Below are 57671 nucleotides of genomic sequence, written 5' to 3'. Positions count from 1 at the left end.
GCGGACATGGTGAATAGGCTTGCCCGCAGTTGACCGGCAAAAATACGCTGGGGTGATGGAATCGCGCCCCGGAGGGGCTGTGCAATGAAGATCGTGAACTGGCTGCGCCATCGCGGATCGCATCCGGACGGGGCTGGCAGGCAAGAGCTTGCCGCACTGGCGGAGCGCGTGACCAGGCTGTGTCCGTACGTGCGGCTGGTGCCCGGCTACCGCAAGCAGCTTGCGCCGGCGCTGGCCGTCGCACAGCGGTACCTGCGCAATGTTGTTGCTGGCTTGCCGGCGCCATCCGTGGTGAGCGCGGCGGCGTGGGACGGCGACCCCTACATCCATGCATTCTTTGGCACAGCACAGGATGTCATGCCGGCTTTCAGCCGGTCGTCAGATCTGCGCGACTATTTCAGTCGCTCGGTGTCGGCGCCCGAGGCCTATGCCGTGCTGGGGATGGAGAAACATGAACGGCGCACGCTGGGCGTCGCGCTGGAAGGGGATGTCATGCGCTCAGAGGTGCCCCAGACCACGATCAGCTTCAGCGACCATCGGGTCAGGATCTGCGCAGCGAGCGAAGCGGCGCTGCGTGACGAAATCGCATGGCGCATGCTGGACCAGCTCGCGCTGCAGGCGCTGGCCCATGTCGCTAGCGGCAAGTCCCGCCGCGACCTCATCGAGCGCGAGCAGGTGCTGCTGACAACACGCCTGCATCTGCTTGAGAAGCAGGGTGTTGGCATGCGCCACGTTCTCGGTGACGGCGACGACGCAGACGCCGGCGAGGCCGCGCGGCTGCGCGAGCAGGTGGCACAGAACGGAACGGCGCTCGCCGGTGCGGCGAGCGGCCGGGCAGGCATGCCGGAGCGCCAACTGCAGGCTTTGGTGGACGTGCTCTCGCATGCGGATGCCAGCTTCTCGGTGAAACGGGAGCAGGTTCGCCTGAGCCGCGTGAATGTCGTGCTGGCACCGGACAGTGCTGCGCTTGGCGAGGATCTGGAGCTGATGACCGCACGTATCCCGGGGGATCCGCCGCTGGTTCGCACCTTTGCACTGGTTTGCGTGGCCCGGGCAGGGATGTTGTCGCCCATGCAATTGCTCGATGACGCTGCGCGCATGCTGTAGGGCATGGCAAATGCTGGCATGCACATGCCGGTAGGCTGCTTTGCCATCCGGCGTGGGCCTGCCGCCAGTTCCTCTGACGCAAACGCGTGTTCGGTTGCCGCAACTTGTGGGACTGTGCATCACCAGTGTCGGTTGAAAGTATTTCTTATTGCGCGATTGGAAAAATTTCTTATCTGCTGCGGGCGGCTTCCGCTAGAGTTGGTCAGAGCAGGGATGCGACGCACATCGCGGGACGGCTGTCGGTCAGTCGCCTGACTCAGGCATCTAGGCGAGCCGGCCAGGCAAGAATCGGACGCCTATACATTCTCCGGGGCATTGCCGTAGCCTCTGGCAAATAGCGGCGCGGGAAAGGGCCAAGCCCCTCGGTGCATGGGGCTGTTTTCCTGCGCCTGGTCAATGAAGTGCCGCCGTAGTGATTCGGCTGCGGCTTTCCTGGTCAGCTTGTGCGGGATTCTGAGTCGGAGGAAGGCATGGATGCAGCAAAGCAACTGGCGCACGCGCGCGAAGTGGGCATCAAGACTGGCATGGTCCTGCAAAAGCGCCTGAGGAATGCGCAAGAGAGCTACAGTCATCGTGTACAGGAGACCATCGGCGGCGCGGCCACGGGGCCGGCGACCTCGTTGGCCGGCATGGACGCGATGAGCGGCTATGCCTATGCCGTCGACAGCATGCAGCGTGCCCTCCTGTTCTGGGACACGCTCAGGCAGCGGGGCAACAACTTTGTTGAAAACGCGATGCAGGGCCTCAAGCCGGTCCTGCATTTCGACTACGAGACGGAGTTGGATGGCCGCCAGTTCGCGCGACCTGTCAACTATGCGCTGCTGAAGATCAAGCCGCCCGATGGCGTGACGATCGATGACAGCCGCCGTCCCTATGTCATCATCGATCCGCGCGCCGGCCACGGTCCCGGCATCGGCGGCTTCAAGGACGACTCGCAGGTGGGCGTGGCGATGCGGGCCGGCCACCCCGTCTATTTCGTCATCTTCTTCCGCGATCCCGAGCCGGGACAGACCCTACTCGACGTGTGCGAGGCCGAGCAGCAGTTCATCAAAAAGGTGCGCGCGCTGCATCCGCACAGCGCCAAGCCTGCGATCATCGGCAATTGCCAGGGCGGCTGGGCCGCCATGATGCTCGGCGCATCGGACCCGGACGACAGCGGGCCGATCGTCATCAACGGGGCGCCTATGTCGTACTGGAGCGGCGCCTGGAGCGAGGGCGAAGGCGACAACCCGATGCGCTATTCCGGAGGGCTCCTGGGTGGGACGTGGCTGGCCTCGTTCACGGCGGACCTCGGCAACGGCAAGTTCGACGGCGCCTGGCTGGTCCAGAATTTCGAGAACCTGAATCCGGCCAACAGCCTCTGGGACAAGTATTACAACCTGTACAAGAAGGCCGATACCGAGCCGCCGCGCTTCCTGGAGTTCGAGCGTTGGTGGGGCGGCTACTACCTGATGAACCGCGAAGAGATCGAGTGGATCACGCAAAACCTGTTCGTCGGCAACAAGCTCTGGAGCGGTGACGTCAAGGGGGCCGGCGGCAAGGCGTTCGACCTGCGCGAAATCCGGTCGCCGATCGTGCTGTTTGCCTCGATGGGCGACAATATCACCCCGCCGCAGCAAGCCTTCAACTGGGTGGTCGATGTCTATGGCAGTACCGAGGAGATAAAGGCCCGTGGCCAGGTGATCGTCGGCCTGATGCACCGGAGCGTCGGCCATCTCGGCATCTTTGTCTCCGGCAAGGTCGCGCAGAAGGAACATGCACAGATCGTATCCGTGCTAAAGAGCATTGAACTGTTGCCGCCCGGGCTCTACGGCATGATGCTTCATGAGCACAAGAGCGACGGTGGCGTGGAATACGAGGTCGAGTTCGAAGAACACTCGCTCGAGGAGATCGCCAGCAGGCTCAACCGCTTCGAGCGGGTCGACGAGAAGCCGTTCGAGGCTGTGGCCACGCTGTCGGACTTCAACCAGCGTGCCTACGAACTGTTTGCGCAGCCGTTCGTCCAGGCGATGTCGAACGAGATGACGGCGCGGGTCTTGCGTGAATTCCATCCGCTGCGCTTGCAGAACTGGATGTTCTCGGACTTGAATCCGTGGATGGCGTGGCTGAAGCCCGCCGCCGACGCGGTCAGAACGAGCCGGCAGGCACTGGCTCCGGACCATCCGCTGCGGCAGCAGGAACAGACGGGCGCGGAAATGTTCAGCGCCGGACTGGACGCTTACCGTGCCGTGCGCGATGCGATGACTGAGTACACCTTTTTCAACGTGTACGCCAATCTGTTCCCGTTTCTGTCGAAGGGCGAGCCCTCCGTCCGCGTGAGCACACCGGTGACCACTACGCCGCGGGATCTGCCGGAAGTCAAGGCCGCGCTCGCCTCGGTGGGGCAGGGCGGATACGCCGAAGCTCTTGCCCGGCTGGCCTGCCTGCTGAACCGCAAGGGCGAGCCATTGCCGCTGTCCAGGCTGGAGCTGCGCAAGGAACTCGTCACGGACTACGCGGACTTGCTGCCGGAACTGGCGCCGCACGCCTGGCGCAAGATCCGCGGCCAGCAGGAACTCATCACGCGGTACGCACCCGAGCAGGCGCTCGAGACGCTGCCGGCCTTGCTCAGGCATCAGGCAGACCGCCAGCGGCTGCATGCACTGGCCGAAAAGCTGCGTACCGACGAGCGCCTGCTTGGCGCCAATCCGACCGCGGAGCAGGCGGCGATGCTGGAGCGGATCCGCGCGGTGCTGGGATCCGGGCCGGAACGTGTCCGCGGCGCTGCCGTGCCGCTCACCCGGGCATCCTAGCGCGATGTGCCGGGGCGCCCCTACGGCAGTGCAGTGGGACGGATGACCATGATGGAGGAGCAAGCCGTGAACGCCAAGCATGAGAAGTACCAGCGGCTGATTGATTACTGCAGGGCCATGCCACCCACCCCTACCGCGGTGGCCCATCCATGCGACCAGGCGTCGCTGGAGGGCGCGGTCGAGGCGGCACGGCTGGGCCTGATTGCGCCGATCCTCGTCGGTCCACGCAGCCGCATCGAGGATGTCGCGCGTACCAGCGGCATCGACATCAGCGAGTATCCGATCGTCGAGGCCGCGCATAGCCACGCGGCGGCGGCCGCCGCCGTGCATCTGGTGCGCGAAGGCAAGGCCGAAGCCCTGATGAAAGGCAGCCTGCACACCGACGAACTGATGGGGGCCGTCGTCAAGGGCGACAGCGGCTTGCGCACGGCCCGGCGCATCAGCCACTGCTTCGTGATGGATGTGCCGGGGCACGAGGATGCGCTGATCGTGACCGACGCCGCCGTTAATATCGCCCCCACGCTGGCCGAGAAGGCCGACATCCTCCAGAACGCGATCGATCTGGCCCACGCCTTGCAGGTGAAGGAGGTCCGGGTGGCGATCCTGTCGGCGATGGAGACCGTTAACCCGAAGCTGCCGTCCACCATCGACGCCGCCGCGTTGTGCAAGATGGTAGATCGCCACCAGATCACCGGCGCGGTGGTCGACGGCCCGCTCGCACTGGACAATGCCATCAACCTGGATGCGGCACGGATCAAGAAAATTGATTCGCCGGTTGCCGGGCGTGCCAATGTATTGCTGGTGCCGGACCTGGACGCCGGCAACATGCTCGCCAAGAGCCTGACCTTCCTGGCTGGCGCCGATGCTGCGGGCATCGTGCTGGGCGCGCGGGTGCCCATCATCCTCACTAGCCGCGCCGACTCCGTGACGACACGGCTGGCGTCGTGCGCGGTGGCAGCGCTAGTGGCAAAGGCGCGCCGGGAGTCCGGCCTGGTGGCGGGGTGATGCCATGGCCGAGCTGATCCTGGTCCTGAATGCAGGGTCGTCGAGCATCAAGTACTGCGCTTACGATACCCATGAAGATGCTCTGAGACTCGTGCTGCGCGGCAGCATCGAAGGACTCTACACCTCGCCCGCGTTCCGCGCGACCGACGCCGCGGGTGCCGAGGTCGAGGCCAGGCAGTGGGGTGCCGGGACCGAGCTTGGGCACGAGGGCGCCATTGCCTTCCTGGCGGACTTCCTGCGCGGCCACGGGGAAGGGCATACGTTGTTCGCGGTGGGGCACAGGGTGGTGCACGGCGGGGTGCGCTTTACTCAGCCGGCAAGGGTGACCGATGCGCTGCTGGCGGAGCTGGACACGCTCTGCCCGCTCGCTCCCTTGCACCAGCCGCACAATCTCAAGCCGATCCGCATCCTCGCCGAGCGGCGCCCCGATCTGCCGCAGGTGGCCTGCTTCGACACGGCCTTCCACCGGGCGCAGCCGGAGGTGGCACAGGCATTCGCGTTGCCCGCGGAGGTGACCGGGCGTGGCGTCAGGCGCTATGGGTTCCATGGACTGTCCTACGAGTACATTGCGAGCGTCCTGCCGGGCGTCGACGCAGCTGCGGCTGCGGGCCGCACCGTCGTGGCCCACCTCGGCAACGGCAGCAGCATGTGTGCCCTGGTAGAGAGGCGCAGTGTGGCCAGCACCATGGGCTTCACCGCGGTGGATGGGCTGCCGATGGGAACGCGCTGCGGCAGCCTCGATCCGGGCGTGATCCTGTACCTGATCAGCGAGCTCGGCATGGATGCCCCGGCTATTGAGGATCTCATCTACCGAAAGTCCGGCCTGCTCGGCGTTTCCGGTCTTTCGAGCGATATGCGCGCGCTGCTCGCCAGCGACGATGCGCGCGCCCGCTTTGCCGTCGAGTTGTACACGTACCGCGTCGCGCGGGAGCTTGGCTCGCTGGCCGCCGCTGCGCAAGGGCTGGATGCGATGGTGTTCACCGCCGGCATTGGCGAGCATGCGGCGCAGATCCGCGAACGCGTGTGCCGACAGGCGGCATGGCTGGGGGTGAGCGTCGATCCTGCAGCAAACGCCAGCGACGGCCCGCGGATCAGCGCGGCGTCGGGGAGGGTCCCCGTCTGGGTCATCCCGACCGACGAGGAGTTGATGATTGCCAGGCATACCAGGGAGACCCTCGCGGCGCGCACGCCATGACGGCCACCGCGGCAGAGCAGCGATAGACATGGTCATTGGCGGCGCCACGGCAGCAACGAACCTTAAGGGAAAGTGACATGACACCCGGGAAACAACAGTCGATTCTCGCCAATACCAGGGCGCTTGTCTGCGGGATTGCCAATGAGCATTCCATTGCCTACGGCTGCGCCAAGGCCTTCCACGAGCTGGGGGCGGAGGTTGCCATCACCTATGCCAACGAAAAAGCCCGGCAGTATGTCGAACCGGTGGCGCAGGAGCTTGCCGCTCCCATCTTTCTTCCCCTGGATGTCTCCAGCCAGGCGGAAATGGATGCGTTGTTCGCGCAGATCCGGGACCAGTGGGGAAAGCTCGATATCCTGGTGCATTCGGTAGCCTGGGCTCCGAAAGACGACTTGCAGGGCGGCCTGCTCAACTGTTCTGCGGAAGGCTTTGCCAAGGCCATGGATGTGTCCTGCCATTCCTTCGTGCGCATGGCCCGCCTCGCGGCGCCACTAATGCGCGATGGTGGCACGATGTTCACCATGAGCTACCACGGCGCCAACAAAGTGGTGCCGAACTATAACGTCATGGGTCCGGTGAAAGCCGCGCTGGAGGCGGTGTCGCGCTACCTGGCGTATGAGCTTGGCCCGCAGGGCATCCGCGTGCATGCAATATCGCCGGGCCCGCTCCAGACCCGGGCCGCGTCGGGACTGAAAGGGTTCGACCTGATGCTCGCAGACGCAGTGCAGCGTGCCCCGCTTGGCGAACTGGTCGACATCATGGACGTGGGGTATACCTGCGCCTTCCTGGCCACGCCTTACGCCCGGCGGCTGTCAGGCGAAACGCTGTACGTGGATGGCGGCGTCAACATCATGGCGTGAGTGCCGCCACCGGCTGCTATACCCCGGTTTGCGTCCTCGTGATGGTGCAGAGCAGGCGTAATTCCGAGAATAGCTGTAAGTCACAGCGCTGTTTTTTTAAAACAGCCGATACGGACAGTTAGCATGGCGGGTAGCGGGCTCCACGGAGGCGCGTCCGCCAACTACCGCTCGACGGCGTTACAGCTTGAGGGTGACAACGCGCAGCGTGGCGTCGTCGGGACACGGTACATCGGCAAATCCCAACCGCCTCGCCAGTCGCCGCATGGAAGTATTCGACGACAGCACATAGCCTTCGATGCATCGATATCCGCGGCACCGGGCCACGTCGATCAGCACGCGCAGCAGGCGGCTGGCGAGGCCGAGCCCATGCCAGTCGTCGCTGACCGTCACGGCGAATTCGCAGGCGTCGCTGCCCGGCGCGGCAGCATACCGCGCGCCGCCCACAATGGACGGTGCGTCGGGTCCCATGGCTAGCGCCACCAGTGCGAACTCGCGCTCCGGCGATGGATGCGTGGCCTGCTCCAGCATCGCTTCGGGGAGTTGTTTCATGGCCGCCATGAAGCGGGTGTAACGCGCATCGGCGGAAAGCCGGCTAAATGCGGCCAGAAGACCTGTCTTGTCCTGTTCACCGATCTCTCGCACCAGGACCTCCCGTCCATCGCGCAAGGTCACGTTGAACGGCTCAAATGCTGTCGCGGCAGAGTTGTCTTGCATGGCAGACGGCGATGTAAGCGAAAGAGGGCGAGCGGCAGAGAATCATGGCTCGGGACACTTCATATTAGTTAGTTCTGCGAAGCTTTGCGCCACCGCTCCCACATCAGTGACTTTTGAGTCTCGGTGTAGTAGATCCGCCGTCTTTGTTTCATTTGCAGCACCCCTCAGGCTCGCAAAGCCTTTAGTGTGTTGCATCGACCGGTTGAATTCGCAACCTGCTTCCCGCCATGCAAATGGCCGAGTTTTGTGCCACCTTAGTCTTTCGGCTAGCGATCACGCTGGACAGATGCCACGCGGTCGAAGTGCTGGAGGAAGCCTTCCCAACGTACGGCCGGTATCCTTTACTTCATTTGCACCCCTTTGCCTGGCCCCGCTACTGGGCTGGGATGGTGATCAACGGCTGCGACTCCTTACCGCCGGTATCAGCCAACGTGAAGAACAACATGATGGCCGCGAGGGCGCGTTTTGTTGTCAGGTCGCCTTGATCAACCCAGAACCAGTGGTTACGGTACCGTACAGCGGCATACGGCTCCGCCGGCCTTTCCTTGCCACTGTGAATCCTGAGGGCGCCTTGTTGCATCTCTGCCGTGGTCGACGCAACCGCAGGCAGCGCACTGTGGTCTCTGATGTGTTCCTCCGGAACTTCCAGATAGCTGGCAAAGGCGCCCATGATTTGCAGCATCGAGCGGCTATTCACAGCTAGTTCGTCGTCTGCGCCGCGGGCGGGGGAATACCTGAGGAGGAACTCTTCCCTTGTCAGTGACATCTTGAGCAAGCGGCGGATCTCGGTCATCTTTTCCCCGATCTCGGCAGGCACGCCTTCACGCCGGAAGAGCACTACGGCGGTTGAACCTTTGCTTTTTTCATCCTCAACGCGCATCCCGAACGCGCCGGCGGCCTGCACGTCGCGCAGCAATGCGATGGCTCGCAGAAACGCCGGATCCGCCTCGCGCATCGCCCCTGCAGCCGTCGAGCGATTGCGCACGCCATTGAGCGACTCCACGGTCATGCTCAGCAGGAAATCTGCGGCATAGCCGCTCTGGAGCATGAAGAAGATGTTCTTGGGATCGATCGGTGCCATCAGCCCTTGCACAAACCGTTGCCCGGTCGCTGGCGTGTAGGTAATGGTGGGCCGGTCCGTATATACGCCTTGCACCCCTGCGGCGAGAAAATTGCCTTGCACCGTGTTGGCAGCGGAGACGGTGCCGTTCATAGACACACCAGTCTGCAACGAGTAACCACTGACAACCGACGCCACGTCTACAAAGACCGGCAGATCCATGTAGCGAAGCTTGACGATGTTCAGCAGCGTTTGCTGCTTCCAGGAGTCCGCAATCGCCGCGCTGTAGTCGAAACGGTCCGCAACGATGGTTGTGGGGCCGATAGACGTGCAGCCAGCGAGCAGCGCGAAAACCCCGAGCCACAGGCGGGGCCTCCGATTAGCCAGCCTTGCAAGGCGTAACGTGCTGCCAAGCATACTTTCTTGGTTTGAGGGTTCCATGGTCTTTGGTTCTTTTTGGGGGACCTCTTATTTGATCGCCAGACCCGCGCATGCGAGGCCATCCCGAGATATATGCCGCAATAAGCACTCAATGCGAAACCAAACTTCCTGACGACCTGCCTCGTGAAGACTATACGAATGCGATCTGGGGCCAGTTGGTGCAAGTTGTTGGCCCGCACCGGATTCGCACGAGGCGTCGTTAGCACCAACCTTCTCTGGAGGCAACGTTCCGCTTCACCTATGTACTCGCCTGCCTACACTAATTCGTAAGAAAGAAAAACGCGCCGCCCCTCCGTTTGCAGCCCGGTTCCGGCTGCGTGAGTGCCCCGTCGCCCTGGTTCTCTCTGAAGGGAGGATGCCATGCCCGAAACACGACGCGCCGCTAACGAAGTCGCGGCGAGCGCTCCGGTGGTCGGATGGCGCGCGGTGCTTCCCCCGGTCCAGTGGCTTTCCACCTATCAGCCGCAATGGCTGGCGCATGATGCCATCATGCTGCGTCCGAGGACGTGAGAGGAGAAATGAGGATTAAGCTAGCGGTTGGAATCATATTGATAGCCGTTCTATTGTCGGAAGGAGCAGTAGCCGCCGCCTTTGGCAACAAGGATGGATTCGAGCCCGCCAACATCGACGAGATCGCGAACCTCCTGCGCGACGATCCCTACGACCTGGAGCTGCTGATCAGCTTCGGTACCTCGAAGGGTGGATCGGCAGGCCATATTGCCTTGGCGATCCGCGACGATGTGCCTGGCGACGATCTGGTCTACTCTGCAAACTTCTACGCCGACCGGACTCGAGAGCATGAGAGGGGCTACTACACTACAAATCTGATGATTGGCATCCCGAAGAAAGAGTATCTGTTCAAGACTGTCTCCTCGGTCGCGGAGACGGCCGAATTTGGGCTCGACTTCGGTGAGGTCTACAAGCGCTCGGTCATCGGCGTGCGCGTCAACGGAGTACCGGCCAGCGATAAGCAGGCCCTGGCCGCTTACTTCAGACGCATCAATGATGATTATCACAGACGGGCCAGGAATACTGAGTATCACGCCGGCCAAATCAAGTACGATTACTTGCGCCTCAACTGCGCCAAGACCATTGGCGCTGCATTCAAGTTCGGAGCCGGATACAAAGACCTGAAGGTCACCGGCGCCAAGGTGCTGTCCGGGCGGAGGGTGGTGGCGGCCGCCACGGCCAACATCCCGACCGAGATGGCCATGAAACTCATCGAGGAGTGGGGCAAACGCGGGTACGGCATGGACGTGGTGCTGTACAAGAAGTATGGCGGCTCCACCTACGTCGATCCGCGCGCCGACAAAAAGGTGGCTTTCAAAGACTTGCCCAATCGTTTCCCGTCGGTCTTGTCCCTGGACTTCCGCAGAGAAGAAGGTGCCTACCGGGACTTCGACAATCTCTTCGCCATGTACCTCCTCTATAACCTCGGCAAATACAGTGTGCGGGTGAACGAGCGAAGCATGCTGCTTGAGATTGAGAAAGAAAAGGACCCCATGACATACCCCGAGGCAGCCAAGCTTGCCACCCGGAACGCCAGGTCGGACAGCGAAAATTTCCGCCGCCACATCTTGTTCCGGCCTCGCGGGACGAAGATCGGGGAAACTCCGGAAAACACGCACCTCTACAATTTCACAGACGATGGCACCAAGAAGACAACACCCTAGCGGGGGAACTGTCGGCTATCCGCATTGACCGGTCATGCGCTTTGCATTGCTCGCCCGTCCTCAGCGTCAGATGGCTGGGCGGAAGCCGACGTTCGAACACCTGACCGGTCGCGGGATCGGTGACGCGAGTGCGTGCCGTACGCCGTATCGTCAAGTCCGATGGATCTAACCCAGCGATGTACGATTCGAGAGTACTGCCCAGACCGATGGGTCCTCCTGTTAGCGCAGGACACGAATATGAGCACCACGGAATCTATGCAGGCGCGCGATCTGCCATGCCGGATCCCTCATTTTCGGCTGCGCGGAAGGGTTCTTCGCAGAATTCAAGTCCCCGGTGGGCTTGCCACCGGGGGAAGGTTTGCGAATGCGACGTACCTTCAATTCCTACTTTTTATTGTCCTTGTGCAGCTTCCCTCCCGACTTCCGGTAGCGCTCGAGATACTCGTTGCGCACGCAGCGACCAATCTTCACATAGTCTTCTTCATTGAGGTTGGCCAGCGAGACCCGCCCCGACGGGTGACGTGTACCGAATCCCTTGCCAGGCAGCAGTACCACGCCCGCCTCCTCGGCCAGGCGGAACAGCAGCTCGTGAGGCTGAATCGACTCAAGCAGCCATTTGACAAAATCCGGCCCGACTTCCTTGCTTTGCTGCTCGACATCGAGCAGCGTGTAATAGTCGACCACGTTTGAATCTACAGGCTCAGGGGCAGTACCCATGCCGCGATACAAGGCGGCCTTGCGGCTTCGGATCAGCCGCTTCATGGCGTTCTTGTAACTGTCTGCCGAGTCCATCAGGGAAAACAGAGAGAACAGCACCATCTGAACCTGCTTCGGAGTCGAAAGGCCCGACGTGTGATTGAGCGCAACGGTGCGGCTGTCCGCCACGATACGATCGATGAACAGCAGCTTTTCCGGTTCGGTAGTGATCGATGCGTAGCGATGGTTCAGGTCGTCCCGTTCAGCGTTTGGCAACTTCGAAATCATTTCATCGAAAAGATTCGACTTATGGGTCGCGATCACGCCCAGTCGCCAGCCGGTCGCGCCAAAGTACTTGGAGAACGAATACACCAGGATGGTGTTCTTTGGGCACATCGCAAACAGCGACACAAAGTTGTCGGCAAAGGTGCCATATACGTCATCGGTCAGGACTATCAGATCCGGACGCTCTTTGACGATAGAAGCGAGATAGTTCAAGCTCTCGTCGCTCATTCGGACGGAGGGTGGATTGCTCGGGTTCACCAGGAAGAAGGCCTTGACCTTCGGATCGCGCAGCTTGTCCAGTTCCTTCCTGGGATATTGCCAGCCATCGGCGGGGTCGGCGTTGATCGTCAGTTCGGTCAGGTGATATTCCTTCAGCTCCGGAATCTCGATATATGGCGTGAAGATGGGCATGCCCAATGCGATCGTGTCACCGGACTTGAGCAGGTGGTTGACACGCATCGAATTGAACAGATACGTCATGGCGGCGGTACCGCCCTCGACCGCGTACAAGTCAAAATCGCCCAGGAACGGATGCGTGCCGATCATTTCCTTGCGAATGTATTGCTTGACGATTTTTTCGCTGACCCTGAGCATGCGATCCGGCACCGGATAGTTGCAGGCCAGAATGCCTTCACACATCTCGTAGAGGAAATCGCCGCCATCCAGGCCGAGCTGGTCTCGCACGAAAGAGACGGCGCCCGCCAGGAACTTGACCCCTGGGGTGTCGCGGTGATAACGGGTGAAGAGATCGAAGCGTTCCTCGATGCCAGCTCTGCGGGGAAACCCGCCGACGCCTTCCGCGAGGTAAGAAAATGACCGTTCGGATTCCGTCATGGCAAACAGCCCAAGCTACCAGAAGCCGTGACGTGGAACGGTTGCGAGGAAGTTCGGATTGCCGCGTCCGGCGTTAAGCATTAACCGGTTCGAGACGCTCCCGGCCAGTTTGATTAGCTCATCCTTGAGTTCAAAAGGCGAGAGACTCCCCAACTTTGACGGATCGGGCTTACTCATGGCGCATACCCCTCAAAAGAAAATGGTGCATGACGAAAATTCTGGAGTCCGTGCACCACGGACTCCATTCTGATCAATGACTGGCTACCTAGCGTCCCATCCGACGGTCGTAGCTGCGCGAGATACGTTCGAGCAAGCCGGGATCGCGCGAGTCACTGGCGTTGAACTGCACCCGTACGCTGCCGTCGGCCTGCGGCCGCACGCTGGCGGTCACAGTGCTGCCGTCGCGCTGGCCCGTGACCGTTCCGCTTGCCTGGTCCTGTACGTTGATCGCTACGCCCTGATCGCGCATGGCATCTGCTGCCGCGAAAAACGAACGGTCATAGCTCGCGGGCACGGTGCCGGCCGGATAGCCATAGTAGGTACAACCCGACAAAGCCAGGATGACGCCAAATATCAGGGTGGCGAGCAGTTGCTTCATGGCGAGACCTTTCTCCAGCCGGGGCCGGGATCAAACGTTTTCATCGCCGCCACTTTCGCGGCGCCGTCGGCGCCCAGGTCGCGCTCATAGACCTGGCCAGCGTGGCTCACCATGAAGCTCATCACCCCGGTGTCCCGGTAACGGACGGGCCAGGCGATGACGGCGAAACCACCGAAGAGCTTGCCGTTGACGACATAGTCAAAAGCACCTCCTGGCGCGTGTGGGCCTTGCGATGTGAGGAGCTTGTAGTGATATCCGTAGTAGCCATCCTTCCCGGCATTGCGTGTGCCGGCGCCCATGAAGCCGGGGCCGAGCGGGCTCTCTGGCTCGCCGGCGGGTGTTGGCCAGTACAGTCCGTCGTGCTTTCCAGGGGAACTCGACAGTTTGGCCGCATAGGCGAGTACGGCGCTGCCGTTGTGAGCGGTCAGGGCGTATTCATTCTGTGCGTCGTGGATTGCCAGCATGGTCTGGATGACGGCCAGTTCGTTCCGTCCGACACGTCGCACGCGCATTTCCTCTGCCCCGGCGCGCGTATCGAACTGCCAGCCTTTGGCCGACTTCACGAGAGGGATGGGCAAGGTCCAGCCGTTATTGCCTACGGCAATGTACGCGCGGTGGTCTGCCGGCTGGATCGCATGGGCCTTGCCCCAGGCCGCCAGGAACTGGTATCGGACTTCGGCACCCACGGGCGGTATGAGGTCATGAAAGTTGGCGCCCAGCAGGCCCTTCATCGCCGCCTCGTCGTCGTTGAGCACTGCGTCGCCGAACGCTGCCATCGCCGCTTCCGGCGAGGCAAACACCTTATTTGCGTGCGCAGCAGGTACCCCCACGAGCCCGAACAGAAACGCGCTGATCACGGAAAAAGCCTTGATGCGGAGCCGGCTCCGACGACATTGCTGAGGTGAGTTCATGCTCGTCCCTCCTTAGCGCCGGCCACCGCCGCCGCGCCCGCCACCGCCAAATCCGCCCCCGCCGCCACGGCCGGCGCCGCCGTAGCCGCCTGCGCCACCACCGCCGCTCGGTCGATTGAATCCCGAAGATTGCATGCTGGACTGTCCCCGGCTGACATCGCGTTGCCCGACGTTGGTGCTGCCGACACCCTGGAACGAGTTGTCGCGACCGCCGAAGCCCGCGCTATACCGGTCGGCAGCCCTGGCGCGATCGGACGTGCTAAGCCGGTTTGAAGCTCCGGCGCGATCGGAGGTGCCAAGTCGGTTCGAAGCTCCGGCGCGACCGGACGTACTAAGTCGGTTCGAAGCTCCGGCACGGCCACCAGTGGCAGCCCTGTCCCCCACTGCGGCCCGGTTGCCCGCTCCGGCCCGGCCGGCAACGCTGGTCCGCCCGCCCGTGCTCCGCTCGCGGCCACGGAAGTCGGCGCGCCTGTCCGCGCCCGACACGTTGCGGCCGAATTTCTCGCGAGACGCGTTATCGCGGTAGGCAACGCCCTGGCGATGGCTGGCATCATGCTGCCAGCGCCCCCCTTGGGCCTTGCTGCGATCGAAGTGGTGGTCGATGTGGGCGCCACGGTTGATGTCGATATTGATGTCGCCACCGCCCCAGTTACAGTTGCCGAAGATCGCGCCTGCGGCGGCGAAGCCAACGCCCCAGGCAAAGCCGCTGAAGAAGGCGCCGCCGGGATAGTAGGCAGGGTAGGGCGGCCAGTAGTAGGGTGGATAGGCCGGATAACCCCATCCGCCATAGACAATCGCGGGGTCATAGGCGGGGACATAGATGACCTGCGGGTTCGCTGGCTCGATGCGAACGATGGTGGGCGATACCGCTTCAGTCGTTGTCGCCTGTTCCACGATCACCCGTTGCTGCTCATTCGACTGAAGGTTGCCGGCTTGCTGGGCGCGCGAGCGCAGGCGCTGCACTGCCGCAAGCACGTCCTTCTCTTGCGCGAGAACGGCGTCGCCAAGCCTCTGAGTCCAGTCGAGCTTGTCATGCATCGGCTCAAGGATCTGGGGGAAGGCGACCAGCGACTTGACGCTGACGTCCCACGATTCGTTCGCGACAGCCTGGACCGCGTCATCGCCCTTGAGGTTGGGGTGGGCCTTGACCCAGCGCGCGGCGTACACGATCTCCAGGGGATACGTGGAGGCCATCAGCACCTGGGACAGCACCGAGTCGGGGTAGAGCGCGATTGGTGCCACCAATGCCTCGATCTCCTCTGGCTTATAGGAGGGTGCGGCTCGACCCTGGGCCTTTACGGTGCCTGATGCGAGCATCAGGCCGACGAGCAACCATTCACAGAAGGTCCATGCCAATTGCCTGCCACGTGAAATCATGGCTGTTTCCCTCGATTGACGCACGGCTCGCTCAGGAGAGAATCATGATGACGACCATGCCCCAGATTGTCAGGAACGTATTCCCGACGGCATAGGTGACGGTGTATCCAAGACCCGGCACCTGGCTTTGAGCAGCTTCACAGATCATCCCCAATGCAGCCGTGGTGGTTCGCGCACCGGCACATGCGCCCAGCAAGATAGCCGGATGGAAGCGGAAAACGAACTTGGCGATCAGCATTCCAATAATGAGTGGCACCGAGGTCGAGAAGATGCCCCAGAGGAAAAGGCTGATCCCAAGCTTCTGCAAGCCGGCGACAAAGCCGGGGCCTGCGGAGATTCCGACAACAGCGATAAAGACATTGAGTCCAACCGAGTTCATGAACCAGACGGTAGGCATCCGGGATGCGACCAAAAGTCGGGTGTATGGCCCGGTACCATCCGAAGACAATGCCGGCAATCAGCGCGCCACCTGCCGTGGAAATGGTTAAAGGGATACCCCCCGCCTTCAGAACGACTGCGCCGATCAGCGCACCAACGGTGATGGCAAGCGACATGAATGCCACGTCTGTTACTGACGTGGGCCGATCGATGTAACCAAGTTGCTTCGCGGTCGCGTTGATGTCCTGTGTACGCCCGACCACCGTGATCACGTCGCCTCGATAGAGCTTCGTCTTGGGCAGCACCGGGATCACGGTTTCTGTGGGCCCGCGCTTGATTTTCTTGAGGAACACACCGCGCGCGCCCGGCCACCGCGCCAATTCCTGCAAGGCATGGCCGTCAACCTCCTTGTTCGTGATGTAGATATCAACGCCCTCGGTCTGGACATTGAGCAGTTCCGCGTCTTCGACCTCCCGCCCGCTTGGGCCGAGGCGCGCGATCAACTGATGGCGCTTCCCGCCGATTGCCACAACGTCGCCCGGCTCGATCCGGGTGCTGAGGTCCGCCTCAATGATCTTGCCGCCGCGACGAATGCGTTCAACAAAGGCTCTGATGCCTTCCTGCGTGCTAGCCTCAAGCTCGCCGACCGACTTGCCGATATACGGGCTATTCGGCGCCAGCGAATAGGCGCGCAGTTCGAATTCATGCCACTCAGTGCCGGCTTCGCCCGGCTCTCCGGCACCCAGTTCCCTCTCGTAATCCTTGCAGGCGGCCACCAGGTCAATACCAAGAAGCTTCGGGCCGATTTGTGCGAGGATGATCGCCGACCCGACAGTCCCGAAGATATAGGTAACGGCGTACGCGATCGGCATGCCGTCAAGTAATTGCTTCGCCTCATCGGGTGGCAAGCCGAGGCGATTAATCGCATCGGTGGCCAGCCCCATCGACGCGGAGATCGTTTGCGATCCTGCAAAAAGCCCCGCGGCAGAACCCATGTCATAGCCGGCTATCATTGCCGCGCCGACTGCGGAGGCCAGGCACAGCACACACATGACCAGGGCAAAAATGGCTTGTGGCACACCATCCTTGGCGATGCCGCGTACGAACTGCGGACCTACGCCATAGCCCACCGCGAACAGGAACATCAGGAAGAAGACGGACTTCACATTGGGGGAAATCTTCACGCCCAGGATCCCAATGACAATCGACACGAGCAGCGTCGACGTCACAGCGCCCAAGCTGAAGCCCTTGAAGCTTTTTCCGCCAATCCAGTATCCGACCCCCAGCGCGAGGAAGATCGCGATTTCCGGATACGCCTTGAGGGTTGTCACGAACCAGGACATAGCTTTCCTCCCGTTGCCAATGGATAGGCCAACCCGGATGCCGGCCCCGCATCAGTCATCGCAATGACTCACGAGGAAATCCGCGCTGGCGCGCGCTACACAGATCAGCCCCTGCCTTGCTTAAGAGCATCCAGGGCGTCCGGCCGGAGCAGTTCAAGGCCACGCGCCGCGTTATAGCCATGGATCTCTCTCACATCCAGTTTGCGCATAAAGGCAATGGTTTCCGGCGTGATAACCTGCCCCGGGACCATGATTGGGAAGCCGGGAGGATAGGGGATCAGATCTTCGGTGCCGTCGCTTCGGTTGCAGCCATGTCTTATCTCCAAGTGCACGTTGGACATCTTTCAGGGCGTATTCGCGCGCGATGCTGATTTGGCACGCAACGCCGGCTGCAGCAGACGGAAATCTAGTTCGTCAGTGGCGAGGGAAACTCATTGCAATGGTGCCTGTTCAATATAGTGCGCAGTTTTGACTTCGCTAGGCTCTGTTTTGCATTTGCTGAAATGTGTTTACATTTTGCCTTTTGCGCCAGCGAGACAGGATGATCCGGACGTTGTTGAGCGACGAGATATGGCACAAAGTCGAACCCATCTTGCCTGGCAAGGAAGGCGACCGATAACAGGTGGTTCCGCGAAGCGGTGCTGTGGATCGGCCGCACAGGCGGCCCGTGGCGCGACCTGCCAGCGGAATTCGGTCGGTGGCACACCGTGTACATGCGTTTCTCGCGATGGCGGCGCAATGGCGTCTGGCAGCGAGTCGCACTGGCTGTCTCGGGCGAAACTGAAATCGAGCATGTCCTGGTCGATTCAACCATCGCGAGAGCGCACCAGCATTCGGCCGGCGCATTAAAAAAAGTGGCCCGCAAGGGCTCGGGCGATCGCGCGCCGGATTGAGTACCAAATTGCATTTGGCAGTGGACGCGGAAGGTCACGCTTGGCAATATCCATGCCGATGACGGTAAGCTTCATTTTGAATCCTCCCGATCAGGGTCACTGCAATCGACATCTCCACGTTGGCATAGGGATGCCATGGCAGCGAGGATCCTTACTGTTCCTCTTGCAGGTAAGCGCCCCGTCGCCGGGGGGAGGCGTCCATACCATCTGATCAATGAGGTTTTCAAATGGCGTTGCCAACGGCTTTGGCCTCGGCTTTTCACAATGAGGGAGAAACGGACGGATTCGCCTTTGCTCATTTCGTGCCAGCCCTGGCGAGCTTCGCGCGCTCAGGACGGATTGCTCCCTTGTGAGGTCGACATCCGCCACCGCGTGCCAGCAACGGCCGATTGACGCCCTGGCCGGCAACGGCGGCGCAGCGGGTTCTCAGTCGGCCCGCTGAGCGCATGGCTTCGGTGGTTCAACTGCGAGGTTCGCCGCACCGGGCCACCCCGTCGACGGGGAGTCTCGACGTGTGACATTTCGGCAGGAGCGACTACGATGAATACGCAACGTTCGCTCCCTCCTGCCCATGAAGACCTACCGACCGCCGACTTCCATGGTTGTCCTTGCGACGGCCATGGTTGTGTTCGCCCCTGGGATCGCTCTGGCACAGGGGTTGTCGGACGGCGACTTCAACCTCATTGGTACCAATTTACAGAAGCGTGCCAACGGCGTGCTGACGCTGATGGCCTATTCGGTAGTGCCCGATCTCACCTCAAGTTCCCTGTCGATCAGTAACGCTGCGACGGACAACCCGGGCGTCGTCATGTCGCAACTGGGCGGGGGATTCACGTGGAGCAAAGGGTTGCCACTCTACCTGGAAGGAGCTATCGCTTACAGCCGCTATGACCCCTCGTTCGTCGCCAGCAATGGCAGCGAGTCGCGGCGGGTGCCTGCGAAATGGAACACGGTGTCGGCCACAGGCGGCATAGGCTGGGACTTTCCGCTCACCGAGAACAAGGAACTGGTGTTCCGGCCAATCTTCAACTTCTCATTAGGCTACGTCGCCAGCGACCTGTCGGTCGCGCGTTTCGCCGTGGCGCGTCAGGCGCAGCGAGAGCTTGCTTTCCTCGACAACGGCTCGCTCAGCGCCTACGGCTTGGGCGGTGCCGTGATGCTCGATTGGGAGCACTACCGCCAGAGCCACGAGGTCGACATTGAGTTGCGCTATACGAACATATACCTGCACAGCTTCGGTGGCAGTTCCGACGCGGTGCAGGGCTCGGCCACCGCGCAGACGGCCAATCTTTACGCGCGCTGGCGTGCGCCGACCGGCCTGCAAGCCCTCGACCGACCAGTTCGCTACGTGCTGGAGCTCTCGCATTCCCATTACTTCGGCAACCAAGCCGGCGTGCTTGGCTTCAACTACCTGACCTCGCTCGGCGTCGGGCTGGAACTGGACACCAGCGCCCATGAAATTTTCGTGACACGAGCGCGAGCGGTGGTGCGGTATGTGTTCGGCAATAACGTGTCGGGGGTGTCGCTGGGGCTGGCGGCGAGCTTCTAGTTCGCTCTCCTGCGCTATAGACCCGAAACGGCCAGCAAGTCGTGTTCGCTTGCCATGCTGGCGTCGAGATATTCATCAGCTCGCTTTGCCGTTGAGTTATGAACCTACCGTATTGCCCGGGAGCTTGGCTCGCTGGCCGCCGCTGCCGAGAGGCTGTATAACGAGATGCACCTAATCTGCGCATAACTCTTTTACCCCGCGTTTGGGAGATTAGCGTCCTGTTCGAGGCTCCTTTGACTTTTGCGCGTTAGGTACCATACTAGCTCGTAGTCTGCGGATTCGATGTGGCGAGGCAGCCGCAAGCTCCGATCCACGCCGCTGCCCCGAAGAAAATTGAAGCGGGAGAGAATCATGGGAAAGCTGGCAACATCCGTCATGTTTGTGACGGCAATCATTGCTTCACCGGTTTGGGCTCAGCCTGCTTCGGGTGCTGCCGCGCACGGTCACAATGATGCAATCGTGAAGATGCGGCAGGAAGTCGCCGCCGCCAGGAAAGAGTACAACCGCAAAGTCGCCGAAGCGCAGAAAGTCTTCGACGAGCAAAAGTCTGCTGCGAAAAAAGAGCGTGATACGGCAATCGCCGCTGCACACGCCGGGGCCGGGCAAAAATGATTGGCTAACCGAATATGGCTGCCTGTTCCTGTGCCTCGCCCTGATCTCGACGTCAGTCTCCATGGCCTGCTAGTGTCATGAATTGCAAGTTCGTTGCATAAGTCCGCCGACAAGATGCATGATCCGTCGTCGCGAATGCTCGCAAGGCTCCATTCTTGCTGCGCTTCGCCCATACGGCTTCTCGACAGGCTTATTTCCGCAACGAACTTCCAACTCATGACGCTAGTGAAGCGCTTTCAGATGATCCAACAAGCGTTGGATGAGTTGCCGGAACGTCCCTGGCAGCTCGTTCGAGGCGTTACGTGGGGGCGACAACGCTATTGCCAGTCGGCGACGATGGGCATCGCCACTTGGTAGAAGTGTTTCTACTTCGCGACGGCTTGGGTCCGGAGCCGGTCCTGGCTTACAAATATCCGCCGCCAATTGCACAGTGGTTTCCGGCAGAGTACAGGTTGCTCTATGACCAGTCGGTAGCAACGGAGAAGGTTGTTTCGGTTCCCGTTGGGTCTTGGCCGACGGCTGAAACAGTTCAACCGCGCAACCGCTAATGTGAAGCAATGACCGGATCGGGCGCACGGACTGCTGAGCCCGTGCCCGTTGCGGGGCGAAATGGCAGGCCGCCGCGCGTCAGATCACCAGGTGCTAACCGTCGCACGCTATCGGCGAGCGAGGCTGCGCCGCGGGGCGCAGACAGTGGCGCGGCCAGGTGGTGCAGTGTTCTTCCTGATGCCTGCGGCGGCCTCATCATTCCGAGAAAGGTGCACCGGCGCCTCATGCCTTGCGCGCACGGAGATATCTGAAGAACTCTACGCCTTCCTGCAGGCGCCGTTTCATCATCTCCCAACTCACCAGCATTTCGCGGACGATTTCCCAGATCTTGGAAGGTCTGAAATAAAAGCGCTTGTAGAACTCCTCAACGCCAAGGTAGATTTCTTCGCGCGACAGGTGCGGATAGCCGATAGTGGAAGCCTGCGTGCCTGCCGAATTGATGAGGGCGATGACCTTGCCTTCATTCAACCATCCGTTCTCGACCGCTTGCTTATGAAGGACGGTACCCGGATAGGGCGCAGCGAGTGACACCTGGATCGTGTGGGGATTGATCTCTTTCGCGTATTCGATCGTCTTCTGGATCGTCTCGTGCGTCTCGCCAGGAAGCCCAAGAATGAACGTGCCGTGGATCTTGATGCCGAGCTTGCGGCAATCGTCACTGAATCGGCGGGCCATATCGGTCCGTAGGCCCTTTTTGACGTTCACGAGAATCTGATCGTCGCCGGATTCGTACCCGACCAGCAAGAGCCGCAACCCATTTTCTTTCATCACCTTAAGGGTTGAATAGGGTACGTTCGCCTTTGCGTTGCACGACCACGTCACGCCTAACTTGCCAAGACCACGGGCGATCTCCTCGGCTCTCGGTCTGAGATCCGTGAAGGTATCGTCGTCAAACATGATCTCCTTGATTTCGGGCATGTTGTCCCTGATCCATTTCACTTCTTCCAGGACGTTCTCGACTGAACGCGTGCGGTAGCGATGACCCCCGACTGTATGCGGCCAGAGGCAAAAGGTGCACCGGGATTTGCAGCCTCGCCCCGTGTAGAGCGACAGATACGGATGCTTGAGGTAGCCGCTGAAGTAGTTCTCCGGCGTTAGGTCGCGCTTATAGATGGGCGAGACGAACGGTAACTGGTCCATGTCTTCGAGAATCGGTCGGGCGTCGTTGTGCATGATCCTGCCGTCGGGCAGACGATAGCTCAGACCGAGAATCGATTCGAACGGGAGGCCCTGCGCGATCTCGCGACAAGTGAAGTCGAATTCTTCACGGCATACGAAGTCGAGTGCGTCGCTCGCGGTCAGTGAGCCGTGAGGATCGACGGCGACTTTTGCACCAATCATCCCGATGAGGATCGGGGGCTTGCGCCGCTTCAAGTGCTCTGCGAACTGAACGTCACTCTGGAACGATGGAGAGCTCGTGTGAATGATGACCAGTTCGTATTCCTGAGCAATATCGAGTGTCGTATCCAGCGACAGGCCATCTGCGGGAGCATCCACGACGCGGCTATCCTCGATCAGCGCAGCGGGCTGGACGAGCCAGGTTGGATACCAGAATGACCGAATCTCGCGCTTCGTCTGGAAGCGTGAGCCCGCTCCGCCATCGAAGCCTTCATATGAAGGTGCCTGCAGAAACAGCGTTTTCATTAATGCCCTCGAAGAGAATAGTCCGCGTGGTCGGGATCAGTCGCCCGCACGGACTCGCCAGGCATCGGCGATGTTCGCGAAGTGTTTCGAAGCCTTCAAAAAGATGACAATTACTGGATAGTTGCTTTGGACGTCGTCCTCTCCTGTGGGCCTATGGGAACTGGAACGCAGGGATTCGCCTCATCATCATCCTTTCAGAGCCGGACGAAAGTTGACCCGAAGTAGCGAGGCAGCGCCTATCGCTGGGGAGCAAAAGCGGATCAAGAATACTACGAATTTGCGTCTTGGCATGCCGAAAAATTGGCCCTTTCACCTGTTGGTCGTTACAGCGCGATCACGTTGAAGGTGGAAGGTCGTATAAACCCGGTGTCGATGCGCAGCTTGCCGAAACACGCACCCGGCAGGCAACACCCGCGGCGATCATACGCTGCGTTTGCCGACATTAGCAATTCATCCTGTACTAGACTATCTCTGCGCGGCCTGAGACATCACCCCAGACATCAAGCGGCGTCCGGTGCTGCGTGCAGCACCGGGCCGTCGTCGAATCCGCTACGGAACTGCCGGCGGCTGTAACGGCACGGATGCGCGCGATCACAGCGCCTAGTGCGCCAAAGCGGGAGGCGATCCATGACGCAAGACCGAGTCGATACGGACGGTGTTCCTGTTGGAAATGGCCAGCACATCAGCCCGGCCGAATTTTTGCTAATGGCAGGCTTTCTTGCGTATCGGGCTCCCATGGCGCCGATCGCTGCCCGAGTTGCGGCACGACGCGTTCTCGATGCCGTACTCGGGGCAGCGGCAGCACACGGATTTGCAGATTCGGACGCTCTCGAGGCGATGATGGCGTGCGCCGAAAAGTCTTCGCGCATATGGAGGCTTGCGGAGCAGGCCACCGTCGCAGTCGGGGATAGGGTCGCTTACCTGCGCGTGATTCGCTGCGCTGGCGTAACGCTGGACGTGGACTCGTAAAAGCGTCCATCGACGAACGTCCGCGGGTCAAGGCGCTTCTTCATTGTGTCTCCGGACGTTGATCTCGATAAGCGGTTGTGTGTAGCGGCGTAGATCGGCCGGATCATGAGTTCCTTGTCGGCCGTCAGCGGTAAGTCCCAGCCGATGCCGATCGTCCCCGCGAACGTATTCCTGCGCGTGGGAAGTATGCGCGATTCTCAGCCGTTCGATTACACGAAGGTCGGGTCATAGCGGCGGTAGGTAATCAAGCCTTCCAGATAAAGCGGGAACGTCCAGCTGATCGTGAAGCTGCCAGCCGAGCTGGGACATCACGATGCCCGCATTTTCGGTCTGGGCGCTCTTGATCGACAGCGAACTCGACGCGAGGTCGGGCACCACCGAGTCGCTCATCAGCGACAGCACAGCGTTTCGGTATCGTGACACGGGCCAGGCGGTGGCCCAAGCGTACCTTCGCTCCACCGGCTCGCGTATTGGACCAAGGTTCCATTGCGGGTAGCGGAAGCGGCATCTATAAGATCACCATGATGGCATCGGTGGGTGCGAGGCCGATGCAATGTTAGGAGGCTGCCATGACGCTTTGCAGCATGCGACGACTGGGCTGGATCGGAGCATGGATCATAGCTTGCTTCCTGGCAAGCGTTGGCAGCACACTGGCGCAGGGTAGTTCCGGCCCGGCGCCATTCAAACCTGAGGAGCTCGAAGCCCTGGTGGCGCCGATCGCGCTATATCCCGACTCCGTGCTTGCCCAGGCGCTGATGGCATCGACCTATCCGCTGGAGGTCGTGCAGGCGGCACGCTGGGTCAAGGCCAATCCGAACGTCAAGGGGGATGCGGCGATCAAGGCCGTCGAGAGCCAGCCGTGGGATGTCAGTGTGAAGTCGCTGGTGGCGTTTCCCCAGGTGCTGCAGCCGATGAGCGACAAGCTCGACTGGACCCAGAAGCTCGGCGATGCGTTCCTGGCGCAGGAGAAGGACGTCATGGCCGCAGTGCAGCGCCTGCGCGCGAAGGCCCAGCAGTCCGGCAACCTGAAATCCAATGAACAACAGAAGGTCATCGTCGAACCGCCCGCGCAGGCGAGCGGGGGTGGCGGTACGACGCAGACCATCGTGCGTATCGAGCCGGCCAATCCCGAGGTGATCTATGTGCCGGCGTACAACCCCACCGTGGTGTACGGCGGGTGGAGCTATCCGTCCTATCCGCCGTATTACTGGCCTCCGCCACCCGCCTACTACCCGGGCGGCGCCCTCATGACGGGATTTGCCTGGGGAGTTGGCCTGGCCGCCGCGGGCGCCATCTTCTCCAACTGCAACTGGGGCGGGGGCGACGTCAACATCAACGTCAACAAGGCGGCGAACATCGACCGGAACTTTGACCGGACCAAGGTGCAGAACGGCAATCGCTGGCAGCACGATGGCAGCCATCGCAAGGGTGTGGCATACCGCGATAACGCCACGCGCGAGAAGTTCGGCAACAACGTGGCCGGGGCGGACCGTCGCAACGATTTCCGTGGCCGTGAAGGCGCTGGCGACAGGGCCGGAGACCGGGCCGGCAATCGACAGGGCGACCGCGCAGGAGATCGAGGCGGAGAGCGTGGTGGCGACCGCGCTGGAGATCGAGGCGGAGAGCGTGGTGGCAACCGTGCCAGTGCCGGCGATCGCACGAGCGCCGATCGAGGTGGGGTCGGCGATCGAAGCGCGGGCGTTGGCGATCGCAGTGCCGGCGGCGGCAATCGCGGGGGCTACGGCGGCGGCGGGCGTGATAACGCGTTCCAGGGTGTCGGCAGCGGCAATACCGCGCAGCGGGATCTCGATCGCGGCCGCGCCAGCTCCAGCCAGGCCGGATTCAGCGGCGGCCAGCGTGGCGGCGGTGGCGGTGGCGGTGGCGGGTTCAGTGGTGGCGGAGGCGGCGGACGCGGAGGCGGTGGCTTTGGCGGCGGCGGCGGCGGCGGTCGTGGTGGCGGAAGGCGTTGAACGCGACGCCAAGGTATGCTGAAGGGGACATTCATGCGCGCATTGACCCGTATCTTGCGAATGAGCATCTCAGCCGCTGCCGTGCCGCTCATGCTGACGCTCGGCCTCATATCGACCGCGTCGACGGCGCATGCGCAGCAGTCGTTCGCCACCCCCGAAGCCGCGATGAAAGCGTTCGGCGATGCGGTGGCCTCCAGCAACGATGCCGCGATCGATGCGATGCTCGGACAGTCGGCGCGCCGGCTCGTTCCACCGCTCGGCGCGGACATCCGCTACAGGTTCCTGTCCGCCTGGAGCCAGGCGCATTCGATCCGGCAGCAGGACGACAACACAGCCCGCATCGCCGTCGGAAACGATGACTGGACGATGCCGATACCGCTGGTCAAGCGCCATGGCGGCTGGCAGTTTGATACGCAGGCGGGGCTCGCCGAAATCCGTTTGCGCCGGATCGGCCGGAACGAGCTGTCCACCATCCAGACCATGCTGGCCATCTACGATGCGCAGCGCGAGTATGCGCACACCGATCATGCTGGTGACGGGATGCTGGTCTACGCCGCGCATCTCATCAGCTCGCCGGGCAAGCGGGACGGACTGTACTGGCCGACGCAGCCAGGAGAACCCGAGAGCCCGCTCGGCGCGGCGTTCCTTGGCGCGGTCGGTCGCAACATCAGCCCGGACGGCTATAACGGCTACCGGTACAAGCTGCTGACATCCCAAGGGCCGGCAGCGCCGGGTGGTCAGTACAGCTACCTCGTGAATGATCGGCTGTTCGGCGGATTCGGCGTGCTTGCATGGCCGGTCCGATACGGCGAGACCGGCATCAAGAGCTTTATCGTCAATCACGAGGGACAGGTCTATGAGCGGGACCTGGGCAGGGATACCAACGCCCGGGCCGGCGCCATCCAGTCGTTCGATCCAGTGCCCGGCTGGAGCAAGGTGTCTGCTTCGCCCTAGGACGTTGTCCTGTCGGGCAGGAGTTTCGCACTCTCCGCTTCCGGAGCCAGTGAATCTTAAAGGTCACATAGGGCTCGCGATGTCGCGAGCCTCTCTTTTTTTACTTCTCAAAGTAGCGTTTGCAATCCTCACGGGGCCGACCTACCTTGATACAAGCAAACGTCGAAACCAATGAAAGCGGAATAGTCTGCTCGTCTGGACGGCATCCGCGCAATCGAAGCCGGCCCCCTAGCGCTGGCATGTAGAGTCTGAACTTGTCGCAGTCGGTCGGGGTAAGCGTTCAGGGACGCCGTATCGAGCCGGATTGCCGCGCGACGTAGTCGCGCTCGCGCAGACTTCGCCTGCAATGCAACGGCGATGCGTTGCTCTTCCGCTCCCGGGACATCCCCAGCAAACAGGAGGGGGGTCATGTCATCCGTTGTCCTGCCTGCTGTCCAGTTCATCCTGGCCGCCTTGGGTGCAAAGGCGCGCCCTAGCCATATCCTGCCGCGAATTCATGACCTTGCCAGCGTTGCCGGGGCCGGGAGGATTCGCTAGTCCACAGGCCCACCATGCCGGGCCCGCCTTTCCGCAACCACAGGGAAACTACCATGAACCGACGCCTGTTCATTCAATTGCCTTCGATCGTACTGATACCGGCGATTGCCGCCTGCACCACAACCGGCGGGTCTGACACGGACGCGGCCGCCAAACGGCGGGAGATCGATGCGGGCGTGGATGGCACGATGAGCAAGCTTTTCGCGAGCGCCAGTTCCGCGCAGGCGCTTTCGCGCGACGCCAAGGGCATCCTGGCCTTCCCGAAGATTCTCGCGGCCGGCTTCATCGTTGGCGCCGAGTATGGCGAAGGGGCATTGCGGGTGGCGGGGTCGTCGGTGGGGTACTACCGCACGACTACCGCGTCTTTCGGATTCCTCGCCGGCGCACAGTCCAAGGCGCTGATCTTGATGTTCATGACGGACGACGCCCTGAAAGGGTTTCAGCAAAGCAAGGGATGGACCGCCGGTGTCGATGGGTCCGTGGCGATCGCCACCATCGGCGCAAACGGCCAGCTGGATACCAACACGGCACGCGCACCGGTCATCGGTTTTGTCCTGACCAATGCCGGCCTCATGGGCAATCTTTCGGTGGAAGGTACGAAAATCAGCAAGCTCGACATCTGAGGGGCAACTGCCATGCGATGGCTGTCCTTCCTCGTGATTGGCATCTCTACCGGCGTGGCAGCTGCTTCGGTGCTGCCTGCCTTGGTGCGTCGACAGCCAGGCAGGCCGCGCGGTGGCCCACAGGCGGCGGCCATGCGAGCCGACAACCGTCCCAGGGAGGTTGCCCATCTGTCCCAGGCTCCCGGCATGAACGAGCTGGCCGGATCCCTCGCGCATGAACTCAACCAGCCGCTCACGGCCATCACCAGCAACGCTCAGGCAGCCAGGGAGTATCTGTCAGCGGGGCCGTGCGACCTTGCCGAGGTGCGCGAGATTCTTGACGACATCGTCAGCGACGCCTCGCGCGCGAGCGAGATCGTCAGGCGGGTGCGGGCGCTGATTCTTGGCGAAGCGCCCGCGTCGATTCACTTCAATGTCGACGAGGTCGTCGAGCAGGCGCTCGGCCTTGTGGAGGCGAACGCGCGCGCACGTGGTGTGTCGGTATCGCGCAATGTGGACGGCCCGCTGCCGCGCGCAATCGGCGATCCGATGGAGATCCGGCTCGTACTGCTCAATCTGTTGATCAATGGGCTCGATGCCGTGGAGTCGGTCCGCGCGAGCGGAGAGCGAACCGTCTCGGTCCTTGCGCAGGAGCGTGACGGCATGATTGCCATCTCGGTGTGCGACAACGGCAGTGGCGTCGAGCCCGGCCAGCTCGAACGCATCTTTCGGCCGTTCTATTCGTCGAAACCCAAGGGCATGGGCCTGGGGCTTTCCTTCAGCCGAGCACTCGTGGAACGCAATGGCGGCAGCTTGAAGGCAAGGCGCAACAGCGACACGGGCATGACCTTCGAACTGTCCCTGCACACGGACGCCTCGGCGCAACATCCGCGCGGATCGGTATTGCCCGTGGCGCTGCGCGGCATCCATCCGCTCCATCACGGAGGTATGAGCGATGAACGCAATGCAGCCAACGGTATGTATCGTCGATGACGACGACAGCGTGCGACGTGCGCTGGCACGCATGCTCGGCGCGCACAGATATCACACCAGCATCTTCGATTCCGCCAGGCACTTCCTTGATGAGGTCGATCTCGATGGCGCGCCGGCCTGCGCGGTGATCGACCTGCAGATGCCAGAAATGGACGGCATCGCCTTGCAGCAGACGCTGAGCCAGCGGATTCCGATCGTCATTCTGACCGGGCATGCCGACGTGACCAACGCCGTCCAGGCCATGCAGGCCGGGGCCGTGGATTTCCTCGAGAAACCCGTCCAGGACCAGCTGCTGCTGAGGGCGGTCGAACGGGCGTGTGAACGCGCAACGGAGCAGTTCGCGCGCAAGACCGAGCTTCGGCTCCTGAAGCAGAAGGTGGAGCGTCTCACGCCGAGGGAGCGGGAGGTGCTGGCGTGGATCGTTTCGGGCCTGCGCAACAAGCAGGTGGCCAGCGAACTCGGCACGGTCGAGAAGACCATCAAAGTGCACCGTGCCCATGTGATGCAGAAGCTCGAGGTGGACTCGCTGCCGGCGCTGGTTCGAATCGCCGACAAGATGGGCATGGGGCTTGTTGCGCGCGCCTGACACCGCGATGGACCATCGTCCAATACCACAGGACGCCAGCGTTTCGTAGCCTTGGGGAAGGTGGTTCCTCCCTGCGGTCTACGCGGTCTAACCTGGCGCGGATATGGGGTCTACAGGACAATTTGTGGTGGTCGTCGACGATGACAAGTCCGTTGCGCGCGCCATATCGCGTCTGCTGCGTGCTGCCGGCATCACGGTCGACACCTTCACCAGCGGCACGGCGTTCCTGGACCAGATCCTGTCGCAACCTGCGTACCTGCCGGGCTGCGTGATTCTGGACGTCAGCATGCCTGGTGTCGATGGCCTGGAAGTCCAGCGCCGTCTCGCCGGCATCCCGCTGCCGATCATCTTCATCACCGCCCACGATGTGCCCGAAGCGCGCGACAAGGCGCTCTCCGCCGGGGCCATCGGCTACCTCCGCAAGCCATTCAACACGAGTCAACTCATCGAACTGGTACGGAGCGTGATGTCAGCCTGAGTTTTCTGAAAAACGCGGAGTTTGGTCCTTGGTCCAATTGCCATTTAGACACAACGAGACACACTCATAGCAGGACGGAGCCGCAACGTGTGCCGTACGTATGGCTATGGCTATGGCTCCGTGACGAGGACCGATCATGGCGCTCTTGATGCTTTCCAACCTCCATCCAGACACCACCGAAGAACAGGTGAAGGAATTCCTGGAGCGATACGGCTTTCCCGCTTTCGACGAGATCGAGTTCCAGGAGGGTGACGGTACGCGGCCGTCCGTAACGCTGACGTTCCAAACCGTCGATGAAGCCACGCTGCGGCAGTATGTGCCGCGCGTTCACGGTGTGTTCTGGAACGGTCACAAGATCAATGCGCTGGTGCTGAGGGAGCGGTTCAGCTAACGACGCTGGCGTGAAGTGAACGATGCCGATGACGGGAAGCGCCGGTGACCGCGGACAGACTGGAGCGTGCGGACCGGAGTCCAGAGGCAGGCAGTATGCGCTGGTGTTCCTCACCGCACTTGCAGTTGCGGGATGCGGAAAACAGAAGGCAAAGGGCCCGGCCGCGTCGCCCAAGACCGGGGTCGGGCTCATCAAGGTTGCGCTGCACGATTGCCGATCACGTTCGAGTTCGGCAGGCAGACGGAGAGTTCGCAGCAGGTTGAAATCCGCGCACGCGTCAACGGCCTCCTCGAGCAACGGCTCCGCACCGAAGGCTCGATGGTCAAGGCCGGCCAGGTGCTGTTCCGCATGGACCAGTAGCCATTCAAGGCGACGCTGGACGGTGACAAGGAGTGATGCCATGTACAAGTCGATCATCGGGCCGGTCCTCGGGCTGACCGTCGCGGCCATTGCCATCGGGGCGATGGCCCAATCCAAGCCGATCGCATATCCCGCCAAGGGACAGAGCTCCGCTCAGCAGCAGAAGGACGACGGCTACTGCTACTCGTGGGCCAAATCGAATACCGGCATTGATCCGGCCGCCGTGGCCGCGGCGCCTCCGCCGCCGAGCGGACCGGCTGTCGGCGGCGGTGAGCGCGTCGGCGGGGCCGCCCGCGGCGCTGCCGGCGGCGCGGTGATCGGCGCCATCACCGGCGATGCCGGCAAGGGCGCCGCGGTGGGTGCCGTCGCCGGCACGATGGTAGGCGGCTCGCGGGCGCGCCAGAACCAGCGCAACGTGCAGGCGAACGCACAGGCGCAGTCGCAAGGCGCGATGGATACGTACTACCGGGCCTACGGGGCCTGCATGGCAGGACGCGGGTATTCGATCAAGTAGTTCACAGGTCCCATTACCGAAGGAGGACATATGCCGCTCATGAAAGCCTTGATTCCAGTCGCAATTCTGCTTTGGGTGCCGGCCGCGGGCTGGGCGCAGCCCGACGTGAAGACGGACGTGACGCGTACCGACGGCAAGGTCACCGCGACCGGCACCGCAAAGGTCGTGGCGACGATTACCGCCATCGATGCGCCGACGCGCAAGGTCACGCTCAAGACGAAGGCCGGAAAGGTCGTCGACATGAACGTGGGCGATGAGGCCCGCAACTTCGACCAGTTGCGCGTGGGCGACATCGTGACCGTGGAGTACAACGAGGCGCTGACTGTGAGCCTCAAGAAGGGCAGCGGGCCGGCGACGATGCAGGAAAAGCCGATCGAGCAGCGCGCCGGAGCCGGTGCCAAGCCTGGCGGCATGGTTGGACGTGAGGTGACTGCCACCGCGCAGGTCGTCGCGGTCAACAAGGAGGCGCGCACCGTTTCGGTCAAGGGCCCGAAGGGCCATATCGTCGATCTGATGGTCGAAGACCCGGACCAGATGAAGAACATCAAGAAGGGGGACCGCGTCGAGGCCGTCTACACCGAGGCGGTGGCGGTGTCCGTAACGCCCGGCACAGGCAAGTAGCCGCCGCATGTGGAGTGCCCGACAGGGAATCCGGTCATGAAGCGCATAGCAGCATTGCATTGTCTGGGGGCGGCCACGCTGATCGCCATCGCGTGGCCGGCGCATGGCGCTCAGGGCTTTCCCAGGAACAGGTAGAAGCCGTAGTGGCCCGCGGCCGCGCGGCCGTACGCCACGTAGAGCGGGCCGATCGGCGAGTCGATCGCCACGAATACCGACCCCGACTTGAGCCAGCCGGTGGGGTTGCCCGGCACCAGCGGGCCGCCCATGCGCCCCAGTTCGAGCGAAAACCCGCCATAGACGCCTTCGAGCAGCGACTGCCGCGCCACCTTGTTGTAGTAGACGGCGCGCACGAACTGCAGATTCTGGCCGAGCAACTGGCCGGTGCTGTAGCCCGATTGCTGCAGGAAGCCGCCCCACTGGAACAGGTCGTAGTTCGGCAGCGGATCGCCGCCGATGTTCGTGCCCGCGCGGAAGCCGAGGTTCAGGGTATGCCGGCCGCTCGACCACGCATACGTGCCCGACCCCTCGGCCTTGGTATAGGTCTGGTCCGCGCCGAGCTCCGGACGCGACGCATAGATGTTGACCCCTCCCGCGTAGCCCTCGCGCGGGAAAATCGCACTGTCGAGCTGGTCGATCAGGAAGCGGCTCGTGAACGCGCCACGCTGCACCGACGTAACGGGTGGGACCAGGAACTGCGGCCCGGTGCTCAGCGCGATGTTCTGGTGCCCGAACACCACGCCGGCGCGCAGCTCGCCGTACTTCGTAAACTGCGTACCGACGTCGAAGCCGAAGTCGTAGCGCCTGAAGTCGTAGGTGGCGATGCGTGAGGTGTCCTGGAAGACGTTCTGCCGGCGGCGCTCCAGTTCGATGCGCGGCGCCACGAACAGCGACTGGTTGGCATTGACCGGCTGGTACAGCTCGCTAGTCAGGCGGCTGGTCTGCCCGACCTGTACATCGGTACGCCATTCCGCGCCATACGAATTGAGCCAGGTCCGGCGATAGCTCGCCAGCAGGTTGAAGTATGTATCGCCACGGAAATCGGTGCTCAGGCCCAGGCCGAAGCGCACATAGTTGGGCCCATACGATTTCTCGATGGCATCGACGGACAGCACGCGCTTGCCGGGCTCCTCGAGGATGCGGTAGTCGACATGCTCGAAATCGCCCGTGCCGAATATCCGGCTCAGGTCGTCGTCGAGCCGCTGCTCGTTCAGTGGTTCCCCAGGTTTGGTCTGAATGCTCGATGTGATGAACTCCCGATTCACACGCTCCATCGGTGCGATGCGGACTTCATCGACGGGCCGGCTATCGGCCGGCGGTAGCATCAACTGCCGTTTGCGCAACATCGCATACTGTTCGGGCGGGAGAGACAGCGCGGCAAGCCGTGCCTCCACCTTCTGCGCCGCGGCTTCGCCGATTGGAATCGTCTTGGACAGATGATCGAAATCGCCCGCCGAGAAATCGCCGAGCTCGGGCTCGATCAGGATGTCGTTTGGTCCGAGCATGGCCAGCGCTTTGCGCACGTTCTGCTCGGTCAGGATATTGAGCATCTGCATCGTGACGCTGAGTGCCGACTTCAGCGACTCGCGGGGCATCAGGGACGTACCGAGGTTGACGGCAATGATGATGTCCGCGCCCATTGCATGGGCCACGTCGACAGGCAGGTTGTTGACGAGCCCGCCATCGACCAGCATCTTGCCCTCATACTCCACCGGGGCGATGACGCCGGGCACGGACATGCTGGCCCGCATCGCGCGCACCAGTTCTCCCTCGCTGAACACCACCGCGGTGCCTGTGACGAGGTCCGTGGCGACGGCGCGGTACGGAATGGGCAGCTTATCGAAGTTCCGGTACCCGGGTGCGCCAGCCAGTTCACGCAGCACCTTTTCCAGTTGCACGCCCGTGAACGCGCCCTTGGGCAGCAGCAGCTCGCCACCCTTGACGCCGATCTCAGGCGTGACCAGGTTGGAGCGGTCTTCCTCCTTGCGGCGGCTGGACAGGTTCTGGCGCGGCGGCCGCTCCCTGAACAGCGCACTGGCCGACAGGCCGCCAACGATCTTCTCCATCTCGTCCGGCTCGATGCCGGTGGCATAGGCGGCACCAACCAGCGACCCCATGCTGGTGCCTGCGATGCAGTCGATCGGCACGCGCAGCGATTCCAGCACCTTCAGTACGCCGATATGCGCGGCGCCGCGCGCGCCGCCGCCCGACAGCACCAGGCAGATGCGAGGGCGTCCGCCCGGTGTAGGCGTGGGTGTTGGGACCCCGGATTGCGACGGTGCCGACGCGGCGGGAAGAGGCGGACCGGATGCGCCCCCGGTACCGGGCGGCACATCGTCAAGCGCGAAGACCAGTGATGGACTCAGGGCTGTCGCGACGACCAGCGCCCGCAAGGTACGAAGCAGCATGGCACGGCAAGCCCTCAGGCCAAAGGTGGCTCTCCCCGGTCAGAACTTCTCCGGGATGTATCGGTACGGGTAATCAGGTTCCTTGTATGAGCCGGGCTTTTGCCTGTCCGGAAGCGTGACCTTCTTGCGGGCAATGCGCTGGTACGGGATGGCGCCGAGCAGATGGCTGATGACATTGAGCCGAGCGCGCCGCTTGCAATCCGATCTCACGACGTTCCAGGGCGCGAAGTCTGTATCGGACGCCGCAAACATCGCGTCCCGCGCACGGGAATAGTCATACCAGCGGCCGTAGGACTTCAGATCCATGTCCGTCAGCTTCCAGGTCTTGCGCCCGTCAAGGATGCGCTGCTCCAGGCGGCGCGTCTGTTCTTCGGGGCTGACTTCGAGCCAGTACTTGATGAGTTGGACATTGGAGCCGACGATGGCGCGCTCCACGAGCGGCGCCGCGCGCAGGAATAACTCGACCTGTTCGTCGTCGCAGAACTTCATCACGCGTTCCACGCCGGCGCGGTTGTACCAGCTCCGGTCGAAGATCACGATCTCGCCGGCGGCGGGCAGGTGAGGGATGTACCGTTGCAGGTACATCTGGCTCTTCTCGCGATCGGTCGGCGCGGGGAGGGCGATCACGCGAAACACGCGCGGACTCACCCGCTCGGTAATGGCCTTGATGACGCCGCCCTTTCCGGCGCCGTCGCGTCCCTCAAAGACGATGCAAACCTTGGCGCCGGTGGCCTTGACCCAGTCCTGCAGTTGCACCAGTTCCGCATGCAGCGGACGGAGGGCTTTTTCGTACGCCTTGGAGTCCAGGTCCTTCACTGCGTCGACATCTTCATGCGCTCGTCGCGAGTCTTTTGCCATGTTCCTTCCTCCCTGCCGTGGACCCACCTTGCTCAAGTATCAATCTCGGATACCGGCCCGGCCTTTGACAAGGGACTTTGGTCCAATGCCTGCCCGATGGTTGGCCCAAGGACCAATTGCATTGCGCACGGGGTTGGATGACTCTTTTACTAGGAGCGTACTCAACCATGTACAGGACGGGATACTGGCTGATCGTCATCGGCTTCTGGTCGGCCCTTGCCGGGGTGTTCCTGTGCGACCCCGTGGGAAGCCTGCCCGAGCATGTCAACCTGTTTAGCTTCGCCCTCCACGGCCTGGAGATCCACCTGTTCCAGACATCCGGGGCGCTGCAACGCTACCTTGTGACAGTCCTCGCAAGAGACTGGCTGTTCGGCTGCATCGTCATCACGCCGGTCGGCGCGATCCTGTTTGCCGTTGGCCGGCGGCGCGGGCCCTAGTTCGTGTGAAATAGTGCGCCGCGGGGAGCGCTGCACAAGAATCATCCGAAAGGAGGCTGCCGATGCCGCAAGTACGATTCACGATCCCTACGCTCTCCCGTACGCTGATCGACATATTCATTCGCTTCGGCCTGATCTCGTTGCTCGCCGTCTCCTGCTTCCAGATCTTCAAGCCGTTCATGAGCCTGATCCTGTGGTCGATGATCCTGGCCATCACGCTCTACCCGCTGCAGACACGCCTGCGCGGCAAGGTGTTCGATAGCGAGGGCCGTACCGCCACGCTGATCGTCTTCCTGGTCATCTGCGTCATTCTCGTGCCGTCGTGCATGCTTGGGGTCGCCTTGATCGATTCGGTCGAGCATGCGATGGACATCGCCCGCAGCGGGCGCTTCCAGATCCCGCCGCCGGCCGAGTCGGTAATGGGCTGGCCGTTGATCGGCCAGCGGCTCTACGACTTCTGGATGCTCGCTGCCACGGACTTCACCTCCCTGGCCGAAAAGCTCGCCCCGCAGATCAAGATTGTGGTGGTGGCGCTACTCGGTACCGCGCGTGGCGTGGGCGTCGGGTTGCTGATCTTCGTGGCGGCGCTGATCGTGGCGGGCATCTTCATGGCCTATGGCGAACTCGGCACCCGCAGCGCGATACAGATTGCCTCGCGCATCTCGGGGCCGGAGAGAGGCCCGCGCATCACCGCGCTGTGCACCGCAACCGTACGCGCGGTGGCCCAGGGCGTGGTAGGCATCGCGTTCATCCAGATGCTGCTGATCGGCATCGCGTTCGTCGTCAAGGCGGTGCCGGGCGCGGGCCTGCTGGCGCTCGCGGTGCTGCTGCTCGGCATCATGCAGTTGCCGGCCACGCTGATCACGATCCCCGTGATCCTGTTCGTGTTCGCGACGGAGAGCGTGAGCGTCAGCAGTGTCGTCTTCGCGATCTATGTCTTTATCGCCGGACTGGCGGACAACGTACTCAAGCCGATGCTGCTGGGCCGCGGTGTGGACGTGCCGATGCCGGTGGTGCTGATCGGTGCGCTGGGCGGCATGGTCAGTGGCGGAGTGATCGGACTGTTCATCGGGCCTGTCGTGCTGGCGGTGGGCTACCAGCTTTTCTGGCAGTGGGTGGAAGACGCGCAGCAGGCCGTCGAGGGAGTGGAGGCCATTGAAACCGTCGAGATTGCCGAGCCCACCGGGACAGAAGCGCGCAGCGATACCCGTCCCGCTGGCGGATAACGATGTCGCCCCAGGCCCGTGTACTCCGTTCCTGGATGCTGACCGCGACGATGCTGGGCGGCTGCGCGCGCGTGGGGCCCGATTTTCAGCCGCAGCATGAGGCGTGGAGCGGGCAGTGGAGCAGCGAAGCGATCGGGCGGGCCAGCGAACAGCGCGCGCAGCCGGACTTGCGCCAGTGGTGGCAGGTCTTCGGCGACCCCGTGCTCGAACGCCTGATTGCCGAGTCCAATGCCAACGACGCCGGCGTACGGATCGCGGGCCTGCGCGTGATGGAGGCGCGGGCGCAGCTCGGCATGGCGCTGGCCGGCCGCTATCCGCAGATGCAGCAGGCCAGCGCGGACGCCATGTATGTGCACAGCCGCCAGTCGGGGCCCACCGCCCAGACCAGCCGTGTCTGGGAATACAGCGCCGGAGTCGATATCGGCTGGGAGCTCGATTTCTGGGGGCGCTTTGCACGGGCGATCGAGTCCGCCGATGCGGCGTACTTCGCGGCGCAGGCCAATCGCGAGGACGTGCTGGTGCTGCTGCATGCCCAGCTCGCGCAGACCTACTACGCCCTGCGCACGGCGGAGGCCCGCGTACGCATCGCACGCGAGAACGCGCGCCTGCAGAAGCGCAGCTACGAGATCACCGAGCGGCTGTTCAAGGCGGGGGAGAGCGATGAGCTAGATCTGCAGCAGGCCAAGACGCAGTACTTCGGCACGTTGAGCAGCATCCCTGAGCTGGAGCGGCAGATCGCGCTGTCGCGCAACGCCGTGGCGATCCTGCTGGGCCGGCCGCCCGGTCCGGTGCCAGAGTTGCTCGGCGCGCCCGAAAAGGAAGGCGTGCTGCCACGGATCGATCGCGCCATCCTGCAGGACGTGCCGGCCAACCTGCTGCTGCGCAGGCCCGACATCCGCGCTGCGGAGTTTCAGATCGCCGCGCAGTCGGCCCAGATCGGGGTGGCGAAGGCCGACCTGTATCCATCGCTGACGCTGGTCGGCAGCATCGGCTGGTCCGCCAGTTCGCTGCCGGGCACTCAGAACGGCCTGCTGCTGGTCGGCGGGCCGAGCTTGCGCTGGAACATCTTCGACTATGGCCGCATTCACAACAACGTGCGCGTGCAGGATGCACGGCTGCAGCAATTGATCATCGCCTATCAGAACGATGTGCGCGTGGCTGCGCGCCAGGCGGACGACGCCGCGAGCGGCCTGATCAAGGCGCTCGAGCGCGAGGAGATCCTGCGGGAAGCCGCGCATTCGGCGGAACGCTCGCTGACGCTTGCCAATGCGCTGTTCCGCGAGGGCTACTCCGATTTTCAGCGCGTGCTCGACGCCCAGCGCGCGCTGTTCGCACAGCAAGATGCCTATCTGGTCAACCGCAGCAACGCGGTCAGCTATCTGATCGACCTGTACAAGGCGCTGGGCGGCGGCTGGTACACCGAGCAGCCAACGGTCGACGCGGCCACCCGCGAGCAGATGCGGCAGCGCACCGACTGGGGAGACCTGCTGACCGAGCCCCCGCGCACGCCGACCTCGCCCTTCAACGCCACCGCCATGCCGGCGCGAGCGAGCGGCCATGAGTGATGCGAACGCACCGGAACCGGCCTCGCCAGGCCCGGCGGCGGCCAGTGATACATCGGGCAAAGGCGTGCGCTGGGTGGTCGTCCTGATCGTGCTGAGCCTGGCCTGGTATCTGCTGGCCGATCGCTTCACGCCCTACACGCAGCAGGCGCGCGTGCAGGCATTCGTGATCCCGGTGGCATCCGAGGTGTCGGGCCGCGTGACCCAGGTGCTGGTGCGCAACAACCAGAACGTGGAGTCCGGCACCGTGCTGTTCGAGGTCGATCCGCAGCAGTACCGCATCGCACTGGACCGAGCCCGCGCCGATCTCGAATCGACCCGCCGCCAGATCGGCGCGAATACCGCAGGCATCGATGCAGCGCAGGAGTCATTGCACGCGGCGCAGGCGAACGAAGTCAAGGCACGTCAGGACAGCGAGCGGCTCGAACGTCTCTATCGCGAAGACCCCGGCACGGTATCCGTGCGACGGCTCGAGGTGGCCCGTGCCACGCACACGCAGGCCATCAGCCAGGTCGGCGCGGCCCGAGCCGAGGTCGAGCGCGCAAAAGAGCAGCAGGGCGGCAGCGACGAGAGCAACGCCAAGCTGCGCAGCGCGGCCGCGGCCGTTGAGAAAGCGGAACTCGACCTGTCCAACGCGAAGGTCCGGGCACGCACCGCCGGCCTGATTACCGACCTGCAAACGGAGGCCGGACGTTATGCCGCGGCCGGCAGCCCGGTGATGACGCTAATTGCGATCCATGACGTGTGGATTACCGCCGACCTTACCGAAAACAACCTGGGCCATTTGGAGCCGGGCACGCCCGTCGCCATCGTGCTCGATGCCTTGCCGGGCAAGGTGCTGGAAGGCAGGGTCCGCAGCATCGGCTACGGCGTGAGCGCGGGCCAGAGCCCACCGCCGGGCAGCCTGCCGACGGTACAGAACAGCCGGGACTGGCTGCGGCCGGCGCAACGCTTCCCGGTGATCGTCGATATCGACCGGGGGCAGTTTGCGACACTGCGTGGCGTCCGCATCGGCGGACAGGCCGAGGTGATGGCGTTCCCGACGTCCGGCAATCCCCTTAATCCGCCGGGGCGCCTGTTTATCCGCCTGATGAGCTGGCTGTCGTATGTCTACTGACGCCGCCATGTCCGCCGCAGCCGCCGCGCGTTGCCGCCGGGCGCTGCGGCTGGCCGTCGGCACCTCGCTCTGCCTGGCGATCAGCTTTGGCCTCCAGTGGCCGATTCCGATGGTGGCGCCGGTGCTCGCCGTGTTCCTGTTCGCTTCCGTGGATCGCCCGATGCCTGCGAAAGCCGGGCTGACCCTGGCGTTGCTCGTGATCGCGACCACCGGCAGCGGGCTGTTGCTGATCCCCTTCCTGCGTCATGCGCCGCTGAGTGGCGTGCTGATGACCGCGCTCGGCATGTTTCTGGCGTTCCGCTATGGCCTGCGCGGCGGCAACGGGCTCGTGTCGACGTTCCTCGTGGCGGGCATCGCGCTGATCTCGGTGGCCGGCACCGCGGAGATGGCGCTGGCCATCAGCGTGATCGGCGCGCTGGCAAGGGGCCTGTTGCTCGGTGTGGTGGCGCTCGGTGTCTGTCATTGGCTGATCCCGGACCGCGGCAAGGCCGCGCCTGCGCCCAAGCCACCCGCGACGGCTGCCATCGACGCGGACTGGATGGCATGGCGCGCGACGCTGGTGGTCATGCCGGCATTCCTGCTTGCGCTGACCGATCCGGCCGGCTACCTGCCGATCGTCATGAAGGCGGTCAGCCTGGGCCGGCAAAGCTGCACGACCGCGCGCGGCGCCGCGGCAGAGCTACTGGGGTCCACGCTGCTGGGTGGGCTGCTGGCCATCCTCTTCTGGTTCGCGCTTGGCCTGTTCGTCCATCTGTGGATGTTTTTCCTCTGGACGATGCTGTTCGCGCTGGTCGTCGCCCGCAGGCTCTTTGCCGTCCTGCCGACACGCGCAACGCCGGGCTTCTGGCTCAACAGCCTGGTAACCATGATCATCCTGCTCGGGCAATCGGTCGAAGACAGCGCGGCGGGCAAGGATGTCTACCATGCCTTCGCCATCCGGATGGGGTTGTTTATCGGCGTATCGCTGTACGCCGTCTTCATGCTGCGATGGATCGACCGGCGCCGGAATCGGGCCACGGCGTTGGCGCGGACAACGACCTGAGGAGGCCGCCATGCCCATGCACCTGCTGATCGCTGCACCCGTCATGCTGGTATGCCTGGTACTGCAAGTCGTGGTGGTGGCAATCTGCCTGCGCCGCTATGCGCGATACCGCAGGCGCTGGGAAGTGCGCGAGTCGCTATGGGTGGACATCGCGCTGCTGACGGGGGTCATGTTGCTGACGCTGCTCTGCAACTTCGCGCAGATCGGCATCTGGGCTGCGCTGTTCCTGATGCTGGGCGAGTTCAAGACTTTCATGCCGGCGCTCTATCACTCGGGCGTCAACTTCGCCACGCTTGGCTATGGGGATATCGTCATGTCCGAGCGCTGGCGCATGCTGGGGCCGATCGAGGCGGCCAACGGCATCCTGATGTTCGGCATGTCGACGTCGCTGATGACCGCCGCAGTGCTCGATGTCATCAAGAGCAATATGGCCAGGCTGTCCGAGGAATCGCGGACGTGACGCCTTATTTGCAGTTGGCGAGATATGCGTCCTCCAGCGACCGGCGGGACTTGTCGCGCTCGATCTTCGGCACGGCGCGCCCCTGCGCATTCTGTGTGGCGGCGCCTGGCGAACGATAGGCACGCGGGGCGTGCGCGGCCGCGTTGCACTGATCCTTCAGCGCCTCGCATTTCGCGCGCCGGGCTTCCTCCGGGCTGGGATCGCTGAACAGGATCGGGGAATGCTTCGTGAATATCAGCCAGACGCTCGAAGCGAATGCGCAGACGACGGAAATTGTGGAGCCATGCATGAGTGCGTTCGACCACCCAGCGAAACTTGCCAAGACCGCTGCCGTGTTCGGTTCGGTGCTTCGCGATCACTGGCTTGATGCCGCGCTCGCGAAGTCGCTGACGATGCGGTTCGGAATCGTAGCCGCGATCGGCGAAGATGATTTTGGGCTTCTGAAGTGGTCGACCACGCACGCCGCGAATCGGTGGAATCGCGTCAACGAGTGGCCGCAGTTGGGTGACATCGTTGCGGTTCGCGCCGGTCAGGAGCGCGCAGACGGGGACTCCATTCGCATCGACGAGGATGTGATGCTTGGAACCTGGTCGCGAGCGATCCTTGGGGTTCGGATCCGTTTTTCGCCCGCCCCAACAGCTCGCACCGACGACGAATCGACGGCCGCACGTGAGAAATCGAGTTGGCCGGCCTCGCGCAGCTTCGCGAGCAGCAACTCGTGTAGTCGGACCCAGACGCCCGCCTTCTGCCAGTCGCGGCCGTTTGCCCCGCTTTATTGAGAAGTTACTCGATACCCAGGCCAAACCTGGGTTCGCAAACTGTCGTAAATTGCACCAAAATCAAAGCCACCCAAATGGGAATGGCTACCTGTTCGACCAGTTCCTGCAGGACGGCAGCAACAAGCGCACGGACAGCTACGGAGGTTCGTTCGAGAACCGCGCGCGCTTCCTGCTCGAAGCTACACGCGCGGTGATTTCTGTCTGGGGAAGCGACAAGGTTGCGGTGCGCCTGGGCCCGAGCGGTTCGTTCGGGGACATGGCCGACAGCAATCCGGAAGGCCTGTTCACCTACGTTGCCACCGAGCTGGGCAAGCTCGATCTCGCCTACCTGCATCTGATTGAGCCGCGCGTGCGGGGCAATGTCGAGGACGACACCAGGGACCCGAACCCTGTGGCCGCGAAGCTGATCCGCTCGATCTACCCCGGGACGATCATCGCCGCTGGCGGTTTCAAGGCCGACACCGCGGAAGCGATCATCGCGGCAGGCGACGCCAACCTGGTTGCATTTGGCCGCGACTTTATCTCGAACCCTGACCTGCCCGAACGACTGCGCCGCAAGGCGCCGCTGAATCCGTACGATCGTGAGACGTTCTTCGGCGGTACGGACATCGGCTATGTCGACTATCCGTTCTACGACCAACGCGTTGCCGCTTGATCAGTCGTTGCGGAAGGCCTCGCGCTTACGCGCGAGGCTTACGCGTGGCGCGTGGCGGCGGCGACCTTGATTTCGACCACGGGCTCGGGTCGTGCCAGCGGGACTACCGACATGTCGTTGACTTGCCACTCCGCTGCGGCAAGTCCATCAGATTGGAAACTGCGTCGTCGATAGCACCTGCTTGAGCACCATGAACGACCGGATCTGCCTGACGCCCGGCAGGTAGAGCAATTGTTCCGCGTGGAGGCGGTTGAAGCTCTCGCTATCTCTTGTGCGCACCAGCATGAAGTAATCGAATTCGCCGGTCACGACATGGCACTCCATGCAGCCGGATACCTTTTGCGCGGCGGACTCGAACAGCGCGAAGGATTCTGGCGTGGAGCGATCCAGCACCACGCCGATCATCACAAGCATTCCCGCATCCAGTGCCGAGGGGTTGAGCAGCGCCACGATGCCGCGGATCAGCCCCATTTCCTTGAGCCGTTCGACGCGCCTCAGGCAGGCGGGCGGGCTCAGGTTGACCTTTGCGGCCAAGGCCACGTTGGAGATCGATGCGTCCTGCTGCAGGGCTCGCAGGATCGCCTTGTCGGCGCGATCGAGCGATTCCACATGGGGTGTGGATGGCAGCGTTTGCGACCCGGCCTGAACTGGTGCATCGCGGGCGGATTTGGTGCGAAATTTTGTTTCTTTCATTTGGTCTGGCAAAGAATTTTAGACGGCTTTCGTGTTTGGCGACTTATTAATAGTGTTCAAAAGCACGCTTCTTTGCAAGCACGTTTCGTGGCTTTTTTCCTAGGATAGAGTCCGTCGCCGCATCGTTTGGCCTTGCTGAGAGGCACACCGATGACGGGATAACACCCTAACCCTGGAGTTGCCACCATGAATCTCAAGCGTTTCGCGCGTTACCCCCTGACATTCGGCCCTACGCCCATCCAGCCGCTAAAGCGCCTCTCTGCCCACCTTGGCGGCAAGGTCGAGCTGTACGCCAAGCGTGAGGACTGCAACAGTGGCCTGGCCTTCGGTGGCAACAAGACCCGCAAGCTCGAATACCTGATCCCGGACGCGCTCGCGCAAGGCTGCGACACGCTGGTCTCGATCGGCGGCATCCAGTCGAACCAGACGCGCCAGGTGGCCGCCGTGGCCGCGCACCTGGGACTCAAGTGCGTGCTCGTCCAGGAAAACTGGGTCAATTACTCCGATGCGGTCTATGACCGGGTCGGCAACATCCAGATGTCCCGGATGATGGGCGCCGACGTGCGCCTGGTGGCTGACGGCTTCGACATCGGCATCCGCAAGAGCTGGGAAGAGGCCATGGAGAGCGTGCGCAAGGAGGGTGGCAAGCCGTATCCGATCCCGGCCGGCTGCTCGGAGCATCCGCTGGGCGGCCTGGGCTTCGTCGGCTTTGCCGAGGAAGTGCGCGCGCAGGAGGCCGAACTGGGCTTCAAGTTCGACTACATCGTCGTATGCTCGGTCACGGGCAGCACGCAGGCGGGCATGGTGGTGGGGTTTGCCGCCGACGGCCGGGCTGATCGCGTGATCGGCATCGATGCCTCCGCCAAGCCCGCCCAGACCCGCGCGCAGATCCTGCGCATCGCCAAGCACACGGCGGGGCTGGTGGAGCTGGACCGCGACATCGTCGACGCCGACGTGGTGCTCGACGAGCGCTATGGCGGCCCCGAATATGGCCTGCCGTCCGAAGGCACGCTCGAGGCCATCCGCCTGAGCGCCAAGTACGAAGGCATGATGACCGACCCGGTCTACGAGGGGAAATCGATGCAGGGCATGATCGACATGGTCCGGCGCGGCGAATTCCCCGAAGGCTCCCGCGTGCTGTATGCCCATCTCGGCGGCGCACCGGCGCTGAACGCCTACAGCTTCCTGTTCCGCAACGGCTGACCGACGCACGGAGGTGCTGCGATGAATCCCACTCTACATTCGTCCCTGCGCAGAGCCTTCGTGGCGGCCCGGGCGCTGGCGCTGCCAGCGCTGGCGGCTGCCGCCGTCGGGGCCCACGCGGCATCGGCGTATCCGGTCCGGCCCGTCACGCTCGTGGTGCCGTTCCCGGCCGGCGGGGCGGTCGACATGATCGGCCGGCTCGTCGGCAAGAGCCTCGGCGATGCGCTGGGCCAGCCGGTGGTGATCGAGAACCGCGCCGGTGCCGGCACCATCGTAGGTGCCGGCTACGTGGCCAAGGCCGCGGCCGATGGTTACACGCTGCTGATCAGTTCGGGCTCGACATTCACCGTCAATCCGGCCATCAACGCGAGCCTGCCGTATGACCCCGTAAAGAGCTTCGAGCCCGTCGGGCTGGTGGCGCGCGTACCGCTGATTGTGCTGGCGAACAAGGCGGTGCCGGTGGATACGCTGCCGCAGATGGTTGCAGCGGTCAACGCTGCGCCGGGCAAGTATGTCTATGGGTCTTTCGGTACCGGCACCACCGGGCATTTCGCAGGCGAGATGCTGCTGGGCGCCACGGGCATGAAGCTGCAGCACATCCCATACAAGGGCAGTGCGCCGGCTGTGGCCGACCTGATCGGCGGGCAGATTCCGTTCTCGGTCGATACGGTCGCCGCGTCGTTGCCCCATATCCGCAGCGGCAAGATCAAGCCGATCGCGGTCACGGGCGCCCGCCGCGCCACGCTGCTGCCTGACGTGCCCACTGTCGCGGAAGCTGGCTATCCCGGCTTCGACGCCGACTCGTGGGTAGCCATCGTGGCGCCGCGCGGCTTGCCGGCCGACGTCAAGGCCCGGCTGGAAAAAGCGGTAGCGCAGGCGATGAAAGACCACGAGGTCCAGCAAAAGCTGCTGGCTAACGGGCTGGAGCCGAACTACGCGGGCCCGGGGCAGGTCAGCGCCATGATCAGCAAGGAACTGCCGCTGATGCGCGCCACCGCACAGCGTGCGAGCATCACGGCGAATTAATGGTTTCCATCGTCCTACCTGGAGACAGCGGCATGAAAGAACAAAGGAAGCTGGTAGCGCGCCCGGCCACCGAGCTGCGGCGCATGATCGGGAGCAAGGAAATCTCTCCGGTTGAACTACTCGATGCGTGCATCGCACAGATCGAACAGGTGAATCCGTTCCTGAACGCGGTCACGGCTACGTGTTTCGATCGCGCGCGCGAGGAAGCGCGTGCCGCCGAACGCGCGGTGCTCGATGGTCAGCCGCTCGGGCTGTTGCACGGCCTGCCGTTGGGCGTGAAAGACCTCGAGGCCACGACCGGTCTACTGACCACATACGGATCGCCGCTGTATCGCGACAACGTGCCGGACGAAGACAATGTACTGGTGGCGCGCCTGCGCGCCGCCGGCGCCATTGTCACGGGCAAGACCAATATCCCCGAGTTGGGCGCAGGCGCCAATTCGCGCAACGATGTCTGGGGCGCCACGGGCAATCCGTTCAACCCGAATCTCAATGCGGGTGGATCGTCGGGCGGCTCCGCCGCCGCGCAGAAGAATGGTGGTGGGGGCGATCGAGATGACGGCCGTTCCACGCGACAAGATCCTCCACGCCAGTTCGCCGTCGTCACACAAATTGCGGAAGACCCAACTTTCCTTTGTTCTACGGCCCGGGGGCAGGGCGGACACGTCGCCTTGTCAGCCAAACTTGTCGAGCAAGCTGTACCACGCGACCCCCGCGGCAATATAGAAGCGCTGCAGGCCATGCAGCGGAATCGGTGCCAGAGGCGAAAGCGGGTAGGGAAATGGCTCACCATTTGACATCAGCCTGGCTGCCAGATGCTTTCCGAAGCTCGTGCACAGTGCGATGCCCCGACCGTTGCAGCCCACCGCAATCGTCACACCTGGGGCCGGTTCGTGGATATGCGGCATGAAGTCGCGGGTGACGGCGATGCGGCCCGCCCAGCGGTACTCAAATTCCAGCGGACCTAGCTGCGGGAACAGCAGCGCCAGCGAGCGCTCCAGATGGGCAAACTCCTGTGGGTGGCGCGGATCGGCGAAAAAACCGCGGCCTCCCATCAGCAGCCGTCCGGCGTGGTCCTTGCGGAAGTAAAGCAGCAGGCGTTGCGAGGTCGACGCCGTCTCGCCGCGTGCCAGGATGGCCCGGGCATTCTCGCCTTCGAGCGGGCGTGTGGCCACGATAAAACTGTTGGCGCTGAGCAGCGTCTGCTGCAGGCCGGGCCAGAGCGAACCGGTATAGCCGTTGGTGGCAATCACCACGCGGTCGGCAGTGACTGTCGCACCCGTCGCAATGTTCGCCACCCACTTGGCACCTTGCCGCGCCAGCGCCGTGACGCCGCTGCTGCCATGGATGGCGGCTCCCGCTTGCTGCGCCGCCCGGACCAGTCCACGCGCGTAGGCCAGCGGCTGGATGCCACCTGCGCGGCCATCGAGCCAGCCGCCTGCGAACGCCTGCGTCCCGACGCGCCGCGCCACTTCCGCCTGGTCAAGCATCTCGACGGGGGCGCCACGACGTTCCCACTGGCGCGCTCGAGCGTGCATGGCCGGCACGGCCCCGGGCGAATAGGAGAGCTGCAGCCAGCCGCTGCGCACCGGCTGGCAGTCAATGCCGTGGCGGGCGATCAGGTCGAACACCAGGTCGGCGGAGCGCGAAACGGCGTCGATCAGGGGTTCGGCGCGCTCGCCGCCAAGCATCCGGACCAGTTCGTCCGGATCGTGCTTCAGGGTGGGATTGACTTGCCCGCCGTTGCGCCCCGATGCGCCCCAGCCAGGCTCATTGGCTTCGACCACGCACACCTGGGCGCCGGCCTCGGCGAGGTGCAACGCCGTCGACAGGCCGGTGTAGCCGCCGCCGATCACGAGCACGTTGACCGTCCTCGAGTCCCGCAATGGGGGCGTGGCGGGGGCGGGCGGGGCGGTGGCGGCCCACAGCGACGGCGGCAGCGGGGCGGGGCAGGCTGGCTGGCCCGGCGCGGACTTGGTGGGGATCATAGGGCGAGATCTCCCGTCGCCTCGACCGGCTTGTGCAGCACGCGGCGCAGGAAGTCCTGCGTGCGCGGCTGGCGGGGCGCGCCCAGTACCTGCGACGCAGGGCCTTCTTCGACGATGGTGCCGCTGTGCAGGAAGCAGACACGGTCGGCCACTTCCCGCGCAAAGCCCATCTCATGCGTGACCACGATCATGGTCATGCCTTCGCGCGCGAGGTCGCGCATGACCTCGAGCACGTCGCCGACCAGTTCGGGGTCGAGGGCCGAGGTCGGCTCATCGAACAACATGGCCTCGGGCTTCATCGCCAGTGCGCGGGCGATCGCCACGCGCTGCTGCTGGCCGCCGGAGAGTTGTGCAGGGTGCGCCTGTGCCTTTGCCGCCAGCCCGACCTTGTCGAGCAGGCTCATCGCATCGGCGCGCGCTTTGTCGCGGCTCTCGCCTCTCACGTAGACCGGGCCTTCCATCACGTTCTCGAGCACCGTGCGATGCGGGAACAGGTTGAAGCGCTGGAACACCATGCCCATGCGGCTGCGTAGCCGATGGATGTCCTTGCTGTTGCGGTCCACGCGCTCCCCGAACGCGCGGATCTCGCCGCCGTCATAGGATTCCAACCCGTTGATGCAGCGCAGGACGGTGGATTTGCCTGAGCCGGATGGGCCGATCAGGCAGACCACCTCGCCTTTGCTGACATGCAGGCCCACGCCGCGCAGCACGTGGTGATCGCCGAAGTGCTTCTGCAGGTTCTGGATGTCGATCATGGTTTCTTCCTTCCGGCTCCGAAGCGCTGCTCCAGGCGGCGCAGGCCATAGACGAGCGGCAGGCTCATCAGCAGGTAGAGCAGGGCCACCAGCGTGTAGACCGTCATGTTCTGGAACGTCGACGAGGCGATCAACTGGCCCGCGCGCGTCATCTCCGCAACGGTGATGGTGGAAACGAGCGACGAGTCCTTGAGCATCATCACCAGCGTGTTGCCATAGGGCGGCAGCGCGATGCGGAAGGCCTGCGGCAGGATCACGCGGCGCATGATGAGCGGTCCGCGCATGCCCATGGCCTGCGCCGCCTCGCGCTGGCCGGGATCGACGGCCTCGATGCCGCCGCGGAAGTTCTCGGCCTGATAGGCGGAGTAGGCGATGCCGAGCCCGATCACGCCCGCCTGGAAGGTGGTGAGGTGGATCCCCGCATCCGGCAGCACGAAGTAGATGTAGAAAAGCTGGACGATGATCGGCAGGCCGCGGATCACATTGATCGCCGCCGCCGCCCCGTTGGAAAGCACGCTGACGGGAGACAGCTTCATCAGCGCCAGCCCCAGCCCGATGACACTGCTGAGCAGGAACGACAGCACGGTCACCTGTACCGTGACCACTGCACCCTGAAGCAGGATGGGCAGGAACTCGCGTGCGTGGTTGAGGAACGTTGCGCCGTCCATGGCTGTTACAGTCCCCATTTCTGGATGATCTTCGCCAGCGTGCCGTCGGCCTTGATCTGCGCGATGGCCTTGTTGACCTTTGCCAGCGTTTCGTTGTCACCCTTGCGGACCACCAGGCAGACGTCGCCCACATTGACCGACTTGTAGTTCGTGACGAGCTTGACGCCCGGAAACGCGTGCTGGCGCAACTGGTAGGCGATCAGCGGCTGGTCGCCCAGGCCTGCCTTGATGCGGCCAAGTGACAGGTCGCGCGTCATGTCCGCGATCGAGTCGTAGCTGCGCACTTCCTTGAAGATGCCCTTCTTGTTGAGCATATCGAGGAACACCGTGCCGACCTGCGCGCCGACGGTCTCGCCCTTGAGCTCGTCCAGCGTGGTGTAGGCCTTGTTGTCCTCGCTCTTGACGATAAGCCCCTCGCCGTAGGAGTAGACCGGATCGCTGAAATCCACCACTTGCTGCCGCGCGGGCGTCTTGAGCATCGCCGCCGAGATGATGTCGATCTTGCTGGAGGTCAGCGAAGGAATCAGTGCCGCGAACGCGGTTTGCTGCACATTGACGTTGAAGCCGCCAGCCTTGCCCACGGCGGTCACCGTGTCGACCATCATGCCCTGGATGCTGTTGGTCTTCACATCGAGGAACGTAAACGGCACGCCTGTGGCTGTCGCGCCCACGTTGTAGGTTGGTGCGCCTCCCTGGGCCCAGGCGAACGAAGCGGTCGAAAGGGTGCCGGCCACGCACAGGACCAGTGCAGCGCGGCGGGAAATGGTGGCGATAGACATGGGAACACTCCNTGAGAAACAAGGCGCGTGCCTGGCTGAAACCCGGCAACATGGGCATAACGATGACCCGCTTAATAACCACAAGTCATCGTTTCTCCGCCCACGCCGGGGCCGGAAGGGCCTTGAAATGCTCCAAACAGAGAAACCCAAAAAGCAGCGAAGTGGCATTGGAAGTCCCACGGCCGCTAAGCGCGGGGTCAACCTCCTGCAAATCTCAGCCGTTTCTGGATTGCCACGTAACGAACGAGACTTTGTGGTGGGCCACACATACTGCGATGCATCAACCGTCACACCCTAAAGACGCATTTTGCAAACAACACCCAATTCCCCCGTCTTTTCTCCCTAATTCGCCCAGGCCGCTCCCTCGATAATCTCCGCTGACGAATAGCGGCCCCCGTTCCCGCCTTTCCGCTGTCGCTATTTCACGAAAATGACACGCAGCGACGCGGAGTTATGGCCTAGAGTTAAAGTGCTTTCTCAAGAATTGGTGCGATGCAACAGGTGTGTCATGAGGCGCTTTCGCTTCGCATGGCTGCCTTCGTGGACGATTCTGACAATTGCTGCGCCCTGTGGACCTTTGCGACATGCAGGAACCAGGATGATGGAAGGAGGACATGAAAAGCACAAATGAGCAGTGCCTGCGTGCTCAGGTCGAAAAATGGCTCGCGCCTGGCCCCACGACATCGGTCCACGTAGTGGAATTCAGTCGCACCCACTTGGGCCGGCGACGCTACGTATGCGTCGAGACCATGCAACCAGCCGGTTTGCGCGCGTTGTTCTTCTTTCGGCACGATGACGGCTGCTGGCGCGTGTTTCCGCCGGCAGTCGATAAGTCGAGGATGAGTGCCGACCGTCTTGCCTTGTGAGTGGTCATTGCCGACTTGTCGCAAGCAGACCACGCAGCAAATGCGGCGCCTTCACACAATTCTGAGCGGATGGCAATGGCGTTGCCGGAGTAGATTTGGCACCCGAACGCACGTTGGGCATCCGCTTGGCGGCACCTTTGATGGCTGTCTGGATGACACACACCTGGACCCGACGAAGCAACCGTTTGTCCTTCCGCCCCACATTTGGGGGAAGCTGAGCATAGGTTCCCCATAGCGAACTGGCGCGCATCGAGAATCGAATCGCTGAAATGCCCACAGGCATCAAAGCTTCGCAAGCAATATGCGCTCGCCCCAGCCATATAGTGCCCTTCCAAATGGGGAAGGGCATTTCTGCTTCTGGCTCCAGACATTGTTCGGGGCACTCATGCGAACGAACGTTAGCCTGTCAACTCTGGCCGAGCACGNAGTCCCTCAAATCTCCCAGGATTCGAATCAGATTCATATTCGATCTGGGAGTTCGGCACGCAGCGAAATTCTTGCTAAGCCTTGCTGCGTCTTACTCTTCGGCATTCCGCAGGGACGACTATTTTGAAGCTTTCACTTGGTCACGAAACGCGGGATCAGCAGCAAGCTTGGCGGTCAAGATTGCAGAAAGGGCGTTCACCAGTTCCACGTTCTGCGACATAGCCACTGGGATCTTGTTGATCTCGGCCACCGTGGTGTCTACCACGTTCTGCCGCCATGCCGTGTTTGTATTCAGCAAGCCATCACTCGCTGCGGCAAGCTTCTTTGTCGCCTCGGCCAGTGCGGCGATCGCTTTGATCATCTCCTCTTGCCCCTTCACCAGCTTGCGCGTTTCCAGAACCTGCAGATACTGAACTTGGATCTCAATATCGCCGGGTCCCGCATTATTACCCCAGGAGTTCCTGCACGAAGTGGTTACTAAGCTATAAGGCTGGTACGGTTGAGCGTATAGCTCCGGGCACGGGTCGACAGCCAAGGCATTCGACATGACGAATAACGTCAAACCTGCAGCAATCCAGTTCTTCATGACAATCATTCTCCGTTAGCAAGGATACGAACAACGCGAATGGCCTGCGACTTGTCCATGGCAGTGAAGACCGAATAGTCTGCATAGCGCTCGGCGAGCACTTCTCGGTCGCGCACGCGGGCCATGGTCCCGACGGGGTAGGTCATTCGTCTCGCGCTCCAGTCCGCGAGTGTTGGCAGCGGGAGGTCGTAGCCCCCCAGCCTGAATGACACTGTGCGACTGGAGCCAAGTGGGCCGTCCGCCGCGAATACCTGCGTTTCATTCGGCAGCTGAAACTGGCCCAGCAGAATCTCGCGCGAGCGGCTTAGCCGCAGCTCACTGATCGGGGCAAGGGCGCTGCCATCCGACTTGGTTTCGAGTTCAGCGAACGGAGCAAGCACGGCCCGGTAACCCAACTCGTTCGCGCCACAAGGCGTCGCCGCACATTTCTGCGTCGCCATCAGAATCAGAGTCGCAACGTTTTGCCGGAGCCACGGGTTGTTCGCATTGCGCAGCAAGTCGTCAGCACGCTTCTGCTGGGACGTCACCGCCGGACGGAATCGTTTAGCAGTCACATCCCAAAGCGCGTCATACACGAAATATGCGGTGAGATCGCCATAGACCATAGCCTGCTGCGCGACTGCGACATCCGAAACTGTGAGGGCGCCGAAAAGCAAGTCCTTGCCGTACGCGACGGGCAGCCCGGCGGTTTGGTCCGCAAGCTGCTGCAAAGTCAGGGGAATCCCCACCCCTCCGCCCGGTGCAAAGTTGGCTGGCGCTGATACGAGGGCGGACCACTCCACGATCGCACCGACTTGTTCGCGCAAGATGGCGTCACCGAGGAAGCGTTGTGTCCTGCTAAGCGCTTGCTCCTCGTTGGACCCATGCGCCACCGGGTCGAATGTCGCGCCATCCGAGCAAAGAAGAGTCTTGGCCCGAGCAGCGAGAAGGGAACTACTGCCACAAGCTGTCAGGCGACCAGAAGCGCCGCGACCGTCCAGTTTTCGAACCCGGGCTAGCAACTCGGGACCCGTCGCAGCCGGGGACGAAAGCATCGCGAATGCGCCAGCGAAAGACCCCCACCCTGGATACTGCTGAGCCCTGATCTCCCACCCGGACCTGACCAGAAGGAAGGCTGGCTCATGAACATCCTTCAGGTACCTGGCCAAGTCCGGACTCGCAAACGTGACCTTGGGATCTTCACTAGGTGTCTCGGGCAACTTGCTCGCAGCAAGTTCCAAGCGGAGAGGGTTACCGAGGTCGGTTCCACTTGTGAACTGGCTGACCATGCCTCGCAGCGCGATCGCACATGGAAACGCAGCGTTCACGCCCCACTGGGCCGTGTAACTGAGCATCTGACCTGGCGAGCGGAAGGAGAGCGTCTCTCGATCGAAGGCATATCCATTGGAACCACCCGTCGCGCCAGCATCGCGGTACCGCCAGGCCGTCATGCACGGCTGGTAGTCCGCGAACAACGCAGTCCGCGTGTTCTCGGTCAGAGACTTGACTTCGAATTCAATGTTATCCAACCGCTGATGCAGACGGGTTTCCGTTTGTGCCAGCTGGACCGAGAGTTGGTCGATCGCCTCGAGCGTCTTCGTCTGCAGCTCGAGGATTCGATCCAGCTTTTCCTGGATCACCGCGAGTTCGGCGAAAATCTTCGCGAACTGCGCGCGGTAGGGGTCGGAGCCACCCCTCCGTCCAAAGAGCCCGGACACGGTTGAAATCGCGCCCAGGTAGTTGCCGGAGAAGGCCTGACCCAGAGCATCGGTGGCAACGGTTCCATACTCGATCGCTTGAGAGACTTTCGGATCGACCTTCATGCCGAAGTTGCTCATGATGGTCGTCACATCGCGTGCCGCAGTTACCACGGAACTCGCTGTCGCGATAATCTCCTGCTTCTTGACCTCCGTCTTTAGGTAGTTGACTGCTTTTTCGCGCTGAGCGCCGGTGAGGCCAGGCTTGGCACCGCCTTCCAGTAGCGCGAGCTTCACAGCCGGAGGTTGCTGCTCGAACAAGATGTCCTGGATCAGCGCAACTTGCTGGCCGGTGGCTTGTTGATCCTGGCGAAGCGCCTGGACGTCGTTCTGCACATCCTGCAATTGAGCGTTGAGCTGCGCAGATCGCGTTTCAAGGACTTCCAGCTTGTCCTTTACCGCTTTGTTAAAGGCTGTCGCGGTCTTGACATGAGTTGCCAGCGCACCCTCGACCCGCTGGACTTCCGCGTACGACTTGCCCGACACAATCAGTGCTGCAGAGTTCGTCTGCTGCATCGTGGCTAACACGAGCTGGCGAGCGGCCGCCGCTGCCTGCGGATCGTCCTTGAGGGCCTGTTCGAGCGTGGACAGCCGTCGCGTGCGCTTCTCAAACAGCTGCCCAGCCTCCGGGTATTTTCCGTCGCTAATGAGGGCATCGAACTTGTTACGGTCCCACTTGGTCATGCTCTGCAGACCAGCGCTCAGGACGCCCCTCGCCTTCCCGATTCCTTCATCCGCAATCCAATTGGCAAACTGCTCGTTGCCGTACCGCGCGAAGCTGGCGGCAGCCGCTGCAGGGAGCGCGCCCACGCCGCTTCCCGTTGCGAGCGTTTGCGCCGCGGTGATCACGACTTCGCCATTCGAGGATATGAGGCTGCTGGTCACTCGTGCGGCGCTGACGGTATCCCGGTAGCGGTCCACGAGCCCGGTCAGGTCACGACCGAGCACCTCGGCATCTTCCGGGTTGACGTTTGTCTTAGCCCCATCGGAGACCAGTTGGGCAGCCCCGACGAAAACAGATAGGCCGAACTTGGAAAGTGACGAGGCGACGCCAGGGCTCAGGGCCAGTACGTCGGTCTGTGCGGTTGAGTTGGTGCTCATGGTCGCGACCCAAAGCGACGCTGCGGCCACACAGGCAGGCTTTAGTCCCTTCATCATTTTCCCGTCCCTGGCTTATGGATGCCTTTTCTCGCCCAACCACCGCAGGCCGCACGGTCGCAGGTCGCTTGGGATTTTAGCCGCGGCGGGCGCCCCGATCGCCACTTTAACGCATGAAAGTGGCAATAAAGAAACAGGAGACACGCTTTTCGCTGTACATGATGACCGTACTTAACATGTACAGAGAAATAAAGGTACGCATGCGTCACCTACCACGCTGCACTGCGGGCTAGTACAACATCCCGTAAATAGCTTTAATAATTCATCGCCTCGGATATGATGGCGGGATGAGTCGAGGCCGCCATGCAACGCCAGTGAAGTTGGCGAAGAAAGAAAGACAGGAACTGTTATCGCTGATCGAGCGCAAGACGGCGCCGCAGCGAGATGTGATGCGCGCGCGAATCGCGTTGTGGGCCCACGAGGGCCACGCTAATACGGTCATTGCGCGGGAACTGGGTGTATCGGTGCAAACTGTTTGCTTNCTAGTACAACATCCCGTAAATAGCTTGAATAATTAATCGCCTCGGATATGATGGCGGGATGAGCCGAGGCCGCCAAGCAATGCCAGTGAAGCTGGCCAAGAAGGAAAGACAGGAACTGCTATCGCTAATCGAGCGCAAGACGGCGGCGCAGCGAGATGTGATGCGTGCGCGAATCGCGTTGTGGGCCCACGAGGGCCACGCTAATACGGTCATTGCGCGGGAACTGGGTGTATCGGTGCAAACTGTTTGCCTGTGGCGCAAGCGCATTGCTCAGCAAGGTGCGCAAGGCATTCGCGAGGGTGAGCGCAGTGGCCGTCCGCCACGCATCACGCAGGAGGCGCGACTGCAGTTGATCGCGCTAGCGTGTGAAACGCAGGAACCTGAGGGACGGGTCACACCGACGCTCGACGAGATTGTGGCGCGCGCCGTGGAGCGCGGGGTCGTCGGGCAGATCAGCCGCAGCCAGGTGCAGCGCATTCTGCAAGCCGGCGACGTGCGTCCACACCGGATCCAGCAATGGCTACACAGCCCGGATCCGGCCTTTCGCGAGAAGGTCAACGGAATTTGCAAGCTGTACCGCAAGGCTCCGCGAAACGCGGTGGTGCTCAGTATCGACGAGAAGACTGGTATTCAGGCCATCGAGCGTAAGTACCCGGGACGTGCACCTGCGCCCGGACGGCTGCGTCGGCGTGAGTTTGAATATGTTCGTCACGGCACCCAGGCGTTGATTGCCGCGCTGAACGTGCATACCGGACAGGTGCTGGCAGAATGCCGCGACCGGCGCACCCAGGAGGATCTGGTGGCCTTCATGGAGCGCGTGGCGACCGCGTACCCGGGCAAACAGGTGCACGTCGTCTGGGACAACCTGAACAGTGCGACGTGAAAGTCGCCAGACTCGTTGTTTCACCGCCGGAAACGGCGGGAGGAAACCGGGCGTTCCGTCGCCCGTAGTCTACCGGTGCATGCGATGCTGGCAACGGCGTTGTATGAAGCCACCGGGACAATGTAGCCCGGCGCAAGCCGAGTCTGGGTCGCGAGACCAAGGCTCCTCTGCGAGTGTCGATGCGGAGGGGGCGCTAGACTGGATGGCATGATCAAGATATCTGAACTGCTGTTAAACACCGTCATTGTCAAAAGGCCAAAGGCACTGACAGGCCTTACCCAAAATGGGAACGTAGTGAGGCCCGCCCTTTTGTTTATGGGGCGGCACGGACAGACACACTACCGGTGAAGAGGCAGGATCTAAACCATTCGTGCGAATCTGGTGGAACACGGTAAACCCGTATCGCTGCCCATCCGGGCAGGCCGACCGTGAGGAAGGCTGTTGGCGGTGCGGGCAAGGGAGTGCGGAGAAAGCGAATGCCACCCTGTAATCGGGCGGACAGGGATTGCGCTGCAAGGCAACATCATCCCACGCGAAAGCGGGCAGACTTCCGCATGGTCTTTCGTCACGAGAGAGCTTGACTAACCTTCAAAGGAGGAGAAGCAGATGACTGTGCAGCAGTTCGGCGCGGGTGCGTCCTCCGACCGCGCACGACACTGGCACGACATAGATTGGGCCAGATGTCATCGCGAGGTTCGACGGCTGCAGGCGCGTATCGTGAAGGCCCAACAGGCCGGCAAGTACGGCAGGCTGAAAGCCCTGCAGTGGTTGCTGACCCACTCGTTTAGCGGCAAGGCACTCGCCGTTAAACGGGTGACTGAGAATCGCGGAAAGCGGACTCCCGGCGTAGATGGCATCACTTGGTCTACGCCAAAGTCCAAGCTCGAAGCAGTGTTGTCGCTCAAACGGCGCGGATACCAACCGCGTCCGCTGAGACGGATCTTTATCCCGAAGGCCAACGGGAAACAGCGGCCCTTAGGCATTCCCTGCATGGTCGACAGGGCTCAGCAGGCATTGCATCTGCTCGCTCTGGAGCCTGTCGCGGAGACAACGGCGGACCCAAACTCGTACGGGTTCAGGTCTGTCCGGTCAACTGCGGATGCGATCGAACAGTGCTTTCGGGCGCTGGCACGATCGGACTGTGCGCAGTGGATCCTTGAGGCTGATATCCGCAGCTGTTTCGACGAAATTTCGCACGACTGGCTTGTCGCCAACATCCCTACGGACAAGGCGATACTGCAAAAATGGTTGAAGGCAGGCTACCTTCATAACCGTGTTCTTCACTCAACGCAGGCTGGTACACCGCAAGGCGGTATCGTTTCTCCTGCGCTGATGAACATGACCCTCGACGGACTAGAGCGAGCCTTACATGCGCAGTTTGGCAGACGGGGCCGTAACCCAACGAAGGTCCACATCGTCCGTTATGCTGACGACTTTATTGTCACCGGCGCAACGCGTGAAGTACTGGCGGATGAAGTGCAACCGATGGTCGAGCAGTTCCTGGCGGAACGGGGGTTGTCGTTATCGCCAGAAAAGACCCGGATCACACACATTGACGATGGGTTCGATTTCCTCGGCATGAACGTGCGCAAATATGGCGGCAAGTTGTTGATTAAGCCGGCCAGAACGAGCGTTCAGCGCTTCCTGCGCAAGCTGCGGGACATTGTGAAGAACAACGCGACGGCGCGGCAGGACTGGCTGATCAGGAAACTCAATCCGCTCATTCAGGGATGGGCCAACTATCACCGGCATGTCGTATCGAAACGTATCTTCAGCAACATCAGTCACGCGATTTGGCAATGTCTGTGGCGCTGGGCACGGCGACGGCATCCACGAAAGAACGCTCGGTGGATCAGGGCGAAGTATTTCCGGGTCGTTGGCTCGAATCACTGGGTCTTCGGCATCGAAACCAGCAGGACGCCCGGCACAGGAGAGCCCAAACTTCTGACGCTGTACGACATCGCCAGCACGCCGATACGGCGGCACCGGAAAATCAGGGCCGCCGCCAACCCGTTCGACCCGCAGTGGGAAAGCTATTTCGAGGAACATCTTGGCCTCGCGATGATGGACTCACTCAAGGGGCGGAAGCGGCTTATCCGGCTGTGGCTGAGCCAGGAGCGGACGTGTCCCGTCTGTCACCAAATGATTACGAAGTCCAGCGGGTGGCGTCTAACCCATCTGGAACGGGTGATCGATGGTGGCACGGACGCGAGTCGCAATCTGCTGATGCTGCATCCGGACTGCCACGGGATCGCGCGTGGCCGACGATTCTCAGTGGTTAAACCGGCTCCGGCGACGGGGCTTTGAAAGGCTTGAGCGAAATGCGGGGAAACTCGCACGTTTCGTTCTTAGGGGAGGGCCCGGTGGCAACATCGGGTCCTTACCCGACC

The 57671-nt window shown here is 62.5% G+C and carries 48 protein-coding genes and 8 pseudogenes; 34 read left to right on the top strand and 22 right to left on the bottom strand.

Going from position 1 to position 57671, the window contains the following annotated elements; all coding sequences use genetic code 11:
- Positions 1 to 84 precede the first annotated feature (84 nt).
- From DN412_RS24975 to fabI, 5 genes are all read left to right on the top strand, one after another.
- Entirely contained in the window at positions 85 to 1107 is a 1023-nt protein-coding gene (locus tag DN412_RS24975) for a hypothetical protein (RefSeq protein WP_115214031.1), read from the top strand.
- Between the two features lie 470 nt (positions 1108 to 1577).
- Positions 1578 to 3899, top strand: a complete 2322-nt coding sequence (locus tag DN412_RS24970; protein WP_115214030.1) for a DUF3141 domain-containing protein — start codon at positions 1578 to 1580, stop codon at positions 3897 to 3899.
- A gap of 48 nt (positions 3900 to 3947) precedes the next feature.
- Positions 3948 to 4904 (top strand): phosphate acetyltransferase, encoded by a 957-nt coding sequence (locus tag DN412_RS24965; protein WP_425267447.1) that lies wholly within the window; start codon positions 3948 to 3950, stop codon positions 4902 to 4904.
- Positions 4905 to 4908: 4 nt separating this feature from the next.
- Positions 4909 to 6099 (top strand): acetate/propionate family kinase, encoded by a 1191-nt coding sequence (locus tag DN412_RS24960; protein ID WP_115214029.1) that lies wholly within the window; start codon positions 4909 to 4911, stop codon positions 6097 to 6099.
- Positions 6100 to 6176: 77 nt separating this feature from the next.
- The gene (gene fabI / locus DN412_RS24955; RefSeq protein WP_115214028.1) at positions 6177 to 6959 is read left to right on the top strand and encodes an enoyl-ACP reductase FabI; all 783 of its coding nucleotides are present in this window, start codon (positions 6177 to 6179) and stop codon (positions 6957 to 6959) included.
- Positions 6960 to 7136: 177 nt separating this feature from the next.
- Here fabI and DN412_RS24950 read toward each other — a convergent pair whose 3' ends face one another.
- A complete protein-coding gene (locus DN412_RS24950) occupies positions 7137 to 7673 on the bottom strand; it encodes a GNAT family N-acetyltransferase (RefSeq protein WP_115214027.1) in 537 nt (178 codons plus the stop codon).
- Positions 7674 to 8046: 373 nt separating this feature from the next.
- On the bottom strand, positions 8047 to 9174 hold the full coding sequence (locus DN412_RS24945) for a hypothetical protein (RefSeq protein ID WP_244222775.1): 1128 nt from the start codon (positions 9172 to 9174) through the stop codon (positions 8047 to 8049).
- A 360-nt stretch (positions 9175 to 9534) separates the two neighbouring features.
- Between DN412_RS24945 and DN412_RS43485 the strand changes: the two genes are divergently transcribed.
- Together DN412_RS43485 and DN412_RS24940 are read left to right on the top strand one after the other, a co-directional pair.
- Entirely contained in the window at positions 9535 to 9684 is a 150-nt protein-coding gene (locus DN412_RS43485) for a hypothetical protein (protein WP_161564041.1), read from the top strand.
- An 8-nt stretch (positions 9685 to 9692) separates the two neighbouring features.
- Complete coding sequence (locus DN412_RS24940) at positions 9693 to 10847, top strand: hypothetical protein (protein WP_115214026.1); 1155 nt, start codon at positions 9693 to 9695, stop codon at positions 10845 to 10847.
- A gap of 110 nt (positions 10848 to 10957) precedes the next feature.
- Here DN412_RS24940 and DN412_RS44665 read toward each other — a convergent pair.
- The 7 genes and pseudogenes from DN412_RS44665 to DN412_RS24905 form a co-directional block, all read right to left on the bottom strand.
- A pseudogene (locus DN412_RS44665) lies at positions 10958 to 11044 on the bottom strand (integrase); the annotation flags it as partial.
- Between the two features lie 187 nt (positions 11045 to 11231).
- Positions 11232 to 12839 (bottom strand): annotated as a pseudogene (locus tag DN412_RS24930) (bifunctional aspartate transaminase/aspartate 4-decarboxylase).
- 88 nt (positions 12840 to 12927) lie between these two features.
- Positions 12928 to 13260 (bottom strand): hypothetical protein, encoded by a 333-nt coding sequence (locus DN412_RS24925; RefSeq protein WP_115214025.1) that lies wholly within the window; start codon positions 13258 to 13260, stop codon positions 12928 to 12930.
- Positions 13257 to 14171 carry a DUF2950 domain-containing protein gene (locus DN412_RS24920; protein WP_115214024.1) on the bottom strand — a complete coding sequence of 305 codons (915 nt, stop codon included), beginning with the start codon at positions 14169 to 14171 and terminating at the stop codon, positions 13257 to 13259. Before DN412_RS24920 ends, DN412_RS24925 begins: the two co-directional genes overlap by 4 nt.
- Before the next feature lie 12 nt (positions 14172 to 14183).
- Positions 14184 to 15548, bottom strand: a complete 1365-nt coding sequence (locus DN412_RS24915) for a DUF3300 domain-containing protein (protein ID WP_115214023.1) — start codon at positions 15546 to 15548, stop codon at positions 14184 to 14186.
- 31 nt (positions 15549 to 15579) lie between these two features.
- A pseudogene (gene aspT / locus DN412_RS24910) lies at positions 15580 to 17269 on the bottom strand (aspartate-alanine antiporter).
- A 104-nt stretch (positions 17270 to 17373) separates the two neighbouring features.
- Positions 17374 to 17610: a hypothetical protein gene (locus DN412_RS24905; protein WP_115214022.1), complete on the bottom strand. Its 237-nt coding sequence runs from the start codon at positions 17608 to 17610 to the stop codon at positions 17374 to 17376.
- A 200-nt stretch (positions 17611 to 17810) separates the two neighbouring features.
- Between DN412_RS24905 and DN412_RS24900 the strand changes: the two are divergent.
- The 3 genes and pseudogenes from DN412_RS24900 to DN412_RS24890 form a co-directional block, all read left to right on the top strand.
- Positions 17811 to 18197 (top strand): annotated as a pseudogene (locus tag DN412_RS24900) (IS5 family transposase); the annotation flags it as partial.
- Positions 18198 to 18733: 536 nt separating this feature from the next.
- Positions 18734 to 19711 (top strand): hypothetical protein, encoded by a 978-nt coding sequence (locus DN412_RS24895; protein ID WP_425267446.1) that lies wholly within the window; start codon positions 18734 to 18736, stop codon positions 19709 to 19711.
- Between the two features lie 351 nt (positions 19712 to 20062).
- Positions 20063 to 20323 (top strand): hypothetical protein, encoded by a 261-nt coding sequence (locus DN412_RS24890; protein ID WP_115214021.1) that lies wholly within the window; start codon positions 20063 to 20065, stop codon positions 20321 to 20323.
- Between the two features lie 771 nt (positions 20324 to 21094).
- Here the strand turns inward: DN412_RS24890 and hpnJ are convergent.
- Positions 21095 to 22516: a hopanoid biosynthesis associated radical SAM protein HpnJ gene (hpnJ, locus tag DN412_RS24885; RefSeq protein ID WP_115214020.1), complete on the bottom strand. Its 1422-nt coding sequence runs from the start codon at positions 22514 to 22516 to the stop codon at positions 21095 to 21097.
- Between the two features lie 1194 nt (positions 22517 to 23710).
- Complete coding sequence (locus DN412_RS45710; RefSeq protein ID WP_341868076.1) at positions 23711 to 23887, bottom strand: hypothetical protein; 177 nt, start codon at positions 23885 to 23887, stop codon at positions 23711 to 23713.
- Between the two features lie 167 nt (positions 23888 to 24054).
- Here DN412_RS45710 and DN412_RS24870 point away from each other — a divergent pair, with 167 nt between their 5' ends.
- From DN412_RS24870 to DN412_RS24825, 10 genes are all read left to right on the top strand, one after another.
- Positions 24055 to 25455 carry a DUF3300 domain-containing protein gene (locus DN412_RS24870; protein ID WP_425267445.1) on the top strand — a complete coding sequence of 467 codons (1401 nt, stop codon included), beginning with the start codon at positions 24055 to 24057 and terminating at the stop codon, positions 25453 to 25455.
- Between the two features lie 33 nt (positions 25456 to 25488).
- Positions 25489 to 26409, top strand: a complete 921-nt coding sequence (locus DN412_RS24865) for a DUF2950 domain-containing protein (protein ID WP_115214039.1) — start codon at positions 25489 to 25491, stop codon at positions 26407 to 26409.
- A gap of 590 nt (positions 26410 to 26999) precedes the next feature.
- Positions 27000 to 27569, top strand: coding sequence for a BPSL1445 family SYLF domain-containing lipoprotein (locus DN412_RS24860; RefSeq protein ID WP_115214018.1), 570 nt, complete (start codon positions 27000 to 27002; stop codon positions 27567 to 27569).
- A 186-nt stretch (positions 27570 to 27755) separates the two neighbouring features.
- Entirely contained in the window at positions 27756 to 28541 is a 786-nt protein-coding gene (locus DN412_RS24855) for a sensor histidine kinase (RefSeq protein WP_244222774.1), read from the top strand.
- Positions 28504 to 29127: a response regulator transcription factor gene (locus DN412_RS24850; RefSeq protein WP_115214016.1), complete on the top strand. Its 624-nt coding sequence runs from the start codon at positions 28504 to 28506 to the stop codon at positions 29125 to 29127. Before DN412_RS24855 ends, DN412_RS24850 begins: the two co-directional genes overlap by 38 nt.
- A 124-nt stretch (positions 29128 to 29251) precedes the next feature.
- Positions 29252 to 29605: a response regulator transcription factor gene (locus DN412_RS24845; RefSeq protein WP_425267443.1), complete on the top strand. Its 354-nt coding sequence runs from the start codon at positions 29252 to 29254 to the stop codon at positions 29603 to 29605.
- 136 nt (positions 29606 to 29741) lie between these two features.
- Positions 29742 to 29996 (top strand): RNA recognition motif domain-containing protein, encoded by a 255-nt coding sequence (locus DN412_RS24840; protein ID WP_115214014.1) that lies wholly within the window; start codon positions 29742 to 29744, stop codon positions 29994 to 29996.
- Positions 29997 to 30206: 210 nt separating this feature from the next.
- The gene (locus DN412_RS45705; RefSeq protein WP_341868075.1) at positions 30207 to 30356 is read left to right on the top strand and encodes a biotin/lipoyl-binding protein; all 150 of its coding nucleotides are present in this window, start codon (positions 30207 to 30209) and stop codon (positions 30354 to 30356) included.
- Between the two features lie 40 nt (positions 30357 to 30396).
- Complete coding sequence (locus tag DN412_RS24830) at positions 30397 to 30870, top strand: YMGG-like glycine zipper-containing protein (RefSeq protein ID WP_115214012.1); 474 nt, start codon at positions 30397 to 30399, stop codon at positions 30868 to 30870.
- Positions 30871 to 30900: 30 nt separating this feature from the next.
- On the top strand, positions 30901 to 31491 hold the full coding sequence (locus tag DN412_RS24825) for a hypothetical protein (RefSeq protein WP_115214011.1): 591 nt from the start codon (positions 30901 to 30903) through the stop codon (positions 31489 to 31491).
- Between the two features lie 110 nt (positions 31492 to 31601).
- On the opposite strand, the gene DN412_RS24820 is transcribed toward DN412_RS24825, so the two are convergent.
- Together DN412_RS24820 and ppk2 are read right to left on the bottom strand one after the other, a co-directional pair.
- Positions 31602 to 33896, bottom strand: a complete 2295-nt coding sequence (locus tag DN412_RS24820; RefSeq protein ID WP_115214010.1) for a patatin-like phospholipase family protein — start codon at positions 33894 to 33896, stop codon at positions 31602 to 31604.
- Between the two features lie 39 nt (positions 33897 to 33935).
- Positions 33936 to 34754: a polyphosphate kinase 2 gene (gene ppk2, locus DN412_RS24815; RefSeq protein WP_115214009.1), complete on the bottom strand. Its 819-nt coding sequence runs from the start codon at positions 34752 to 34754 to the stop codon at positions 33936 to 33938.
- A 167-nt stretch (positions 34755 to 34921) separates the two neighbouring features.
- Between ppk2 and DN412_RS24810 the strand changes: the two genes are divergently transcribed.
- The 6 genes from DN412_RS24810 (at position 34922) to DN412_RS24785 (ending at position 40598) form a co-directional block, all read left to right on the top strand.
- On the top strand, positions 34922 to 35191 hold the full coding sequence (locus DN412_RS24810) for a hypothetical protein (RefSeq protein ID WP_244222773.1): 270 nt from the start codon (positions 34922 to 34924) through the stop codon (positions 35189 to 35191).
- 62 nt (positions 35192 to 35253) lie between these two features.
- A complete protein-coding gene (locus DN412_RS24805) occupies positions 35254 to 36417 on the top strand; it encodes an AI-2E family transporter (protein ID WP_115214007.1) in 1164 nt (387 codons plus the stop codon).
- Positions 36418 to 36419: 2 nt separating this feature from the next.
- Positions 36420 to 37982, top strand: coding sequence for an efflux transporter outer membrane subunit (locus DN412_RS24800; RefSeq protein WP_115214006.1), 1563 nt, complete (start codon positions 36420 to 36422; stop codon positions 37980 to 37982).
- A complete protein-coding gene (locus DN412_RS24795; protein ID WP_115214005.1) occupies positions 37975 to 39096 on the top strand; it encodes an HlyD family secretion protein in 1122 nt (373 codons plus the stop codon). The genes DN412_RS24800 and DN412_RS24795 overlap by 8 nt, the downstream gene beginning before the upstream one ends.
- Positions 39086 to 40138, top strand: coding sequence for a DUF2955 domain-containing protein (locus DN412_RS24790; RefSeq protein ID WP_115214004.1), 1053 nt, complete (start codon positions 39086 to 39088; stop codon positions 40136 to 40138). Before DN412_RS24795 ends, DN412_RS24790 begins: the two co-directional genes overlap by 11 nt.
- Before the next feature lie 10 nt (positions 40139 to 40148).
- Entirely contained in the window at positions 40149 to 40598 is a 450-nt protein-coding gene (locus DN412_RS24785) for a potassium channel family protein (protein ID WP_115214003.1), read from the top strand.
- Positions 40599 to 40602: 4 nt separating this feature from the next.
- On the opposite strand, the gene DN412_RS24780 is transcribed toward DN412_RS24785, so the two are convergent.
- Positions 40603 to 40887 carry a hypothetical protein gene (locus DN412_RS24780; protein ID WP_161564040.1) on the bottom strand — a complete coding sequence of 95 codons (285 nt, stop codon included), beginning with the start codon at positions 40885 to 40887 and terminating at the stop codon, positions 40603 to 40605.
- Positions 40817 to 41355 (bottom strand): annotated as a pseudogene (locus DN412_RS24775) (IS5 family transposase); the annotation flags it as partial. The gene DN412_RS24780 and the pseudogene DN412_RS24775, both read right to left, overlap by 71 nt.
- Positions 41356 to 41456: 101 nt before the next feature.
- Here DN412_RS24775 and DN412_RS24770 point away from each other — a divergent pair.
- Positions 41457 to 42032, top strand: a pseudogene (locus DN412_RS24770) (oxidoreductase); the annotation flags it as partial.
- A gap of 147 nt (positions 42033 to 42179) precedes the next feature.
- Here DN412_RS24770 and DN412_RS24765 read toward each other — a convergent pair.
- Complete coding sequence (locus DN412_RS24765; protein ID WP_167471125.1) at positions 42180 to 42725, bottom strand: Lrp/AsnC family transcriptional regulator; 546 nt, start codon at positions 42723 to 42725, stop codon at positions 42180 to 42182.
- Positions 42726 to 42911: 186 nt separating this feature from the next.
- Here DN412_RS24765 and DN412_RS24760 point away from each other — a divergent pair, with 186 nt between their 5' ends.
- From DN412_RS24760 to DN412_RS24750, 3 genes and pseudogenes are all read left to right on the top strand, one after another.
- Positions 42912 to 43928 (top strand): 1-aminocyclopropane-1-carboxylate deaminase, encoded by a 1017-nt coding sequence (locus DN412_RS24760; protein ID WP_115214001.1) that lies wholly within the window; start codon positions 42912 to 42914, stop codon positions 43926 to 43928.
- 21 nt (positions 43929 to 43949) lie between these two features.
- On the top strand, positions 43950 to 44954 hold the full coding sequence (locus DN412_RS24755) for a Bug family tripartite tricarboxylate transporter substrate binding protein (protein ID WP_115214000.1): 1005 nt from the start codon (positions 43950 to 43952) through the stop codon (positions 44952 to 44954).
- Positions 44955 to 44986: 32 nt separating this feature from the next.
- Positions 44987 to 45481 (top strand): annotated as a pseudogene (locus DN412_RS24750) (amidase family protein); the annotation flags it as partial.
- Positions 45482 to 45628: 147 nt separating this feature from the next.
- Here the strand turns inward: DN412_RS24750 and DN412_RS24745 are convergent.
- Genes DN412_RS24745 through DN412_RS24730 form a run of 4 tightly spaced genes read right to left on the bottom strand, consistent with a single transcriptional unit; the run spans position 45629 to position 49144 of the window.
- On the bottom strand, positions 45629 to 46942 hold the full coding sequence (locus DN412_RS24745; RefSeq protein ID WP_115213999.1) for an NAD(P)/FAD-dependent oxidoreductase: 1314 nt from the start codon (positions 46940 to 46942) through the stop codon (positions 45629 to 45631).
- Positions 46939 to 47697: an amino acid ABC transporter ATP-binding protein gene (locus tag DN412_RS24740; protein WP_115213998.1), complete on the bottom strand. Its 759-nt coding sequence runs from the start codon at positions 47695 to 47697 to the stop codon at positions 46939 to 46941. Before DN412_RS24740 ends, DN412_RS24745 begins: the two co-directional genes overlap by 4 nt.
- Positions 47694 to 48365: an amino acid ABC transporter permease gene (locus DN412_RS24735; RefSeq protein ID WP_115213997.1), complete on the bottom strand. Its 672-nt coding sequence runs from the start codon at positions 48363 to 48365 to the stop codon at positions 47694 to 47696. The genes DN412_RS24740 and DN412_RS24735 overlap by 4 nt, the downstream gene beginning before the upstream one ends.
- 5 nt (positions 48366 to 48370) lie before the next feature.
- A complete protein-coding gene (locus DN412_RS24730) occupies positions 48371 to 49144 on the bottom strand; it encodes an ABC transporter substrate-binding protein (protein WP_115213996.1) in 774 nt (257 codons plus the stop codon).
- Positions 49145 to 49758: 614 nt separating this feature from the next.
- Between DN412_RS24730 and DN412_RS44660 the strand changes: the two genes are divergently transcribed.
- Positions 49759 to 50010, top strand: a complete 252-nt coding sequence (locus DN412_RS44660) for a hypothetical protein (RefSeq protein ID WP_115213995.1) — start codon at positions 49759 to 49761, stop codon at positions 50008 to 50010.
- Between the two features lie 544 nt (positions 50011 to 50554).
- Here the strand turns inward: DN412_RS44660 and DN412_RS24720 are convergent.
- Complete coding sequence (locus DN412_RS24720; protein ID WP_133303078.1) at positions 50555 to 51022, bottom strand: hypothetical protein; 468 nt, start codon at positions 51020 to 51022, stop codon at positions 50555 to 50557.
- Positions 51023 to 51027: 5 nt separating this feature from the next.
- Positions 51028 to 53859, bottom strand: a complete 2832-nt coding sequence (locus tag DN412_RS24715; protein WP_133303077.1) for a hypothetical protein — start codon at positions 53857 to 53859, stop codon at positions 51028 to 51030.
- 344 nt (positions 53860 to 54203) lie between these two features.
- On the opposite strand from DN412_RS24715, the gene DN412_RS45700 reads away from it, so the two are divergent.
- From DN412_RS45700 to ltrA, 3 genes and pseudogenes are all read left to right on the top strand, one after another.
- The gene (locus tag DN412_RS45700; RefSeq protein WP_341868074.1) at positions 54204 to 54434 is read left to right on the top strand and encodes a helix-turn-helix domain-containing protein; all 231 of its coding nucleotides are present in this window, start codon (positions 54204 to 54206) and stop codon (positions 54432 to 54434) included.
- Between the two features lie 22 nt (positions 54435 to 54456).
- A pseudogene (locus DN412_RS24705) lies at positions 54457 to 55272 on the top strand (IS630 family transposase); the annotation flags it as partial.
- Positions 55273 to 55887: 615 nt separating this feature from the next.
- Positions 55888 to 57588: a group II intron reverse transcriptase/maturase gene (gene ltrA, locus DN412_RS24700; RefSeq protein WP_115213992.1), complete on the top strand. Its 1701-nt coding sequence runs from the start codon at positions 55888 to 55890 to the stop codon at positions 57586 to 57588.
- Positions 57589 to 57671 lie beyond the last annotated feature (83 nt).

Source organism: Cupriavidus lacunae (genome assembly GCF_003353055.1).
Taxonomy (GTDB): Bacteria; Pseudomonadota; Gammaproteobacteria; order Burkholderiales; family Burkholderiaceae; genus Cupriavidus; species Cupriavidus lacunae.
Note: the sequence above shows the minus strand (reverse complement) of the source record. Positions and strands in the feature narration are given on the sequence as shown.

Bases quoted from the DNA above. Each gene is read 5' to 3' on its own strand.
- DN412_RS24975 (WP_115214031.1), top strand. From the start codon at position 85: ATGAAGATCGTGAACTGGCTGCGCCATCGCGGATCGCATCCGGACGGG.
- DN412_RS24970 (WP_115214030.1), top strand. From the start codon at position 1,578: ATGGATGCAGCAAAGCAACTGGCGCACGCGCGCGAAGTGGGCATCAAG.
- DN412_RS24965 (WP_425267447.1), top strand. From the start codon at position 3,948: ATGATGGAGGAGCAAGCCGTGAACGCCAAGCATGAGAAGTACCAGCGG.
- DN412_RS24960 (WP_115214029.1), top strand. From the start codon at position 4,909: ATGGCCGAGCTGATCCTGGTCCTGAATGCAGGGTCGTCGAGCATCAAG.
- fabI (WP_115214028.1), top strand. From the start codon at position 6,177: ATGACACCCGGGAAACAACAGTCGATTCTCGCCAATACCAGGGCGCTT.
- DN412_RS24950 (WP_115214027.1), bottom strand. From the start codon at position 7,673: ATGCAAGACAACTCTGCCGCGACAGCATTTGAGCCGTTCAACGTGACC.
- DN412_RS24945 (WP_244222775.1), bottom strand. From the start codon at position 9,174: ATGGAACCCTCAAACCAAGAAAGTATGCTTGGCAGCACGTTACGCCTT.
- DN412_RS43485 (WP_161564041.1), top strand. From the start codon at position 9,535: ATGCCCGAAACACGACGCGCCGCTAACGAAGTCGCGGCGAGCGCTCCG.
- DN412_RS24940 (WP_115214026.1), top strand. From the start codon at position 9,693: ATGAGGATTAAGCTAGCGGTTGGAATCATATTGATAGCCGTTCTATTG.
- DN412_RS24925 (WP_115214025.1), bottom strand. From the start codon at position 13,260: ATGAAGCAACTGCTCGCCACCCTGATATTTGGCGTCATCCTGGCTTTG.
- DN412_RS24920 (WP_115214024.1), bottom strand. From the start codon at position 14,171: ATGAACTCACCTCAGCAATGTCGTCGGAGCCGGCTCCGCATCAAGGCT.
- DN412_RS24915 (WP_115214023.1), bottom strand. From the start codon at position 15,548: ATGATTTCACGTGGCAGGCAATTGGCATGGACCTTCTGTGAATGGTTG.
- DN412_RS24905 (WP_115214022.1), bottom strand. From the start codon at position 17,610: ATGTCCAACGTGCACTTGGAGATAAGACATGGCTGCAACCGAAGCGAC.
- DN412_RS24895 (WP_425267446.1), top strand. From the start codon at position 18,734: ATGAAGACCTACCGACCGCCGACTTCCATGGTTGTCCTTGCGACGGCC.
- DN412_RS24890 (WP_115214021.1), top strand. From the start codon at position 20,063: ATGGGAAAGCTGGCAACATCCGTCATGTTTGTGACGGCAATCATTGCT.
- hpnJ (WP_115214020.1), bottom strand. From the start codon at position 22,516: ATGAAAACGCTGTTTCTGCAGGCACCTTCATATGAAGGCTTCGATGGC.
- DN412_RS24870 (WP_425267445.1), top strand. From the start codon at position 24,055: ATGACGCTTTGCAGCATGCGACGACTGGGCTGGATCGGAGCATGGATC.
- DN412_RS24865 (WP_115214039.1), top strand. From the start codon at position 25,489: ATGCGCGCATTGACCCGTATCTTGCGAATGAGCATCTCAGCCGCTGCC.
- DN412_RS24860 (WP_115214018.1), top strand. From the start codon at position 27,000: ATGAACCGACGCCTGTTCATTCAATTGCCTTCGATCGTACTGATACCG.
- DN412_RS24855 (WP_244222774.1), top strand. From the start codon at position 27,756: ATGAACGAGCTGGCCGGATCCCTCGCGCATGAACTCAACCAGCCGCTC.
- DN412_RS24850 (WP_115214016.1), top strand. From the start codon at position 28,504: ATGAACGCAATGCAGCCAACGGTATGTATCGTCGATGACGACGACAGC.
- DN412_RS24840 (WP_115214014.1), top strand. From the start codon at position 29,742: ATGGCGCTCTTGATGCTTTCCAACCTCCATCCAGACACCACCGAAGAA.
- DN412_RS24830 (WP_115214012.1), top strand. From the start codon at position 30,397: ATGTACAAGTCGATCATCGGGCCGGTCCTCGGGCTGACCGTCGCGGCC.
- DN412_RS24825 (WP_115214011.1), top strand. From the start codon at position 30,901: ATGCCGCTCATGAAAGCCTTGATTCCAGTCGCAATTCTGCTTTGGGTG.
- DN412_RS24820 (WP_115214010.1), bottom strand. From the start codon at position 33,896: ATGCTGCTTCGTACCTTGCGGGCGCTGGTCGTCGCGACAGCCCTGAGT.
- ppk2 (WP_115214009.1), bottom strand. From the start codon at position 34,754: ATGGCAAAAGACTCGCGACGAGCGCATGAAGATGTCGACGCAGTGAAG.
- DN412_RS24810 (WP_244222773.1), top strand. From the start codon at position 34,922: ATGTACAGGACGGGATACTGGCTGATCGTCATCGGCTTCTGGTCGGCC.
- DN412_RS24805 (WP_115214007.1), top strand. From the start codon at position 35,254: ATGCCGCAAGTACGATTCACGATCCCTACGCTCTCCCGTACGCTGATC.
- DN412_RS24800 (WP_115214006.1), top strand. From the start codon at position 36,420: ATGTCGCCCCAGGCCCGTGTACTCCGTTCCTGGATGCTGACCGCGACG.
- DN412_RS24795 (WP_115214005.1), top strand. From the start codon at position 37,975: ATGAGTGATGCGAACGCACCGGAACCGGCCTCGCCAGGCCCGGCGGCG.
- DN412_RS24790 (WP_115214004.1), top strand. From the start codon at position 39,086: ATGTCTACTGACGCCGCCATGTCCGCCGCAGCCGCCGCGCGTTGCCGC.
- DN412_RS24785 (WP_115214003.1), top strand. From the start codon at position 40,149: ATGCCCATGCACCTGCTGATCGCTGCACCCGTCATGCTGGTATGCCTG.
- DN412_RS24780 (WP_161564040.1), bottom strand. From the start codon at position 40,887: ATGCATGGCTCCACAATTTCCGTCGTCTGCGCATTCGCTTCGAGCGTC.
- DN412_RS24765 (WP_167471125.1), bottom strand. From the start codon at position 42,725: ATGAAAGAAACAAAATTTCGCACCAAATCCGCCCGCGATGCACCAGTT.
- DN412_RS24760 (WP_115214001.1), top strand. From the start codon at position 42,912: ATGAATCTCAAGCGTTTCGCGCGTTACCCCCTGACATTCGGCCCTACG.
- DN412_RS24755 (WP_115214000.1), top strand. From the start codon at position 43,950: ATGAATCCCACTCTACATTCGTCCCTGCGCAGAGCCTTCGTGGCGGCC.
- DN412_RS24745 (WP_115213999.1), bottom strand. From the start codon at position 46,942: ATGATCCCCACCAAGTCCGCGCCGGGCCAGCCAGCCTGCCCCGCCCCG.
- DN412_RS24740 (WP_115213998.1), bottom strand. From the start codon at position 47,697: ATGATCGACATCCAGAACCTGCAGAAGCACTTCGGCGATCACCACGTG.
- DN412_RS24735 (WP_115213997.1), bottom strand. From the start codon at position 48,365: ATGGACGGCGCAACGTTCCTCAACCACGCACGCGAGTTCCTGCCCATC.
- DN412_RS24730 (WP_115213996.1), bottom strand. From the start codon at position 49,144: ATGTCTATCGCCACCATTTCCCGCCGCGCTGCACTGGTCCTGTGCGTG.
- DN412_RS44660 (WP_115213995.1), top strand. From the start codon at position 49,759: ATGAAAAGCACAAATGAGCAGTGCCTGCGTGCTCAGGTCGAAAAATGG.
- DN412_RS24720 (WP_133303078.1), bottom strand. From the start codon at position 51,022: ATGAAGAACTGGATTGCTGCAGGTTTGACGTTATTCGTCATGTCGAAT.
- DN412_RS24715 (WP_133303077.1), bottom strand. From the start codon at position 53,859: ATGAGCACCAACTCAACCGCACAGACCGACGTACTGGCCCTGAGCCCT.
- ltrA (WP_115213992.1), top strand. From the start codon at position 55,888: ATGACTGTGCAGCAGTTCGGCGCGGGTGCGTCCTCCGACCGCGCACGA.